Annotated in this window: 48 protein-coding genes and 1 tRNA gene (1 of these 49 running past the window's edge); 33 read left to right on the top strand and 16 right to left on the bottom strand. The window is 58.5% G+C overall.

The window, feature by feature from the left end; all coding sequences use genetic code 11:
• Positions 1–467, bottom strand: partial view of a hypothetical protein gene (locus ABIQ96_RS06905; protein WP_348213833.1) — the start only. 1,426 nt of this gene lie to the left of the window's left edge; the window shows 467 of its 1,893 coding nt (coding positions 1–467); the start codon lies at positions 465–467; its stop codon lies off the left edge, out of view.
• A gap of 285 nt (positions 468–752) precedes the next feature.
• Positions 753–1,130, bottom strand: coding sequence for a hypothetical protein (locus tag ABIQ96_RS06900; RefSeq protein WP_348213832.1), 378 nt, complete (start codon positions 1,128–1,130; stop codon positions 753–755).
• 251 nt (positions 1,131–1,381) lie between these two features.
• Between ABIQ96_RS06900 and ABIQ96_RS06895 the strand changes: the two genes are divergently transcribed.
• The 4 genes from ABIQ96_RS06895 to ABIQ96_RS06880 all read left to right on the top strand — a co-directional run bounded on the left by ABIQ96_RS06895 (position 1,382) and on the right by ABIQ96_RS06880 (position 3,728).
• Complete coding sequence (locus ABIQ96_RS06895) at positions 1,382–1,624, top strand: hypothetical protein (protein WP_348213831.1); 243 nt, start codon at positions 1,382–1,384, stop codon at positions 1,622–1,624.
• 11 nt (positions 1,625–1,635) lie between these two features.
• Complete coding sequence (locus tag ABIQ96_RS06890) at positions 1,636–2,712, top strand: reverse transcriptase domain-containing protein (RefSeq protein ID WP_348213830.1); 1,077 nt, start codon at positions 1,636–1,638, stop codon at positions 2,710–2,712.
• A gap of 271 nt (positions 2,713–2,983) precedes the next feature.
• The gene (locus ABIQ96_RS06885; RefSeq protein WP_348213829.1) at positions 2,984–3,205 is read left to right on the top strand and encodes a hypothetical protein; all 222 of its coding nucleotides are present in this window, start codon (positions 2,984–2,986) and stop codon (positions 3,203–3,205) included.
• A gap of 82 nt (positions 3,206–3,287) precedes the next feature.
• Positions 3,288–3,728, top strand: coding sequence for a ParB/RepB/Spo0J family partition protein (locus ABIQ96_RS06880; RefSeq protein WP_348213828.1), 441 nt, complete (start codon positions 3,288–3,290; stop codon positions 3,726–3,728).
• Between the two features lie 683 nt (positions 3,729–4,411).
• Here the strand turns inward: ABIQ96_RS06880 and ABIQ96_RS06875 are convergent.
• Positions 4,412–4,498, bottom strand: a tRNA-Leu gene (locus ABIQ96_RS06875).
• A 152-nt stretch (positions 4,499–4,650) separates the two neighbouring features.
• On the opposite strand from ABIQ96_RS06875, the gene ABIQ96_RS06870 reads away from it, so the two are divergent.
• The 4 genes from ABIQ96_RS06870 to ABIQ96_RS06855 all read left to right on the top strand — a co-directional run bounded on the left by ABIQ96_RS06870 (position 4,651) and on the right by ABIQ96_RS06855 (position 10,579).
• A complete protein-coding gene (locus ABIQ96_RS06870) occupies positions 4,651–7,596 on the top strand; it encodes an insulinase family protein (protein WP_348213827.1) in 2,946 nt (981 codons plus the stop codon).
• A 15-nt stretch (positions 7,597–7,611) separates the two neighbouring features.
• Entirely contained in the window at positions 7,612–8,067 is a 456-nt protein-coding gene (locus ABIQ96_RS06865) for a GNAT family N-acetyltransferase (protein ID WP_348213826.1), read from the top strand.
• Positions 8,068–8,187: 120 nt separating this feature from the next.
• The gene (locus ABIQ96_RS06860; protein WP_348213825.1) at positions 8,188–10,347 is read left to right on the top strand and encodes an HAD family hydrolase; all 2,160 of its coding nucleotides are present in this window, start codon (positions 8,188–8,190) and stop codon (positions 10,345–10,347) included.
• Positions 10,348–10,420: 73 nt separating this feature from the next.
• Positions 10,421–10,579: a hypothetical protein gene (locus tag ABIQ96_RS06855; protein WP_348213824.1), complete on the top strand. Its 159-nt coding sequence runs from the start codon at positions 10,421–10,423 to the stop codon at positions 10,577–10,579.
• Between the two features lie 3 nt (positions 10,580–10,582).
• Here the strand turns inward: ABIQ96_RS06855 and ABIQ96_RS06850 are convergent, their stop codons facing one another.
• Positions 10,583–12,700, bottom strand: a complete 2,118-nt coding sequence (locus ABIQ96_RS06850; protein WP_348213823.1) for a discoidin domain-containing protein — start codon at positions 12,698–12,700, stop codon at positions 10,583–10,585.
• Between the two features lie 361 nt (positions 12,701–13,061).
• Between ABIQ96_RS06850 and ABIQ96_RS06845 the strand changes: the two genes are divergently transcribed.
• The 13 genes from ABIQ96_RS06845 to ABIQ96_RS06785 all read left to right on the top strand — a co-directional run bounded on the left by ABIQ96_RS06845 (position 13,062) and on the right by ABIQ96_RS06785 (position 21,738).
• A complete protein-coding gene (locus ABIQ96_RS06845; protein WP_348213822.1) occupies positions 13,062–13,364 on the top strand; it encodes a hypothetical protein in 303 nt (100 codons plus the stop codon).
• Positions 13,348–13,530: a hypothetical protein gene (locus ABIQ96_RS06840; RefSeq protein WP_348213821.1), complete on the top strand. Its 183-nt coding sequence runs from the start codon at positions 13,348–13,350 to the stop codon at positions 13,528–13,530. The genes ABIQ96_RS06845 and ABIQ96_RS06840 overlap by 17 nt, the downstream gene beginning before the upstream one ends.
• A gap of 62 nt (positions 13,531–13,592) precedes the next feature.
• Complete coding sequence (locus ABIQ96_RS06835) at positions 13,593–14,576, top strand: S1/P1 nuclease (RefSeq protein WP_348213820.1); 984 nt, start codon at positions 13,593–13,595, stop codon at positions 14,574–14,576.
• 124 nt (positions 14,577–14,700) lie between these two features.
• Positions 14,701–15,153: a cupin domain-containing protein gene (locus ABIQ96_RS06830; RefSeq protein WP_348213819.1), complete on the top strand. Its 453-nt coding sequence runs from the start codon at positions 14,701–14,703 to the stop codon at positions 15,151–15,153.
• Positions 15,154–15,279: 126 nt separating this feature from the next.
• Positions 15,280–15,678 (top strand): hypothetical protein, encoded by a 399-nt coding sequence (locus tag ABIQ96_RS06825; RefSeq protein ID WP_348213818.1) that lies wholly within the window; start codon positions 15,280–15,282, stop codon positions 15,676–15,678.
• 216 nt (positions 15,679–15,894) lie between these two features.
• Positions 15,895–16,353 carry a GyrI-like domain-containing protein gene (locus ABIQ96_RS06820; protein ID WP_348213817.1) on the top strand — a complete coding sequence of 153 codons (459 nt, stop codon included), beginning with the start codon at positions 15,895–15,897 and terminating at the stop codon, positions 16,351–16,353.
• Positions 16,354–17,180: 827 nt separating this feature from the next.
• Positions 17,181–17,804, top strand: a complete 624-nt coding sequence (locus ABIQ96_RS06815) for a hypothetical protein (protein WP_348213816.1) — start codon at positions 17,181–17,183, stop codon at positions 17,802–17,804.
• Between the two features lie 110 nt (positions 17,805–17,914).
• Positions 17,915–18,304: a VOC family protein gene (locus ABIQ96_RS06810; protein WP_348213815.1), complete on the top strand. Its 390-nt coding sequence runs from the start codon at positions 17,915–17,917 to the stop codon at positions 18,302–18,304.
• Between the two features lie 108 nt (positions 18,305–18,412).
• Entirely contained in the window at positions 18,413–18,844 is a 432-nt protein-coding gene (locus tag ABIQ96_RS06805) for a hypothetical protein (protein ID WP_348213814.1), read from the top strand.
• Between the two features lie 66 nt (positions 18,845–18,910).
• Complete coding sequence (locus ABIQ96_RS06800) at positions 18,911–19,441, top strand: hypothetical protein (RefSeq protein WP_348213813.1); 531 nt, start codon at positions 18,911–18,913, stop codon at positions 19,439–19,441.
• A 447-nt stretch (positions 19,442–19,888) separates the two neighbouring features.
• Positions 19,889–20,374, top strand: coding sequence for a hypothetical protein (locus ABIQ96_RS06795; RefSeq protein ID WP_348213812.1), 486 nt, complete (start codon positions 19,889–19,891; stop codon positions 20,372–20,374).
• A gap of 120 nt (positions 20,375–20,494) precedes the next feature.
• Positions 20,495–20,977 (top strand): VOC family protein, encoded by a 483-nt coding sequence (locus ABIQ96_RS06790; RefSeq protein WP_348213811.1) that lies wholly within the window; start codon positions 20,495–20,497, stop codon positions 20,975–20,977.
• Positions 20,978–21,033: 56 nt separating this feature from the next.
• Positions 21,034–21,738: a hypothetical protein gene (locus ABIQ96_RS06785; RefSeq protein WP_348213810.1), complete on the top strand. Its 705-nt coding sequence runs from the start codon at positions 21,034–21,036 to the stop codon at positions 21,736–21,738.
• 75 nt (positions 21,739–21,813) lie between these two features.
• On the opposite strand, the gene ABIQ96_RS06780 is transcribed toward ABIQ96_RS06785, so the two are convergent.
• Complete coding sequence (locus tag ABIQ96_RS06780) at positions 21,814–22,059, bottom strand: hypothetical protein (protein ID WP_348213809.1); 246 nt, start codon at positions 22,057–22,059, stop codon at positions 21,814–21,816.
• Between the two features lie 157 nt (positions 22,060–22,216).
• On the opposite strand from ABIQ96_RS06780, the gene ABIQ96_RS06775 reads away from it, so the two are divergent.
• On the top strand, positions 22,217–22,855 hold the full coding sequence (locus tag ABIQ96_RS06775) for an HD domain-containing protein (RefSeq protein WP_348213808.1): 639 nt from the start codon (positions 22,217–22,219) through the stop codon (positions 22,853–22,855).
• Between the two features lie 98 nt (positions 22,856–22,953).
• Here ABIQ96_RS06775 and ABIQ96_RS06770 read toward each other — a convergent pair whose 3' ends face one another.
• The 4 genes from ABIQ96_RS06770 to ABIQ96_RS06755 form a co-directional block, all read right to left on the bottom strand.
• Positions 22,954–23,202 carry a VF530 family protein gene (locus ABIQ96_RS06770; RefSeq protein WP_348213807.1) on the bottom strand — a complete coding sequence of 83 codons (249 nt, stop codon included), beginning with the start codon at positions 23,200–23,202 and terminating at the stop codon, positions 22,954–22,956.
• 225 nt (positions 23,203–23,427) lie between these two features.
• Positions 23,428–24,207: an ABC transporter ATP-binding protein gene (locus ABIQ96_RS06765; protein ID WP_348213806.1), complete on the bottom strand. Its 780-nt coding sequence runs from the start codon at positions 24,205–24,207 to the stop codon at positions 23,428–23,430.
• 2 nt (positions 24,208–24,209) lie between these two features.
• Positions 24,210–24,965 (bottom strand): ABC transporter permease, encoded by a 756-nt coding sequence (locus ABIQ96_RS06760; protein ID WP_348213805.1) that lies wholly within the window; start codon positions 24,963–24,965, stop codon positions 24,210–24,212.
• The gene (locus tag ABIQ96_RS06755) at positions 24,962–26,011 is read right to left on the bottom strand and encodes an ABC transporter substrate-binding protein (RefSeq protein WP_348213804.1); all 1,050 of its coding nucleotides are present in this window, start codon (positions 26,009–26,011) and stop codon (positions 24,962–24,964) included. Before ABIQ96_RS06755 ends, ABIQ96_RS06760 begins: the two co-directional genes overlap by 4 nt.
• A gap of 151 nt (positions 26,012–26,162) precedes the next feature.
• Between ABIQ96_RS06755 and ABIQ96_RS06750 the strand changes: the two genes are divergently transcribed.
• Positions 26,163–27,707, top strand: coding sequence for a pyridoxal-phosphate dependent enzyme (locus tag ABIQ96_RS06750; RefSeq protein ID WP_348213803.1), 1,545 nt, complete (start codon positions 26,163–26,165; stop codon positions 27,705–27,707).
• Between the two features lie 32 nt (positions 27,708–27,739).
• On the opposite strand, the gene ABIQ96_RS06745 is transcribed toward ABIQ96_RS06750, so the two are convergent.
• The 4 genes from ABIQ96_RS06745 to ABIQ96_RS06730 all read right to left on the bottom strand — a co-directional run bounded on the left by ABIQ96_RS06745 (position 27,740) and on the right by ABIQ96_RS06730 (position 41,781).
• Positions 27,740–28,885, bottom strand: coding sequence for a vitamin K epoxide reductase family protein (locus ABIQ96_RS06745; protein WP_348213802.1), 1,146 nt, complete (start codon positions 28,883–28,885; stop codon positions 27,740–27,742).
• A complete protein-coding gene (locus tag ABIQ96_RS06740) occupies positions 28,882–29,784 on the bottom strand; it encodes a hypothetical protein (RefSeq protein ID WP_348213801.1) in 903 nt (300 codons plus the stop codon). Before ABIQ96_RS06740 ends, ABIQ96_RS06745 begins: the two co-directional genes overlap by 4 nt.
• Positions 29,785–29,832: 48 nt before the next feature.
• Positions 29,833–30,474: a hypothetical protein gene (locus ABIQ96_RS06735; RefSeq protein ID WP_348213800.1), complete on the bottom strand. Its 642-nt coding sequence runs from the start codon at positions 30,472–30,474 to the stop codon at positions 29,833–29,835.
• Between the two features lie 108 nt (positions 30,475–30,582).
• Positions 30,583–41,781: an SdrD B-like domain-containing protein gene (locus ABIQ96_RS06730; protein ID WP_348213799.1), complete on the bottom strand. Its 11,199-nt coding sequence runs from the start codon at positions 41,779–41,781 to the stop codon at positions 30,583–30,585.
• A gap of 515 nt (positions 41,782–42,296) precedes the next feature.
• On the opposite strand from ABIQ96_RS06730, the gene ABIQ96_RS06725 reads away from it, so the two are divergent.
• The 10 genes from ABIQ96_RS06725 (at position 42,297) to trpD (ending at position 53,212) form a co-directional block, all read left to right on the top strand.
• On the top strand, positions 42,297–44,066 hold the full coding sequence (locus ABIQ96_RS06725) for a molybdopterin-dependent oxidoreductase (protein ID WP_348213798.1): 1,770 nt from the start codon (positions 42,297–42,299) through the stop codon (positions 44,064–44,066).
• Positions 44,067–44,094: 28 nt separating this feature from the next.
• Entirely contained in the window at positions 44,095–45,354 is a 1,260-nt protein-coding gene (locus tag ABIQ96_RS06720) for a complex I subunit 1 family protein (protein WP_348213797.1), read from the top strand.
• A 24-nt stretch (positions 45,355–45,378) separates the two neighbouring features.
• The gene (locus tag ABIQ96_RS06715; protein WP_348213796.1) at positions 45,379–45,945 is read left to right on the top strand and encodes a 4Fe-4S binding protein; all 567 of its coding nucleotides are present in this window, start codon (positions 45,379–45,381) and stop codon (positions 45,943–45,945) included.
• Complete coding sequence (locus tag ABIQ96_RS06710; protein WP_348213795.1) at positions 45,942–46,139, top strand: hypothetical protein; 198 nt, start codon at positions 45,942–45,944, stop codon at positions 46,137–46,139. The genes ABIQ96_RS06715 and ABIQ96_RS06710 overlap by 4 nt, the downstream gene beginning before the upstream one ends.
• A gap of 16 nt (positions 46,140–46,155) precedes the next feature.
• On the top strand, positions 46,156–46,719 hold the full coding sequence (locus ABIQ96_RS06705) for an NADH-quinone oxidoreductase subunit J (protein ID WP_348213794.1): 564 nt from the start codon (positions 46,156–46,158) through the stop codon (positions 46,717–46,719).
• A 45-nt stretch (positions 46,720–46,764) separates the two neighbouring features.
• On the top strand, positions 46,765–47,085 hold the full coding sequence (nuoK, locus tag ABIQ96_RS06700) for an NADH-quinone oxidoreductase subunit NuoK (RefSeq protein WP_348213793.1): 321 nt from the start codon (positions 46,765–46,767) through the stop codon (positions 47,083–47,085).
• A 20-nt stretch (positions 47,086–47,105) separates the two neighbouring features.
• Entirely contained in the window at positions 47,106–48,920 is a 1,815-nt protein-coding gene (nuoL, locus tag ABIQ96_RS06695; protein ID WP_348213792.1) for an NADH-quinone oxidoreductase subunit L, read from the top strand.
• A gap of 48 nt (positions 48,921–48,968) precedes the next feature.
• Positions 48,969–50,417 (top strand): NADH-quinone oxidoreductase subunit M, encoded by a 1,449-nt coding sequence (locus tag ABIQ96_RS06690; protein WP_348213791.1) that lies wholly within the window; start codon positions 48,969–48,971, stop codon positions 50,415–50,417.
• Between the two features lie 43 nt (positions 50,418–50,460).
• Positions 50,461–51,987, top strand: a complete 1,527-nt coding sequence (locus ABIQ96_RS06685; protein ID WP_348213790.1) for an NADH-quinone oxidoreductase subunit N — start codon at positions 50,461–50,463, stop codon at positions 51,985–51,987.
• A gap of 178 nt (positions 51,988–52,165) precedes the next feature.
• On the top strand, positions 52,166–53,212 hold the full coding sequence (gene trpD / locus ABIQ96_RS06680) for an anthranilate phosphoribosyltransferase (protein ID WP_348213789.1): 1,047 nt from the start codon (positions 52,166–52,168) through the stop codon (positions 53,210–53,212).
• A 240-nt stretch (positions 53,213–53,452) separates the two neighbouring features.
• Here the strand turns inward: trpD and ABIQ96_RS06675 are convergent, their stop codons facing one another.
• From ABIQ96_RS06675 to ABIQ96_RS06665, 3 genes are all read right to left on the bottom strand, one after another.
• Entirely contained in the window at positions 53,453–54,280 is an 828-nt protein-coding gene (locus ABIQ96_RS06675; RefSeq protein WP_348213788.1) for a response regulator, read from the bottom strand.
• Entirely contained in the window at positions 54,277–57,261 is a 2,985-nt protein-coding gene (locus ABIQ96_RS06670) for a response regulator (RefSeq protein ID WP_348213787.1), read from the bottom strand. Before ABIQ96_RS06670 ends, ABIQ96_RS06675 begins: the two co-directional genes overlap by 4 nt.
• Positions 57,258–57,671 (bottom strand): ATP-binding protein (locus ABIQ96_RS06665; protein ID WP_348213786.1); only part of this gene is annotated, 414 nt, incomplete at its 5' end. The genes ABIQ96_RS06670 and ABIQ96_RS06665, both read right to left, overlap by 4 nt.

The raw sequence follows: 57,671 nt of genomic DNA, 5'->3' as shown, positions 1-57,671 counted from the left end.
TCAAAGCTGGTTCCGTGTGCTTTGTTGTATGCCGCGATTAGCTTATGAAGCAATTGCCGCATTACCGGACCGACGTAGCAGTAGGCGCAGAGGAATACACAGGCGTCTCCAAAGTTCAACGTCAGCCCGTCGCATAGCAGCTTGTGCGAGAATTCGAGGCTCTTCGTGTTCAGAACGGTTTTTGCGGGCCGATAAATCACTGGCTTACGATTCATGCGTTCCGGCCCCGCGACTTGCAGGTCGTCAGGTTTGCGGACGCTGAACTTTTGTTCGGGGAGCTCTTCCCGGAAATCCTCGAAGTTCTCCGGGAACGAAGAGCAACAGGCAGGAGTGTCAGCTTCTGAGGCCGGGTGGGTCGTTTTGTGAAGGGATACCATAATTTCAGCTGCTGTGGTTGAGGTTGCGCCCCCAGTTTTGGCGGCGCGGAGAAGGGTCGATTTCAGTGTTTGAAAAGTTCCCACGGACATGTTGAAAACAAATATCCATAGAATTCCCACACTTCGCTGATTATCATTAAGTTAAAGTGTCTAAATTAAATTTCCGCTAGATTGTGTTGAACAAACACAAGTCACAACAAACTGATTGTATATGATTTATAAAAACACCGAAATTTGCCAAATCGGTTTTTTTATACAAATAAGGGTGTTTTTTGTTCAAAGGTTTTCCGTTTTCAACGACTTGTGTACGCCATTCGCCCCCAAAACCGCTGTTCGGCGATCATCAGATGGGCAAAAAGGGAGCGATTCGTCAGCCTAGCCGCCGCTGGGCTCTTCCCTTGCAGTTTCCTCCTGAGGAGAGTGCGCTTGGAAGGCCAACCCGGCCAACTTGCCCAAAAGCGTTCCGTCACCTTCCTGAAGCTGCCGGATCAAAGGTGCCCGAAGTAATCCAAGTAGCTTGTCAATCAACTCGCCCGCGGGATCATCCGAGAGGATTTCCGCCGCAGCTTGAACGTTGCGCCGGGTCTGCGCTTCGATCAGGTGGATTACCATATCATGGGTGAGGACGCCCCCCGCTGCCGCAGGAATCACATCAGATTCGGTGTCACCCTTCATAACCCAGGCTGCCTTGGCACCTATTCTCGATTCGACAAGATTGCCAATCTTGGAATCGATAGCTTTCGATTTCTCCAAGCTGCGCACGAAAGGGTCCGACTTCCCGATGAGTTTGCCGAATCCTTTCTGTGTCCCGAATTTTTCGAGGTCGGGATGAAGCGAAAGGAAATTTCTGAGGAGCGTGACCGTGCTGGGCATGAGCGAAAGAAGAACACTCAGCCGAATTCGTCAACCGATTATTTAGAATCTTAGGCGATTTTTTGCTCTTTTTGCCTCTTTTCGTATTAAACGTTTGTCAGGTTTGGTCTTTGAGTTTATCGCCTTTCGGTATGGCGAACATCAAACAAGAAGACGTCGCGGCGGACAGCACTACTACCGCCACGACACCTGCTCAGAAGCACGGAGTATTCTTGGACCGCCAGGACTTGGCGATACGCTGGAACACGTCGATCTCGACCGTTAAGCGGATCGAGAAGCGGAAGGATGGAATCAAGCCGATCAGAATCGGAATCAGAACACTCCGTTACCGTGAGGTGGACGTCATTGCCTACGAAGAGGCCCACCACAACTAAGGAAAGAAACCATGTCCTCACTTCGCTACCTCCACTGGAAACTCCTCACGGATCTTCAGGGCCCGCTCAGGGACGAGAGAGAGGTGGAAAAGACCACAACCAGGATCCTGCACAGCTCAGAGTTGGAAGAACTGGTGAAAACCATCGCCTGGCAAATTCGGAGGATTGCACACGTAGCCTCCTACGACCCTGGATGGACACCGGGTATCCCTACTAAAATTGTCATCCAGAAGGACAACGGCAAGACCAGGACAGCTTGGTCTCCGTCGAACGAAGATTACGTTCAACAGCTCTATCTGTTGCACGGGGTCGTTAAACCAATCGTAGAAGCGAACTTAAGTGAGCAGTCTCACGCGTTCAGAAGCGGACACAGCACGGACACCGCGACAGGACAAGTGATACTAGCGGTAAAACGTTTGGCCGGACAGAACATCCAGATCAACCAGGAGGATTTCACGGATTGTTTCACCACCGCGCCGACGAAGTTAGTCGGCCATCACTTTCCCAAGATAGTAACGGGACGGATCGATGCAATACAAGGACGATACAGAGAGGTAACGATGAACGAAGCATGGACCCCGGGACTGCCGCAAGGATTCCCACTGGTACCCGCCATCATCAACCTCATCATCGACAAACTGATCGATCCCATAAGGAAGCGCTGGAAGGTCAGCGCAGACATCATCGTATACGCAGACGATATAACCATCATCGCCCCCAGAGGGACTGCACGACAGATCAAACAGGAAATGATCGAGGCGTTAAGCGAGCATGGGATGCGACTCAACAGGAAAAAGTCGCGCCGAACAGTGCCAAGGCTGGGAAACTGGCTGCCACTACTCGGCCTGGAAATCGAGTGGGATCACGCGAGTGCCACTCCAACCATACGCCCCAGGGGCAAGGCATACAGCAACCTCAGCGAAAAACTCGCGGACGCTGTAGACATCAACGAAATGAACGGGATCACCAGAGGATGGAGGAATGCCTACATTCGCTGCAACGACCCGCACCATCCAGGCAAAACCACGCAGGCCATCAAGGAAGGCTTCCTCCGCAGAGCCAACCGCCCGCAACCCAGAACACGATAGGCCTCTTCACGAGGGATCTTCATCACCAAATGCACGCAGAACCGTGCGGGCGCGCATGAGCGCTCATTTGCCAAGGATAAAGACTCCAATCTGTCCGGTAGCGGCACTCCCGCCGCTACCCGACCACCCTTCTAACCAACTTCTACCAGAACAGAAACCACCTTTGAAACACGATGGATTCAAAGCCGGCAAGTGCCCGGATCACCAACATCGAACATAAAAACATGAATAATCCAGTGCAACACACGTGGCCGCCCACTACGGGACAGCCATGCCAAGAACAGGCACCACCACCACCACCACCACCGCCACCGCCACCGCCACCACCACCACCACCACCACCACCGCCACCACCGCCACCACCGCCACCACCGCCACCACCGCCACCGCCACCGCCGCCGCCACCACCACCACCACCTCAGCCCATGGAGCAAACAACAGACCGGACGAATTTTCCATCCCCACCCAAGTTCAGACTTATGAACGTGGATAGGAAGGACATAGAGACCCGCCCGGAAGCCTGCTTGCGAGTAATGATCTCCACCGACAGGGTCGGAATTCTCCGAAATCGAGTCATGAAGTATGCAGCCCAACTGCCGCCGATTATCCTCTGGCGATCCAACGATGGAAAATTGGTTTTAATCGATGGTTGGAATCGGCTCGCGGCGTACGCACCGCTCGGTGTGAACCCAATTCCAGCCGTGGTAGTGGAGGAAGATCTGGCCACAGCTCTGGTCGCTGGTCTGAGGGCAAACCTTCCCCACGGTGGGAAATTGCGCTCCGGTCTGGACGCTCACCGTGCCTTGGTCGTCCTCGCCTCGGCCCTTGGCAGAAGAGTCACTGAATCAGAGGCGGTTTCCGTGGGGCTCACACATACTCCGAACGACCCCATGTCATGGTATGGTCTCCAGGCATTTTCGGTACCACAGTTGCCACCCTATCCCACCCGCGATCAAAAAAAGCAGCTAAAACCCGCAGCCAAGAACAACAAACAGCCCGCCCGGCGCGCCCGCTAAACCAGCTTGCGCGCACGGCGAAGTGTCGTAAAATCACCGTCGCATGTTTTCCATGGCCACAATTGTAAGCCAGAAGGCTGCCCAAACAGGGCAGTCTTCACGGATGCATGCAATCCACACATATGAAAAACGAACGCTCGGTACCATTGCGTACCGCGGCTCCTCTTTACGAGGGGCTCCTGACAAGCCAAACGCTTTTGTTCCTAGCCAACAGGCTAGCAAAAGCCAGAAGGCGGTCGTCGCGTCCGAAAGCTCGATAAGAGTCTGCGGATCGACATCAGGTAATGTTCAGCACGTCCCTTGCGATGGCAGGGGACTAAGTACCGTAGGTCCAGTAAATGCCCCATGGGCATCAGTCAGTTCAGATCTGATAGTCACGTCTCGGGTGAGATGGGTATCAGCTCTGGAAGTCCCATTCGAAATGTGGGCAGCAACTTAACCAGGAGGCAAAAATATCCCCCAATCCAAACTTTGATTGTGCCGCTCCGGAGACGTCCCGGGGCGGCATTTTTGTTTGGTGGTGCAAAACAATATTGGGCCAGCCGGAAGATAAAAAAAGCAAAGCTCGGCTTCAGGCAGGATCTACTCAAGGCGACAACGCCATCACTTCAAAAGTGGCCGGAAAATGGCCGGAAGCACTGACCTCTCCGTTGCCGAACAGAGGATAACTGATTGAAACCCAATGGTGCGCACGAGAGGACTCGAACCTCCACAGGGTTGCCCCTACTAGAACCTGAATCTAGCGCGTCTACCAATTCCGCCACGCGCGCACATTATTGGTTGGTCGGGCGGGAAAACACCATGGTGTCCGGCGGATTGCAATGTTGTTTTCGAAAAGTTTTCCGGATTCCGTCTCCACTGCGGAAAAACCGCCCCGTTTTCGGCGTTGCCAAACCCACTCAGGATCAACCACGCTGATCCCATGCAGAAGGCCACGCCGATCATTCTCGTCCTTATCCTCGCTGTCACGGCGACGTTCTTTTCGTTCCGGTCGAAAAAGGATGGATTCACCAGCACTGCCCCCGCCGAACTGACCATTTCAGCAGCGTCTCCCCGCGACGAGGACGACGCAGAGGAAGCCAAGCCGCTTCCGGTGGCTGCGGAGACCAATGTGACTCCCGAGCCGTGGCCACAGGCCTCTTCCGATATCGCTCCCGACGCGGGTGCCACATTCGGAACACTGGCCAACGGATTCCGCTACATCATCTACCCGAATGCCGAACCGCCGAAGCGCGTGTCGCTGCGACTGCACATCGCCTCCGGCTCGCTGATGGAGGCGGATAACCAGCAGGGCCTGTCCCATTTCCTCGAGCACATGGTGTTCAACGGCTCCAAGGATTTCACCTCGGAGGAACTCGTTCCGAAAATGCAGCGCCTCGGCATCGGCTTCGGCGCGCACGTCAACGCCTACACTTCGTTTGACGAAACGGTTTACATGTTAGACCTGCCCGACCTCTCGGCGGATACAATGAAACTAGGCTTCACGGTCATGCGTGATTTCGGCGATGGAGCCCTGCTCTCCGCGGATGAAATCGAAAAGGAGCGTGGTGTGATTCTCTCGGAAAAAGTCAGCCGCGACACCGTGGAAAGCCGCATCATGGAGCAGCAGTTCAACAAGCTGCTGCCGGATTCGCTCGTTGCCAAGCGTTTCCCCATCGGCATCGAAGACGTGATCAAGACCGCGCCGCGCGAGCGTTTCACGGATCTCTATTCGCGCTTCTACACACCGGCCCGGATGACCTTCGTGGTCGTCGGCGACATCGACGCCAAGGAAATGCAGGCCACCATCGAGAAGACGTTTTCCTCGATGACCAATCCCAAGGACGCCGGAAAAAATCCGGACCTCGGCCCGATCAAACAACCCGAGGGCATCGTCACCTCGGTCTTCGCCGACAAGGAAATCTCCTCCACCGACGTCTCACTGATGATGGTCCGGCCCTTCGAAGTGAAGGCGGATACCGCGGCCAACCGCTCCGCGGACATGACGCTGGACATCGCCCACTCCATCCTGACCCGCAGGTTCGAGCGGATTTCAAAAATCGAAGGTTCCGCCATTGCTTCCGGCTCCGCCTCGAACAGCAACGTTTTCAACTACATGGAAATCGGTTCCATCGACGTCACCGCCACCGACGACCGCTGGCAGGAAGCCGTGCCCGTCGTGGAGCAGGAATTCCAGCGCGCCCTCGAATACGGATTCACCGACGCCGAACTCGCCGAAGCGAAATCCAACCTGCTCAACGCCTATCAGCAGGCCGTGAAACAAAAAGCCACCCGCAAGTCGGAAAGTATCGCCAGCGCCCTCGCGAAATCGACCAACGACCAAACCGTTTTTTCAGATCCAGTCACCGACCTCGAACTCGCCACCAAGGCGCTGGATTCCATCGACATCAAGCAGGTCCACGACGCGTTCAAGACGTTCTGGGACGCGCCGGGCTATCACCTGATTCTAACGACCAAGGAGAAGCCAGCGAACGCGGAGAAGGAACTCGCCGCTCTGTTCGAGGATTCCCGCGGCAAGCCCGTGACCGCTCCCACCGCCCGCGCGCTCCAGCCGTTCGGTTATGCGGATTTTGGAAAACCCGGCACCGTAACCTCACGCAAGGAAGTCAAGGACCTCGGTGTCACCCAGCTCGTCCTGTCCAATCAGGTCCGCGTGAATCTCAAGCCGACCGATTTTGAAAAAGGCAAGATCCGCCTGCTGGCACGCATCGGTTCCGGCAAGCTCACCCAGCCCAAGGACTCGCCGATGCTCGACGTCTTCGCCACCGCGGTCTTCGAAGGCGGCGGTCTCGGCAAGCATTCCAACGACGACCTCCAGGAAATCCTCGCCGGCAAGAACGTCAGCTCCAGCCTAACAATCGGCGAGGACATGTTCGCCCTCGGCGGCAGCACCACCCCTGCGGATTTCACCACCGAAGTGCGGTTGATGTGCGCTTCCCTAACCGATCCCGGCTACCGCACCGAGGCCCTCTGGCAATTCCAGAAGGCGATCCCCATGATGTATCAGCAGCTCAAGCACACCGCCGCCGGCCCACAGCAGGAAATGGACGCATGGCTCCATGGCAATGACTCCCGCTTCGCCGTGGCACCCGTGGAGAAGATGTCCGCCTACACCATCGACGACGCCAAAAAGTGGCTAACCCCCGAGCTCACCAAGGGTTATCTGGAGCTCACGATCGTCGGTGATTTCGAAATCGATAAAATCCTGCCCGACCTGTTAGCTACGTTCGGCGCGCTTCCCACCCGCGCACCCTCCGCCCCACCTTTGGCCGACGCCCGCAAGGTGCTGTTTCCCAACGCACCCGCCGCCAAGACCTTCACTTACGACTCGAAGATTCCGCAAGGCATCGCCATGTCGCTTTGGAAAACCGCCGGCATCCGCAACAACCAAAAGGAAACCCGCCGCCTCAACATCCTCTCGTCCATTTACGGCGACCGACTGCGCGAGGAAATCCGTGAAAAACTCGGAGCCTCCTACAGTCCGAATGCCGGAGCATCCGGATCGGACGCGCTCGACGGCTTCGGTTATGTGATCGGCGAAAGCATCGGCAAACCGGAAGACTTGGAACTCCTTCTCAAAACCATGCGCGACCTCGCCGACACTCTTTCCACGAAGGGTGCCACCGACGACGAGCTCGACCGCGCCCTCAAGCCCGTTCTCAGCCAGCTCGCCAAATCCGTCCGCGACAACAGCTACTGGCTCGCCACCGTGCTCAGCCAATCCCAGGCCGACCCGCAGCGCCTTGATCTCGCCCGCAGCCGCGATGCCGATTACAAGTCCATCTCGCTCAAGGAAATCAACGCCCTAGCGAAAAAATACCTCGCGGCGCAAAACGCCCTGCAGGTTGCCATCAAGCCTGCCGAGTGATTTCTATCGGAAGTCATGGAAACCATCCGCATCCGCCCGCTTGTTTCCGCCGATCTGGCAGACGCCTCAGCTCTGCTCGTCTCGCTCAATCCCGAGACGCCCACGCCAATCATTGAAGAGCGACTCCAGGCCGTCCTGGCGGATCATCCGCACTATCATCTCTTCGGAGCCTTTGCCGATGACAAGCTCGCGGGCGTCGCCGGTGCGTGGATCGCCACCAAGATCTGGTGCGGCCGCTATCTGGAAATCGACAACCTCGTCGTTGATCCCGAGCAGCGTTCATCCGGGATCGGCAGCCGGCTGATCCAACATCTCGAAGTCCTCGCGCGCGAGCGCGATTGCAAGATCGTCGTCCTCGACAGTTACACCGCCAACCATCCATCCCACCGGCTCTATCACCGCCTCGGATTCGAGATCTGGGGCTTCCATTTCGTCAAACCCATCGGCGACTGGAAGGGCGGCTCCACCTGAGGAGTGCGGACACTCTTGTCCGCATCGCCAATGGACCGGGCAATATCCGGCGCGAAGCTCCCTTTTTGCTCATCTCATTGTCATGGCAGACAAAAGTATCCGCCTTCCTTACCAAACATCATGCGCGTCGCCATCGTCCACTACCACCTCGACCACGGCGGCGTCACGCGGGTCATCGAGGCGGCATCCAGCGCTCTAACTGATTCAAATATCCGGCACATCGTCCTCACCGGCGACGCCAAAGGTGGCCGCCATGTCCCCGGCCTCGGCTACCTCACCGATCCCGGCGAACTCACCGCCGGGCAACTCACGGCCAATCTGCGAGCCGCCGCCACCGAAGCCCTCGGCGGCCCTCCCGACATCTGGCATTTCCACAACCACTCGCTGGGGAAAAACCGCCTGCTGCCACGCGTCATCTCGCAACTCGCCGAAGCGGGCGAACGTCTCGTCCTCCAGATTCACGATCTCGCTGAGCAAGGGCGGGCGGAAAACTATCCGCTCATCGCCGGCAATCGGGAGCTCTATCCGTTTTCTCCGCGCATCCACTACGTCTTCCTCAATTCCCGCGACCTCGCCCTCTTCACCGCCGCAGGTCTTCCGCCGGAAAACGCCACGTTGTTTCCCAATCCCATCGCCATCGGCGAATCCCCGTTTGCTCCAACCGATTCCTCACCTCCCCTTCTCTTCGCCCCCGTCCGCGGCATCCGCCGCAAGAACCTCGGCGAGCTGGTGCTTCTATCAGCACTTTCTCCGGCGGGCACGCGGGTCGCCGTCAGCCGGGCACCGGAAAATCCAAAGGCGCTTCCCATCCACGACACCTGGCGGAATTTTGTGGCGAAGCACCACCTGCCCATCGGCTTTGATGTCGTGGACCACTACTCGCCCGTTCCGGGCGCGGCGACGGATTTCGATTCATGGGCCCGCCATGCCAGTCACTTCGTCACCACCTCCGTCTCCGAAGGTTTCGGCCTGACGTTTCTCGAAGCCATCGCCCATGGCAAACCACTCGTCGGCAGGAATCTCCCGCACCTCACCGCCGACCACGCCGCGCATGGCATCCGCGCCGGCCGCCTTTACGATGCCATCCTCGTGCCTATCGAGTGGGTGGACATCCGGATCCTGCGCGACCACCTGACCCTCGATCTCGAACGCGACCACCGCTTCTATCAGCTGCCGCTTTCCGGAAATCCGGTCGGCACCGCCATCGCCTCCATGGTGCGGGACGGACTCGTCGATTTCGGAAACCTATCAGAACCACTCCAGCAGGGAATCGTCGAGCGGCTCGCCGATCCGACCCAGCGCCCGATCCCTCTCGTCCAATCCGCAGGCATCACCCGCCCCGCCGTGGACTGGCTGGAAGAAACTCTCGCCGAACGAATCCCCACCGCCACCCGCGACCAACTCGCTCCCTACTCGCTGGAAAACTATCAGAAATCCATCGGCAATCTTTACGCACAACTCGTCGGCAGCCCTGCCGTCCCACTGCGGCATGTTCCGCCTGCCGCCATTCTCGCGAGTTGCCAACGGCCGGAGAACTTTCATTTCCTGCTGTCCTCTCTCAGACCGGATCCTCTTCAGGGAAAACGCTACCGGGCCGTGGTTTTTGATATCTACGGCACCTTGCTCATCGCTCCGTCCGGCGGAGTGAAACCGGATCCGTTTGCCGATCCCGTCGTGAGGGAAATCCTCCGCCAGCATGGATACACGCCGCCCGCATCGCCAACGGCCGAACTCCACGCCGCAGTTGTCCGTCACCACGCCGCGGCGGAAGTCCCCTTCCCCGAAATCGACCTCCGCGTTCTGTGGCGGGAAATCCTGTCGATCGAACCGGGCAACGACATCACACCACTCATTCAGGAAATCGAGGACGCGTGGCATCCATCCAAGCCCATGCCCGGTGCGGAAAAATTCATCCAACGACTTTCGCGGACCGGCATTTCGCTCGGACTGCTGTCGAATGCACAGTGCAACACGCTCGGCGCCCTCGGGCCGATCTCCGATCTCTTCGCTCCCGAACTGACGGTCCTTTCCTATCAGCACCGCATCGCGAAGCCCGCGCCGGAGCTTTTCCAAATTCTAGCAGACCGCCTCGCGGGCCGCGGCATCTCGCCCGATGAAACACTCTACATCGGCAACGATCCTCTCCACGACATCGTTCCCGCCGCCGCAGCGGGAGTCCGGACCGCCCTGTTCACCGGACATCCGGATTCCCTCCGCCCGGGCGAATGCAGGCCGGACATTGTTTTCGATCATTGGACGGAGCTTCACGAATTATTCTGATAGATCGTCGGCTCATCGCCATTCTTTTTCAGATTCCGTTTGCCCTTTGCCGCATCCGGTGGAAGTTCCTATCATGAACAGTCTTCTCGGCACCGCCGTTTTCCTTCTGATCCTGTGGGTGGTTCTGCGCATCGCCCTCGCCGTGACCGGAGCCTTTCTCCATCTGCTGTGGATCGTCGCCCTCGTGCTGGCAGTTCTATGGGTATACGGGAAAATCCGAGGAAAAGCCTGATCCTCATTTCCGCCCGTAAATCTCCACGTCGGCGATCCGGGCCGTGGAGTCCTCGCCCGCATTGAGCACGGTGATCTTCACGAATTTCGCACCCGCCGCCGGGAATTCCACGTCGGTGACGTTCTCCGTATTTCCCTTGATAACGGCGAGGGTTTTCCAAGATTTGCCATCCACGCTGCCCTGCACTATGAAGTCGCGGATGTTGGTGTCGCGGCTCATGCCGTTGTCGCCGGCATGGCGGATCACGCAGCGGTTGAGCTGATAGACTCCGTCGAACTCGAATCCGAGCCATCGCTTTGATTTCTCCGACGACGTCCACATCGTCTCCGGCGTGCCATCGGTGGCGGCGTCGGCACTGGCTGCGGGATCACCAGACTTCACCGTCGTGGTGGAGGCAAGACACAGGTTGAACGGCAGACCGTTGGCCTCGTTGGACAGGTTGAAATAATGATCCGCCCGCACGAACTCGACCTTGTCCGGAAACTCGCGCTGCAACTGTTCATGGAGCTCTACGATCCGATTGGCCCTCATCTCGCCCCAGACATCCACCTGATAGGAAAGGAATAGCGGGGACTTGCCGTCCCAACGCTGGATCTCCTTCACCAGCGAACCGTGGATGTGATCGAACGATCCCGCATACGGAACCACCAGCTTGTCGAAGCGCAGCCGGTTGTTTTCCACACCACCCGCCACCGTAGGCACATCCTTGAAATTCTGTACCGTGGCACCGTAAAGGTGGCGGCAGTTTTTCTCGTAGGATCTCCGCTGCATCGGGGTGGCATCGTCCCAAATCGTCATCACCCGCAGTCCGGAGCGCTGGAGATATGTTTCCGTTAGTCGGGCATAGCCGTCCATCCGCGCCGGATCCGTCAGCTTGTCGCCCACCGGCGCACCCGGTTCCGTCAGGGTATTGAACGGCATGAGATAACCCATTCCCGAAGGCCCGGTGACGAAACAATCGTTAGGCGTCGCGGTGGTGTAATAGTAGTTCATGATGCCCGGCGCGATGTCCACCAGTCCCGGTGCGATGGTCCAGTTCAGCGGCACCTTGCCTCTGCTGGGAGCCGTGCGTTCCCAATTCTTCCGCATCGCGTGCTGGGTGTATTGGATGTTGTCCCCGTCGCTGATGATGATGGCGACATGCACCTTGTTTTGCAGGGCCGGCATTTTCGGCACCGCTGGAATTCGGATGTGGTGATCCGTCCCCGCATAAACGCTGGCACTCACGAAAAAGTCCGCGGGCATCGTTCCGATTCCGAATTCCGTGGCGGTGGGAATGCCCGTGCGTTCGGTAGTGTACCAACCCAGCGCGATGGCCTCGCCCGCCTTCATGTCACCGAAGAATTTTCGCAGGATTTCCCTTTCAGCCGGGACCAATGTATTGAGCCAAACCACCGCCGACCCGGTGGCGGCTGCAATGTCCCGCGTGTGGTGATAGTCACCGCCTCCGCGTTCATCATGCGGCTTCGCGCTGACGAGCACACGCTTCCCGCACGTCGGCCAGTAGTGGTCGTAAAGATACTGATAGATCTCCACCGGCGTTGTGAACTTCAAAGACGTGAGATCCTCGATGACTTCAAGGGCGATGCCATGCTCCTTCATCTGCGCCAATACCCCGGCGGTCACCGGCAAGGCGTTGCGCTGGGCCGCCACCGTGCCTGCAAGATTTCGATAGTGAGGACTGACCGCCGGATCGTAGAGCACCACGCCGGTGACCTCCTTCGCATACTTCGCCACCAGATCATACTTCGTGGCGCGGTCATAGGGATTACCCGGAGCGAAATTGACGGTCGGCGTGTTCGCCCAAGTGTCGCGGCCTTCATCCGCCCGGTTTTCCAGCAAATAGATCCCCGGTTGATTGCGGTTCACCTGCCCCTGCAACGAGGAAAACGTGATCTGCTCGTCCTTCGAGAGATCCTGCACGACGAGAGTGTCCATCTTTGCCGCGGGCGTGGCGAAGGTCGGCAGCGCCTGCCCCTTCGGCCAGGCAATCCCCTCCGTGATATTGGAAACCTGAGGATACGGCGCGTAAAGATTCGCCGGCGGAACCGGCCCGGCCGCGAGCGCACCGCCCGCGGTGGCCAACCATCCGACACCTAACAACACGATCTTGGAATTCATCTGCTTTCGATTCATAAACGCTCAACTGACAACCGCGCGCTGCTTTCGATCACTCTCTCCGGGCATTGTGCCCCGATCAACGATTTCCCGCCGCTTCCGCGCCCATACGCTCCGCCCGGCGTCCAGCTTACCAGCGGGTGCGCTGGTGATATCAGAAGGTGGATCTGTCACCGCCGTGATTTCGCATCGTGCATCTTTCATGGTGCATTTCACCCGATTTCATGTCCGGCGCAATCCAACCCATACCCATGACTCATTGAAAATCAATGCTTACACGCGTGCGGCACGGTTTCTGCGAAACAATGTTGTCAAACCCGCTCATCAGCGGAAAACCCTGAACTCCACACCAACCCACACGACCATGAAACTGATCCCTATTTCCATCATTGCCCTTTCCACCGCCTTCCTTGCGAGCTGTGACGAACGCAAACAAGCGGTCGAAGACCACAAGGACGCCGTCAAGGAATCGCTTGAACAGGAAAAGGACAACCTTGCTCCCGCCGCGAAGGCAGCCTCGGATCGCGTCGATGCCAATGCCGATGTCCGGAAAGCCGACATCAAGGCACAGATGAAATCCACCGAAGCCCAAATCGAGGCCGATAAGAAGAAGGCCGACGCAGAAGCGGAAGCCGCCAAGGCAAGGATCGATGCCGAGAACAAATAATCGCCAGCGCGGCAAATCTAACAATCACGGCGTGGATCGGCCTGATCCACGCCTTTTTTTTCCCAATATTACCCCCTCCACCGCCATGATTACCAGTTTCATCATGTATCTCGCCGGCACCTTCGTCGTCGTCGGCTTCCTCCTGAGAGTTCTCGAGGTTTTCTAATTTCTTTCCGACATTTTCATCCGGGGGAATGATTTGCGCCCTGCCTTTATTTTCTCACTCCGATGTTCAGAAATCTCGTCTTCGCCTCCTTCGCCGCCGCTACCATCGGAAACGCCTTCGGGTATGGAAATGCCGGGCACCAGGCGATCGGCACCGTCGCCGAACATTATCTGGACGGAACCCGCGCGCTCACCGAAGTCCGCAAGCTGCTCAAGCCGGGCGAAAACCTGGACCGCGCCGCCACCTGGCCCGACCGAGCGAAGCTTCCGGACCAGTATCTCACCGCCGAGATGAAGGACTTCGTCGCGAACAATCCCGACCATCATCGCTACCACTACTGCGACATCCCGTTTCAACAAAGCGCCTACAAGGACGGCATCACCGGCACGGACAAGAGGGATATCGTCCACATTTTGGAAATCTGCATCCAGGTCCTGCAAGCCCCGGACGACAACCGCGAGAACCCGCTCAAGATCGACAAGCGCGTCGCCCTCATGCTCGCCGCCCACCTTGTCGGAGATCTCCACCAGCCGCTTCACGTCGGATGCAGCTACGTCGATGAGAAGGATGAATTCGTCGATCCGGAAACCGGAGCCAAAGGGCAGCAGGACGCCGGGGCGAATTACTTCCACCTCAAGACCCGCAAAGGCAGCCCCCTCCACGGCTATTGGGACACCCAGACCGTGAAGTCCGCCCGCGACCATCTCGGCGTCGAGGACTTCCCCGGCGCCCTCATCAAAACCTATCCATCCAAACCCGAGTGGGATGGCCAGGGCCCCGTCGGCACCTGGCCCGCACAATGGGCCACCGAGACTCTCGGTCTGGCGAAACTCTGCTTCAAGGAGATCACCCCGCGCGACCGTTTCCTCGTTCCAAAAGACGACAAGCACGAAGAACACTTCGAGTGGGTCATCACCCTGCCGCCAACCTATCAGGACCAATCCCGCGACACCGTCGAAGTCGAACTTTCCAAAGCCGGCTACCGCCTCGCCGCCCTGCTCAAAGCCGTCTGGCCGGAGAAAAAGGAAGACGCACCGAAACCCTAACTGCTGATAGGAAAATCGGGAGCTGCGGGATGAGGAAGAGTTTTTCATTGCAGCCTCTCGCGAGCGGAAAAACCCAACGCGCTCTTGACGCCCGGAGGTCGATCTCGGCAGATTTCATAAAACCATGAAACCGATCGTAACTCCATCCGATAGCCCCGCGACTCTGAATGTCCTCGGCATCCCCATGATCATCCGCCTCCACGGCCGCGACACCGGCGGGGTGCTCAGCGTTGTCGAGTCCCACGACGTCACCGGCGGCGGACCACCGCCGCACATCCATCACAACGAGGACGAAACCTTCCAAATCCTCGAAGGCGAATACGAATGGACGGTCGGCGCAGAAACCTTCGTCGCCCCCAAAGGCACCACCGTTTTCGCGCCGCGCGGCATCCCGCACACCTACCGCTACCTCGGCACCGAGCCGGGCCGGCTGATGTGCATCATCACCCCGTCCGGCTTCGAAGGATTCTTCAAGGAAATTGCCGCCCTGAGCCCCGAACAGCAACAGGACATTCCAAAAGTAATGGAAATCGGCGGGACGTATGGACTGCAGTTTCTTCCGCCGCCGGGGGCGTGAGCGGATGGTTTGGGTCATGGGGCTCGCCGCCACATGCTGGAGCCGCCCTGTCCATGTTGCTAGATCCTGAAAAATCCCCTAGCCAAGCCACGCTGATCCCGCCTGTAATGAACGGAACAATCTCCGATGTTCGCGAATCATATGAACGCCCGACTTTCATTGGTATTTCTGCTTCTTGGTTCCATCTCCGGCTGGGCTGCGGAAGCAGCGGCACCACGCTTTGAGAATTTGGCCTCTTTTCTCAGTTGGGCCGACAAAAAGCTTACCGCTGACGATTACGACGCCCTGATCACTGCCCAGGCGGATTCGAAGGACACTCGTGAGACGAAGCTCGCATCCATTCAGAAGCTTGATGCGGATATCGGGAAACAGAAACTGGCGAAGATTTTTGAGGGACGCGTGTTTCCCAAGGACGCGACCACATTCACGCTTGGTGGACACAAGAAGGAGCTGGGCCACTGTCACATTGATTTTTCGAAAGACGGTGACTCTTGGCGGATCGCTGGAATTTGGCAGTGCAGATAACACGGATAAGCTAACAGATGATGAATCGTTCTTCCATCTCTCTTTTGGCGTTGATCCAATTCCTCTCTCAGCCTCTTGTTGACGGGCGGAACAAACCGCACTGAGGCGCTTGATATCGGCACGGGACTTCTGGCATCTTCCTTGTTGATCGCGATTCTTGTCCGGGCGATCCACCCGGCCTAACCGGTCACTTCAACCCTTCACCGAAAACTACCCATGCCATCCCCGATTGAACTGACTGACTCGAAACCGGTTTCCACGGCGGTGATCCGGGACCGCGTCCGGCCGAAGGACTTGGCGCGGTTCGTCCCTGCGGCATGCGGCGAGGTCTGGTCATTCGTTCGCGCCGCCGGTCTGCCACGGCCGGGCCGCCACATCGCGGTGTATTCGGCTCCTCAGGGGACGGTGGAGGTCGGGGTGGAGGTGGCGGAACCATTTGTGGGCAATGACCGGGTCCGATGCTCCGAATTGCCATCCGGTCGGGTGGCGACGACCGTCCATTTCGGGCCATACGCCGGTTTCGCCGACGCCCACTCCCGGATCCGCCAGTGGTGTGCCGAGCACGGGCACCGGCTGTCGGTCGTTTCCTGGGAGGTCTACGGACACTGGGAGGAAAACTGGAACGCCGATCCCTCGAAGATCCGCACCGACGTTTTCCATCAGCTCGAGGACTAACCCGTCTCCGCCCATCAGCGTCTGGCCAATGGCTTGGCACGACCGTAATACTCGTGACTCCAAAGGTCTTCGTTGAGCCTCCGAAGGGGGTGCGAGAAATTTCGGGCTCCTTCGCTTCTGGAGAAGATCGCCTCTGCTGGAAAACCCGGGTGACGAAAACGGTCGTATCCAACTGCTCCGGAATTCCTGAAGATCACCGGAATCTCTCCCAGTTCCCGCTTCACCCCTCGGCCTCGAATCGGCGGATTTCGTTGACGCCCATAGTCTAAAGAGCTTGGCTCTATCCAATGACAGCCAATCGGATATCGCGTTCTTGCGATATGCTGACCCGGCTAATAAAGACTGTTAGCCGGAGAATTGAAGAGCATGTATTCCAGCCGTTATGTGATTGGTCAGCTTGGGACGATTCTGAAGTCAGCATCTCGCGTGATTCGCATTGGCGAGTTCCAGCTCCAGCGTGATTCGGCGATCCGTCGCTTGGCGAGTTCCGGCTTCAGCGTGATTCGTGTTGGTGATTTCCAGCTCCGGTGTAGTTCGGAGATCCACCGATTGTCGGGTTTTGGCTCGTGCGTGATTCCTGTTGGAGAGTTCAAGCCACTGAGACATTTCCGAGTTTCCCGATTGCCGATTCATGATCCATCTGCTAAGCAAGAAGCGTTGAGCATCCGATGCCAATCCAAGAATGAAGATTCGGCTAACAAGTCGTGGATGGCAACCCCCACTAGCCCCTCTGTTCTCGATGCTCACACGTAATTTCAACCTCCACCCCGCGATCAACACTGGCTCCCGCTAGTGGGGTTGCCATCACTTTGACGTTATCCCAAGAAATGCCTCTTACCACACCACAGGGTATTGTAGTTCCATTCCCGGAGCGGTTGACCGAGGGCTACGAGGTCATCACTCGGAAAGCTGGAGGCTACCATTTACGGATCAACATTGATGGCGCTCGGTTATCCGATATTTTTATAGAACTCGTTCAACTAATCCCGGAACCGGGGTTTTTGATTCTCGAATCTCCCTGCAACCAGGTCAGAGAGCTTGAGCTACGGAAATCCGAAAGCGATCCTTTCCATCGCGACGTCTACTATCTGGACGGCTTGGAACGATACCAGTTCATGCAGATTTTCGAAGAGTATTCGGATCTCCTCGTCCATGACGGCTACATAAATTTCGGGTTTGGAAGCCACAATACAGATCACAAGGACGAGATTTTCGTAGGAGCCTACAAGATTACCTCGATATTTACCGATGACATTACGGACTACGAATCTGCATTTAAGCGCCTCGCAATCCCACGTTGTGAGAAGCTGACGACGGCGTGGGACACATTCTCGGACGAGAGGCCTGGAGTCAGGATGGCATGGTCTCGTGGTCATTTCGATATTTACGAGATGATTGAGATCCTGCTTCGTGAGAAGGGACTCTACCATGCAAAGACAATAGTCGACTAAAGGATAACAAGCCCCGACTGGGCAGCCGGCCATAAGCACTTCAATTTCATGATCCTCCACTTTTCAATTGCTGGCCGGTTGCCAGCGCTCTAACGTTAGCCCAATAGAACATGAAAAAGATCAGGCGCATCAACTGGATGGACATGATTGTCGCCAAGCCCGACGAAACCTCTCTCTTCTATGAGCAAGTATTTGGATTCGTTCGCGAAGCGTTACAAGAAGACGGAGATCACACCTCATATTTCGTCAAGGACGGAAACGAGAACGTTCTGGGAATTTGTGATGCCAGCGTTTTTCCGAACTGGGTGTCCGGCTGGCTACCTTATATAGATGTTGAAGATTTCGATCACAGCGTTTCCCAGATCGAAGCGTCAGGAGGAACAATTCACAGTCAGATGAAGATGGGCTTCAACTGGGAAGGCCAGAGGTTTTGTCTGGCGATTGATCCATCTGGAGCACCTGTCATGCTCTGCGAATCCAACCCAAACGACGAAGCCTAACAATTCATGACGCGCCAACCGGCCATAAGCTTTTCAATTTAATTCCAACATTCCTTCAACCGCGCCGTTGGGCGCACTTCTAACGTTAACCGATTAGCCAGCCTATCTATGAACGACGACGATTTCATCGAGCAGTTTGAGGCGTGTTCTTTTCCGTTGGAGCAGTGGCACCACCGCGCGCACGTAAAACTGGCGTATCTTTACCTGACACGGCACGGCTTTGACGCCGCCGAAATGATGCTCCGGAATGGGATCCGAGCTTACAACGCCGCCAACAATATCCCCGACGAACCCACCAGCGGCTACCACGAGACGATTACCCAGTTTTGGTTGCGCATCGTCGATGCCACGGTCCAGCAGTATGGCCAGCTACCAACCGCAGATGAGTTTTTCGAGTTTCACCCGCAACTCAGCCAGAAGAAGAACCATCGTCTGTTCTACTCACCCGGTCTTTTCATGTCGCCTCTAGCCAAGAGGGAGTTCGTAGAACCGGACTTGACCCATTTTCCCATCGTCACCAATGCAACCGAGGTCGGCTAACGTCGTTGATAAAGTTCGGGCTCTGAATGCCGCCGGTTATTACTCTAAAACGTTGCTATGGCTGCCATGGGATTTCTCTCCTTTTTCACCTCCCGCGAGGATCAAAACCCGCCTCAGGCCGGTTCGTCACTGAGTTCCATGGTTGTCGATCTTGGCACATTCCAAGTGGGTTCGACCTGGCTTGGAGCGCTGCCGTCGGTGTCCGATCCATTTCATACGGTCCTGACCAAAGACGAGGTTTTCCAGCCGAAGGGAGAAGGCGTGGAGATCGGAAGCGAGGATGGACTCTTTGACTATGGATTCTTCACCCTGGCATTCTTTAGCGGAACCTTCGCCCTGAACGGACAAACTTTGCGCATTCACGAAGCGACAAGCGAAGACGAGATTCAACAGATCTTCGGTGAGCCCTATTGGATCGACCGATCAGATGGTGAAATCATTCTGTTTTATGAGTATCGGGCAGGGACTGTAGAGCTTCAGTTTGAGTTTCCCGATGGCAAAAAGCTCGGGTTCGTCACGCTTTCCCGGAACGGGGTCCTAGCAGATCGCAGACAACGTGAGAGCTACGGAGTCGATAAGCCTTGGCCACCGCCATGAAATCAAGTGGCGGGCAAAGTCGATCGTTCGCTTCGCTCTGGACGCGCCACCCCGCCATTGCCTATTCTTTGGACGCTAGGCAACTTCACGAACCATGAATGGCAAAACACCAGGCACCGTTTCCCGAGGAAGATTACGCCGTTGCGCTTGGATTGTTCTTGGTAGCGTCGTCTTTGGCGTCCTGATGGGCGGGCGGTCGGAGTTCCAGTCAGTCTGGGTGCGGAGTCTTGTCGCTGGTTGTGCCGCCGGAATTTTCGCTCTTTGCATTTTGCAGTCGAAAAAGACGGGAGATTGAGCACGACACCTAACCATGCGCTAAAGCGACAATGACCGGATGCAATTCTTCCTCAGACACGATATCGCCACTCAAACGCGGAAGAATCGCAGCGGTGACATCGCTTGATTCGTCCACCAAAGAGCGGATGCCTCTCTATCCAGCATCATTCCATGCAAGCAGCCACATCACCGAGAACCAAGCTTAGGACCGAAATCGAGCAACGGTTCCTTCCGCTGGTCCGTGAGCGAGGCTTTAAGGGACCGACCAAACTGAACGGCAATCGAACCTTTCACGATTTCATCCGTCCAACGCCCGATGGCCGGCAATGTCTGAGCATTCAGTTTGAAAAATACCGGAAGCCACGGGTAATTCTGGACCTGACTATCGAACCGCCGGGTGGTTTCGAAAATTCGGCGCGTGATGGCGCCACCCATGTTCAGGGCCGCGTGACCTGGAAACCGGGTGGAAAGAAGAGGTCCTGGTTCCGGGCTGATCGACCGCTCTGGCAGAGATTGCTGGGCAGGCGAAGCACGATCGAATCGGCAGCCGTCGCAGCCATGATCTCTTGTCTGGAGGAGATTGACCAATGGTGGCAGACTCAAGCAGAATCCACTCATATCCGCGTCCTGAGGCACACCTATCCACCGCCCGCATGAACCAACGAAACAAGAGAGGCAAACCAGCCGATGGTTGCAACGGCGGACAATGCCGTTAGTTCGCTTAGCTATGAACACAGCCCCCCTCAATGCAACACTTCAAACGTTCTCCAAGAAAATATGAGCTCACACCGCGGTCTCCTGCATCACTTGATCATTCGTGTTACCGATGCCCGCAGATCCGCTGCGTTCTATAGCCCGGTTTTCGGGTATCTTGGATACGAATTGGCGGATTCGGCATTTGATGACGATTACGGCTATCAGGATTGGAAGCGTTGGGACCACGATACTCCCCATGAGATAAGTATTTGCCAGGCGGAGCGAAGTCTTTCTGATAAGGGGCATTTCCGTGGTGCTGTGGGCCACCATGATCATCTTGCGTTCTGCGCCGAATCCCGGGAAGATGTTGACCGCTTTTACGCTGAGATTCTGGTTCCTCTGGAACGCGAGGGGCTCACCACGGTCGAAGATCCTCCATGCGATTGCCCGGAATACGCGGAGGGCTACTACGCTACATTCTTCCTCGATCCGGACGGGCTCAAATACGAATTTGTCCTCAACCCCAATCACATCAAGAAACGGAGAGCGAGACTGCCCTCCTAACGGCGGAAGCACGACCGGGTAGGCAGCGGTCGCGGCAATTCCATGATGCACCTTGAATGTTAGCCTCAACCGGCAAGACCATGCGATTTCTGATACCAACCGCCCTCGCCATCCTGACGTTCACGGGATGCCGCCGCGCACCTTCACCGGTTACGGTAACTCCGCCATTGCCCGTGGCTGCGACAGTCGCGCGTCCTTCCTCTCAGTCGGTGATCGTCGAGCCGGGAATGAATCTCCGAGCCATTGCCGCAGCGGCCTATGGACATGAGCGTTTCTCGGGATTCGTCGCCGCCGTAAACGGGATAACAGATCCCGAACGCATCGTCGCCGGGCAGGAGTTGAAGACGCCTTCTTTAAGTTCCGCCTTCCGGGATGTGGGTCTGGATCCGCGCTATCAGCCGGCCATCGATGCGCTTGTGAAGGCCTGCACGGACTATCAAGCCGCCGAACCCGCCTATTTGAAGGCACGTCGTGACAGCGGAGTGTCAGCCGGCACATTTACAGTGCCCGAAAACATCCGAGCCACCTTCACCGGGTGCGCTGATTCGATTGATGCGGCTACGGCGACTCTTGGGATGGTGAAGCCGCCGGATAAGGTTCCGAAGATGACGATTGATCAGTTCCGGCAGGTGTCAGGGCTGATCCGAGAGCTAGCCAGCGGATCCATCGACGGATACGGATATGATTCCGATCTGGTAGGCCAGCGATTCGGCCTGGCATTCACCAACGCGATCCTATGGACACAACATCGCCATCAATAACCCCCATGGCGGGACACAAAAAAGCTCCGTGGGAAACCAACAACCCACGGAGCCGGATCGTCCCTTCACCGGGACTTACATGACAGGGAGCAATAGGGAAAACACACCGGTTTCCCCGCCCCTTGTATCTTCAACCAGGAAAATTTCGCCGTGGATGCGGATGACCATCGAGCGAAGCGCCGAGCAGTCGTCATCGGCGCGGGAAACGGGAAAGAAGTCGGCCCTTTTCCGCAGGCTGGCGCGGGTGTCCTCATCGCCTTCATAGTAGCCGGTGGCGAGGGCGACGATTTTTGCTTTGGTTTCGTAATAGGTCGTTTTCACATCACCATAGTAGCCCCGCTTTTGGATTACACATGATTGGGAATTGCCTATTTTCGTGTCGGGCAAAATTCCTACAACGCTGAAGCGGGTGATACGGAAAGCGTGAATTTCCGGATTTTGGGATTGGTAAAATCCGAATCCCCTCTTCCATCCCGCCATGCCCGATCCCGACGCCACCTGGTCCCCGCTCTTTCTTGAATTGCTGGAGAAACACACGGTATCCGATGCGGCACATGACTTGGAACACATCCGGCGGGTGGTGACGAATGCAAGGCGTCTCGCGGCGGTGGAAGGAGCGGATTGGCAGGTCGTGATGCCGGCGGCGTGGCTGCACGATTGCGTGATCGTCCCGAAGTCATCGCCCGACCGCAAGCAGGCGTCGGTGCTCGCGGCGCGGCAGGCGGTGGCGTGGCTGGAGGAGCACGCATGGCCGTTCGGCAAGCTGGAGGAAATCGGGCATGCGATCGAGGCACACAGTTTTTCCGCAGGGATCGCGCCGCGGTCCTTGGAGGCGAAGGTTATACAGGATGCCGACCGGCTGGACGCGCTGGGCGCGGTGGGTCTGGCCCGCACGCTGATGCTGGGCGCGGAGATGAAGCGAGAATTCTATCAGCCGGAGGATCCGTTCTGTGTTTCGCGGCAGGCGGATGATTCGGTTTACACGCTGGATCACCTCTACTGCAAGCTGCTCACGCTGGAAGGAACGATGCAGACGGACGCGGGAAGGAAAGAGGCGGCGCAGCGGACGGTGTTTCTGCGGGAGTTTCTCGCGCAGTTGCAGGATGAGATTGGGTGACTGGATTGAGGGGCTGGGATTGAGGGGCTTGGGGCTGGCTAAGAGGAGATCTTTACCAATCCCCTGCCGCCTAAATCCTCATCGCGAGTGGAGTTCGGTCATTTCCCTCCGTCTATCCAGCCGCGGGTGATGTCGTAAACGTACCAGTCTTCCAGCTTTTTGCGCGCCCACGGATTTTTGCGGAGGAAGGTAAGGCTGGACTTGATGGTGGGATCGAACATGAAACAGCGGATCGGGATTTGATCCGCCATGCGCTCCCAGCCGTGCGTGTCGACCACCGCCCGCAGCACCGTTTCCAAAGTGACGCCGTGGAGGGGATCGTTCGGGTGGGAAGGTGGAGTTTCCATGAGGGAGACAGGCTAGCAACGCGACGGAGTCGGGTCGAGAAAATCGATTCAAGTGGGTTGAAGCATCGAAAGGCTCGAAGAGTTTCATCCGCAAGGAGGCGCAAGAAAACGCAAAAAAAGGGAATGAAGTGGTGGCGGCGTCAACAGGTCAGAGCCCGCATCACTTTCGCGCCCTCATGCCAAACTTTTTACGGGTGAGTTCCGAACGAGTCTCGATTCGTTCCCTCACTCGCCCACCTTGAGGCTCATGCCCATTTCGCGGAAGATCTTGTCCCGAGCATCGAGGTAGCCGCGGGAGTCGAGGTCGCGCGGGCGCGGCAGGTCGATGGTCTGGCGGAGGCTGACGGTGGCCGGGCGCTGGCTCATGACGAGCACGGTGTCGGAGAGCTGGACGGCTTCCTCGATGTCGTGAGTGACGAAGAGAATGGTCTTCTTTTCCTCGCGCCAGATTCTAACGAGATCGGCGCGCATCTTGAGGCGGGTGATGAAATCGAGCGCGCCGAACGGCTCGTCCATGTAGATGATGTCGGGCGACGAGGCGAGGGCGCGGGCGATCTCGACGCGCTGGCGCATGCCGCCGGAAAGCTCGCGCGGGTAGGATTTGTCGAAACCGGTCAGTCCGACCATGTCGATGTAGTGACTGACGATCTCCCGGCACTCGCTATCGGATTTCCCCAACAAGCCGAAGCCAACGTTTTCCTCGACGTTGAGCCACGGGAAGACGCCGTTTTCCTGGAAGACGAAGATGCGCTTGGGATCGGGCCCGGTGACGGGTTTCCCCTCAACAAGGACCTCGCCGGAACTTTGCTTGAGGAAACCGCCGATGATGTTGAGCAGGGTGGATTTCCCGCAACCGGACGGACCGACGATACAGACGAACTCGCCGCGCCTGACGTCGAGCTCGACGTTTTCCAGCACGTGGACGGGCTTGTCTTTTGTCTTGCCGGGGAAGGTCATCCAAAGGTTTCTCACCCGGATGGCAGGTTCATCATTTATGGTGGTCACAGTTAGTCTTTGTTAGCATAGCCCCAACGGACCTCGTCGAATTTTTCCAAACGACGGACAGCGATGTCCAGAATGAGGCCGATGAGACCGATCATGACCATGCCTGCGACGACGAGGTCGTAACGCTTGCCAGCATTGCGGGCGTCGATGATGAGATAGCCGAGACCGGAGTTCACAGCGATCATCTCCGCGGCGACGACGACGAGCCAGGCGATGCCGAGGGCGATCCGCAGGCCCGTTAGAATCTGCGGCAGGCAGGCGGGGAAGATGACCTTCTGGAACAACTGCCGGTTGTTGAGTCCGAAGTTTCTGGCAGCACGGACATAAACCGGCTGCATGTTTTGCACGGCGGCCATCGACGAGACGGTGATGGGGAAAACGCTGGCGAGGAAGATGAGGAAAATCGGCGAGACGTCGGTAATTCCGAACCAAAGGATGGCCACCGGGATCCAGGCGATCGGCGAGATGGGCCGGAAGATCTGGATCATCGGATTGAAGGCGGCGGCGAGCGGCCGGTACCAGCCTAGCAACAGCCCGAAGGGCACACCGATGAGGATGGCCAGCAGGAAGCCCCAGGTGACGCGGAACAGTGAGGCGACAATGTATTTCAGCAGCACGCCTTTCTGGATCAGTTCCGCAAGACCCAGCACGACCTCCCATGGCGTGGGGAAAATGTCACTTCCCGACATTCTAACAACCGCGTGCCAGCCACTGAGGAAAAGCACGGCGACAATGATGGGCAGGTGGATGTTCTTCATTTCGCGTTCAGATCCGTCATCGCCTGCTTCGCCGAGTAAGGGTAGGCCTTCTTGGTTTTTTCCACCGCCTCGCTGAAGCGGGTGTCCACGTAGTCATCGAAGGAAACGCTGCCCTTGAGGATGCCGGATTGCTTGCCGAGTTTGGCGATTTCCTCGAAGTTGTCCCGCTGGAGCGAGAGGTTGTTGTATTTCACCCGGTCCGGCGGCTTGCTAAGGACAAATTCCAGCAGACGCGGATTCTGGTTGTAATACTGCTTCGAGACGAACTGGGCGGCGGCCATGCGGTTGTCCATGTTCTGTTCCAGCCACATCCCGCTGTCGGCAATGCCGCTGACGAGCTTCTGGACGAGCTCCGGATGATCGCGGATCTCGTCCTCGTGGACGGCGAGCACGCAGGAGATGAAATTCGGCCAGATGTCCTTGGTTAGATAAAGCACGCGGCCATAGCCATCGAGCTCGCACTGGCCCATGAACGGCTCGCCGCTGGTGACGGCATCGACGGATTTCGAGTAGAGCGCCGCGGGCATGTCCGGCGGTGGCATTTCGACCATGTTGATGTCCGCGATGCTCATGCCGGCGTCGTTGAGGGCGCGGAAGATGAGCAGGCGCTGGTTTGAAAAACGGTTAGGAACGGCAACGGTCTTGCCGCGGAGGTCGGTGATGGAATGGATGTTCGAGTCCTTATGCACCATGAGAGCGGTACCATCGCGGTGGCCCAGATAGACGATCTTGATTTTGATTCCCTGCTCGCGGAGGGCGATGGCCATCGGCGCGAGAATGAATGTCGCACGGGTTTTCTTGCTAAGAAAGGCCTCCTTGAGCTCGGGCCAACCGCTGAATTTGACAGGCTCGTAAAAGCCGCCGCCTTGGGATTGGCGATTGATGAAATCGGTGACCGGACAGGTGAGATGGCACGTCACCGGGAGGAAACCGATCTTCATCTTCTCCTTCGCGAACAAGTTCGGCAGGTTCAGCACCACATGCGCGCTTGAGATCGCGATGACCCAGATGATCGCGATGACGGTGAGGGATTTGCGGAGGGTCATCGTGGAAGCGTCTGGATTGAAGCAGTCGGCCGGAGTGGCACAAGTTAAATTACGGTAGGGGAAACGACGGATCGGCTGTAGGGTAATCCCCGTGCGACTGATGGGATTTACGGGTCTTGCGCGAACCGGCGGTCCCGGGCAAAGCTCGGCCATGAATCGCGAGGAGCTGCCGCTGGACCGGCAATTGCGCCAGGAAATCCTGTTTGCCCGGGAGCGGGTTTACCGCTTCGGGCAGGCGACGCCGTTGGAACGGCTGAATCTGCCGGGACCGGGGCCGGAGATTTGGGTGAAACGCGAGGATCTCTCGCCGGTGAAGGCCTACAAATGGCGCGGTGCCTGCAACCGGATGGCGGTGCTCTCCCCTGCCGAAGCAAGGCGCGGGGTGGTGACGGCATCGGCCGGAAACCACGCGCAGGGCGTCGCGCTCGCAGCCCGCACGCTGGGCATCAAGGCGCGGGTCTACATGCCGCGCTCGACGCCGAAGGTGAAGCAGAACGCGGTGCTGCATCACGGCGGCGAGTTCGTGGAAATCCACCTAACCGGCGACAGCTACGACGAAGCGGTTTCCGCGGCGCGGGCGGACGAAACGGCGAGCGGCGCGGTGTATATCCATGCGTATGACGATTTGAAAGTGATGGCCGGGCAAGGGACGATGGCGGACGAGGTGGTCCTATCAGGCCACGGCCCGTTCGACGCGGCGTATCTGCAGATCGGCGGTGGCGGCATGGCGGCGGGTGTTTCGACATGGTTGAAAACCTACTGGCCGGACATTGAGATCGTCGGTGTCGAAGGAGTCGGGCAGGCATCGATGAAAGCCGCGCTGGCGGCGGGGAAACCGGTGGCTCTGGAGAGCGTGGATTTGTTCTGCGACGGAACGGCCGTTAGAAAAGCGGGCGAACTGCCGTTTCAAATCTGCCAGAACACCATGGACCGAGTGGAAACGGTAACCAACGCGGAAGTCAGCGACGCGATCCGCACGCTTTGGGAAGGCCTGCGCTGCATCTCGGAACCGTCCGGTGCGATGGGATTGGCAGCGGTGTTGAATAACCGCGAAGCCCTCGCCGGCAAACGCATCCTGGTGGTGCTGTGCGGCGCGAACATCGATTTCCTCCAGCTCGGACTCATCGCGCAATCGGTGGGATCGGGGACGAAGACCAGCCGCACGCTGCGGGTCCGCATCCCGGAACGGGCTGGAACGATGCTCAAACTGTTGGACACCTGTTTCGAAGGGCTCGACATCGCGGATTTCCAATATGGAAAAACTTCCGAAGACGAGGCGTGGCCGGTGTTCACGATCCACGCGGATGATCCGGCGGTGCTGGACGCGCTGCCGGAGAAACTCGATGCGAACGGCTTCGCGTGGCAGGACCTCACCGGCGCTGTCGATGTCGCCTTCCGGGCGATTCCGCTGCGCGGGGATTTGTTAGCCAACGCGGCGTTCCTGCGGCTGGATTTCTACGAGCGGCCGGGAGCACTGCACGATTTCCTCGGCCAGCGGATCCGGGGCAACGCGAGTCTCTGTTATTTCAACTACCGCCAATCCGGTGAACGGATCGGGCGGGCGTTGATCGGACTGGATTTCCCCTCCCCTTACGAACGCGACGCGTTGCTGATGACGATTCCGAGTCAAGGCGACGGCTACCGGTTGTGCGAGCCGGTGGATGAAGAGACGAGGAAGCGTCTGTTAGGATCGTGACAGGTGACGATCCTGGTGCGACACCGAACATGTTAGAGCCCGAGTTCCTGTTCCATCACGCGGATGAACTCGGCTTGGCCGGAGGGGATGCCGTGGAGGATCCTCTTGCCGGTAATGAGGAGCTGCGGGAGGGTTTTTGAATCACCGGCGAATGTCACCCAGTCATCGATGTTGGCTTTGACGAGGCGGTCGATCCAAGGATCTCCCATGGCGGCGGCGAGCTTGAAGCGGTCCACCTGGACGTGGGCGAAGGCAAGCGCGGTGGCGCGGTCCATGGGAGGATCCGACATGAACTGCTGGTGGATGAGCGGATAGGCGTCCGGCCGGATCCGCCAGACGCCGAGAGCGATCCGGGTGAGATCACAACTGCCGGGATGGCCGGGCTCGGATTCCGGCAGCGCGGGATTGCAGCCATGGTCGAGCGGAACAGGCAGCATCAGCACGCAGACGTCCTTCGGGTGCTTGTCCACCAAAGCGGATAGATATAGCCGCATTTTGTGGCAGGCCGGGCATTGGAAATCGAAATATTCCACCAGAACATGCTCGGCATCCGCCGATCCGATGCGGGGCATGGAATCGCAGTCGTAGATTTTTTTCCCGTCGTTGAAGGAGACCTTCCGCCCGGTTCCGAATGCGTGGATGTCTTCGGGCAGCGACACGGAATTAACCGGTTCCGGGATGCCGTCGACGCGATGGGTCGCGGGAGCCGGTCCGTAAAGTTGGCCCAGCGCAAGGCCGAACGAGGTGAAAATACCCGTCAGTAAGCCGACCATGAACGATTCATCCCAACGATGGAACGACAGGCCCAACACCACGACGACAAGGCCGACTCCATGCGCGGCCATGCACCACGGGCAGAAATGGCCGAGGATCACCACCTGCACGAAGAACAACCAGACGGCCGCACCGACGATGCAGCCATAACAAATCGCCGCGAAGCGTGGCCTTTCCCAAAGCAACGAAGCATAAAGCGCGATATAGAGGAGGACTCCCAAAGCCGCGACGGGGATGCGGAAAACCTGCGACCAGCGGGATGAAAAGATTCCGGCGCAATCGTCCGCTCCGCCGCAGCCCGCGATCCCTGCTCCGGGATCGGCGAATTTCCACCAGGCGAGCACGACGTTAATCAAGAGCCCGACGAGGCAAAACAGAATGAGTAATCGGTAGCGGAAATTCACGGCGACAACACGGCCCGCGCCCGCATGAACCGCTTCGGCAGTCCGGGGCCACTCGGCACGAGGTCTCTGACCACTATGACTTCCGGCGTGTTCGATAGTTCAACAGTGTAAGAGTTGCCCGAGTTCCAGTTCACCAGGTTGCTCGATACCTCGACAGACACGGTTGCCAGCCGATTACGCAAGCGAGGAATGGAAATTTGCAGGTATATCTGGCCGGAAACGTCCACGAACGAGGTCGGCGTAAGAGTGGGAGCACCCGATTGGGTGGGAGAGGTGCCGAAAATGAATTCGAGAAGATTCGGGGAGCCATCATGATCGGGGTCATCATTCGGCGCGATCAGCATTTCCCCTGCCAACTGGGAATCTCTCCATTGGGCGTAGGAGGATACGGCTTCGGATTTCATCAGAAACGGAGTTCCGGTGGAGTTGATCGTGCCGAGGATGACTTGATCTGCCGAGGCGGCGTTCCACAAATAGAAGTTCGCAGGGTCCGAACTGGCATTGGGCCAGGTCCAGTCGGATTTTCGAAAAAGAATCCACTCGTCGGAGGTCGAGGCAGTGGATCGCCCCCAAACATAGGCTTTCGCGCCAATCGTGAAAGGCGTCGTGTTTCCCGCTAAAGTAAAAGTCGAGCTGAAGGACTTGCTGCCCGGATTGTAGGAACCCGATTGGGCGGACACCCAGTAAGTGGTCCACAGGTTCATGTTTCCTGTGGTGGGAATGAAGCCACCGGAGAAGACTCCGAGTTGGAAATCGAAAGTGGCTCCCATATTCAAACCGGCGCTGGTCTGGTTCACCTTGTTCGAGGTGCAATACCAGTTGATCGTTTCCGCATGCACTGCGATGGCCAGCCAAGGAACCACGATCAGCAGGTATTTCCACAGGCGGGAGGCTCTCATGGGATGGACCGTTTGTCCGCATCGCTGCGGGATTTTTTCCGGCGGACCTCAGCGCTCGTTCCTGCGCCGACGGGAAACTGCAAACCCGATGCCGAGTAATGCGAGCAGCGAAGATCCGGTTTCGGGGACCACGTAGGTCTGGATTTCGAAAGGCCCGGAAACGGAATGTTCGCCCGTCCCCTCATGGCCTGACTGGCCGCCCCAGATTGGATTGTCACTGTTGAGATTGCTCACCGACCACGTGGGCCCTTCGCCATTCGGACAACAGCCCGGTTGCAGCGTGGGGAATTTCCATATGTCGCTGCTAGTGCTGGCGAGGAAGTGTTCGGTATCGGTGGTGTTGTGAATCCACAGATACGCCTTGAGGCCTTGGAACATGCTCGTGTAGCCGGAAACACTCTGCACGTCCTGCGTCCCAGTGAAGTAGCCGAGATCAACGGGATTATAGGAATAAACTGCCGTGTCGAACACATGCCATTCGGTCTCCCAACTCCCGACATTCGTTTCATCGGGAACAAAGCCGTCCGTAAACGCACCGAGCTCGAACAGATAAGTATTGTCCAACGGATCTCCGTGGCTGTTTACGATATCACTCTCGGTCAAACTCGCCCAATTGAGCGTTTGGGAATATGCCGTCGCCGCCCCGAGGAGGAAAATGAGGCTACAAAGCTTGGCGAGGGGAAATTTCATGGAATTCAAACCGTGGGTCGGGGGTGACTTGCGAGTGGATTTAGCCGAGAACCTTCAGAAAATAAAGGAAGAATCGACTATTAAGACAACTTAATTAATACGGCGGCCTCAAGGGGTCCAAGGTTTCGGGGTCATATAGCCGTTGATGCCGTTTTTCGATCGAATGAAAACACTGCGGTTGCCTTGCAGCAGGATTTCAGCATCCCTCGAAAGCAGGGTGGCATCGCCGATTTTCGCCCACTTGATCACAGTCGGGACACGCGGCGCGTTGTTGTTGAGGAAATAGCTATCATAGCCGGTGGCACCGACTGTGGAGTCAGCCCTCCAGAGATAGAAGGTGTCCGCAGTGGCGATGTCTCGCGATCCGAAGAAGCCTCCCGCGATGTTCATGGCGCGTCCGGCGGCGGATTGATCCAGCGGATAGCCGCTGCCGACGAGGTTCGAGCCAACGGCCAGCGGACGGACGAAATCGTTGTTCCGGACTTCGCCATAAGCGAGGATGGAACTGACAGACGTGCGGTTATTGAAGAACAATCCCTGGCCGGGCGGAATCACTGCAGACGCTTGGTCGGCATAGGTGTTGTCACCCGTTTTCACCCAGCGGTGGGCCGAAACTCCGTCGTCATAGAGCCAGTAGATCGTCCATTGACCGTCGGTGAAGAGCTGGACCTGATCGGCGGTCGCCGGATCGTCGGTCGCGCCGAAACCATCCGCGGGGAAGAGTTCGCCGAGCGTCCAATGGCGGCGGAGGACGATGGTGTCTCCGGCGAGAGTCGCGGGAAGCGCGCCTGATAGAGTATTGTAAGGTGCCGCGTTCTCGAACAGGTTGCTGTCCGTGGCGAGAGTCAGGCTATCAGCGGTGGCGGAAACCACGTCGAAGCGCTGACCTTCGTTTTCGCCGGAAGCTACCTCGACATAGTAGGCCCCTCCGAAAAGGAGAGAGCTCAGATCCTGGGTGCCAGCACTGACGGAGAGGTCGAGCGTCTGGCCGTTCACTCCCGAAATGGTGCCAGTGAATTCGGTCTCGCGCAGGAACGGACTGCTGTAGGTACGGCAGCAGAGTTCGAATCCGGTGACTTTCCAACCTTCGACTTCGGTGCAGGAAGTGTGGTCGATGACCGAGTCGTTTTCCTCGTCGAGCTCGGCCTTGATGCGGACAACTCCGTTACCGCCGATCAGGCCAGTTAGAGTTTCGAGCCCGTGGATGGTGACCGTCTCGGTGCAGTCGCCGTTGTCGGCGGTGGTGATGAGTGCCGGAGTGATCAGGATGGATTGCCAGACGGTAGGATTGCCCGGAACGGCGGCGTATTGAAGCGTGTAGGTCACGTTCTGAATCGCGCCTTTCGGACGGAGGAAGACGCCTTCGATCGTGCCGACATTCAATAGGGAAGGCTGGATGGTCCAGGCATTCCCCGCTCCGCTACCGGGTGGCATGGCGAAGGAGAATTCGTTGAGGTTGTCATAGGCGTCCGCATCCGGATTGCCACCGGCCTGCTCGCCCGGGTGTTGGAATTTCCACTCGGCCCAAGTGTCGGGGCAGGTGTCGGGGGTTTCGATGAAGTCATTGTCGCCATTCTCCAGACCTGGCAGGACGGTAATGACGGTGACATCACCGATGATATCGAGGTTTCCGCCGTCCGCATCGCCAAAGCTGTTATAGCCGAACGGCTGTGTCTGCGCGACCTGATAGGTGCCGGGCATTAAGCCGGTGAAGCGATAGAAGCCGGTGGAATCAGTGACGGTAGTGACCAACTGGACACCGGGAAGGTTTGGATCGCCATCGACAGGATTTCCCGAGCCGTCGAGCAAGGTCAGAGTAACCCCGGCAAGCGGCGAGGCATCGACGTAAACGTAGCCGCTGATGGAACCGAGCCGGATCTCGACGAAATTCTTATCAACCACCACCAGGCCGGGGGTCATGAGGATCGGCGTTTCATCACCGATGACGTTGTTGTTAGCACCATCCACGTCGCTGACGCTGCCGTAGCCGGACGGTTGGTTTTGCGAGACACGATAGGTGCCAACCGGAACGAGGGTGAAGCTGTAAAATCCGCCCGCACCGCTGGCAACCTGGATCGGAGCGCCGTTGCCATCGAGCACCAGATTGCCGGAGCCATTGAGGAGATTCACGACCACACCGGGAAGCGGGGCATCACCGCTGCCGTTGTTGTCGGTGTCCAACAAAACGTAGCCGCTGATGACGCCGAGCTCGATCTCGATGAAGTTGTTGCCTCCGTTGTTGTTTCCTGCGCTGACGGTGATCGGCGTTTCGTTGCCGATGACATTGTTGTTCGCACCGTCGGTATCGCTGACGCTGTTATAATTGGTCGGCTGATCCTGAACCACGCAGTAGTTGCCCGGAGGAAGGTTGCCGAAGCTATAACTGCCGTTGGCGGCGCTGAGAGCGACAAGCGGTTGATTGGAGCCATCGAGGACCGGTTGGCCCAGGCCGTCCAGCAGATGGAGGGTGACATTCGCCAAAGGCGCGTCCGCATCTCCGTCGCCGTCGGTGTCCTTGAAGACGGCGCCCGAAATGGAACCTGGCTGCTCTTCAATGAAGTTGTTGCCGGTGTTCGGAACTCCTGCGAGCACCGCGATCGGGCGGATTTCATTCGGGTTTCCGCCATCCTTGTCGGAGACGCTGTTATAACCGGATGGCTGGGCCTCGACGACGCCGTAGGTGCCGGGAGGAAGATTGCCAAAGCTGTAACTTCCATTGAGAGCGGTGGTCGCGGTGACCGGATTTCCTGCATTGAGGATCGGGGCGCCGCTGGAGTCCACAAGCGTGAGGATCACGCCGCTGAGAGGTGCATCGCCGGTGTTGTCGTTATTGGTATCGACAAGGACGAAACCACTGATAGAGCTGGGGAGGAAATAGCCATCCGTGCCGCCGTTGGCACTAACACCTGCAACCGCGGTGAAGGTGGTCGGGTCGTTTCCTTCGGTCTGGGTGTAGCCGGTCGGATATTGCGGATCGCTTTCCTGAACATTCGCCGTGGTGGCTCCCGGTGGAACGCTTGCGGTCCAATTGCCACTTGCGTTGGTCGTGACGGTTTGCGTCCCACCTGTGGAAGCGGTGATTAGGAGATCCACTCCTGCCAGATCCGGCTCACCACTGTCCTGAGTGCCGTTTCCGTTGGTATCGACGTAGAGATGACCGGTGACGGTGGCGGGGAGATAATAGCCATCGGTGCCGCCATTCGTGCTGGTGCTGGCAATCGCGGTGAACGTGGTGGGATCGTTGCCTTCCGTTTGGTTGTAGCCGGTCGGGTATTGCGGATCACTTTCCTGGACGTTGGCGGTCGTGCTGCCGGGAATAACGTTGGCGGACCAATTCCCGCTGGAGTCGGTGGCGACTGTTAGCGTATTGCCAAGGCTGTCCGTGATCAGGACATCGACGTTGGCAAGATTCGGTTCAACGCCATCCTGGGTGCCGCTGCCGTTGGTGTCGATGTAGAGATGGCCGGTGACCGGAGCATTGCCTTGATAGCCGAAGTTCGCGGTCGTCAGGTTCTGGGCGGCGACGAGGGGGACGGAGGTTTTTCCATCTTTCGTGGCATCCGGATCGCCGGTGTTGTTGACGCCTGTCGGCAAGGTGGTGGAGTCAACCACGACTTGATAGGTGCCGGGAGCGAGACCGCTGATGGTATAAATTCCCGAGGCATTGGTGGTGGCGAACGGCTCGTTCGCATCGCGGGTGCCGTTGCCATTGCGGTCGATGAAGACTTTGACTCCTGCAAGCGCCGGTTCAGTGCCGCCCTTGGCGCCATCGCCATTTTGATCCAGCCAGATGGTGGTGCCGAGGGAGGCGTTCCCTTGATAGCCGAAGTTCGTGGTCGTGTTGTTTTGACCGGCTGTCAGAACCACGTCGGTTTTGCCGTCCTTCGTGGCATCCGGATCTCCGGTGCTGGTGACACCGGCGGGAAGCGTGCTGCCGTCCACGGCGATGTGATAGGTACCAGCGGGCAATCCGGTGAGGGCATAGATGCCGGATGCGTTGGTCGTGGCGACCGGGTCGGTGACTTGGCGGATTCCGTCGTTGTTCAAATCAATGAACACTTTCACCCCTGCGAGCGGGAGATCGGTTGCGTTCTGGATTCCATCTCCGTTGAGGTCGTTCCAGATGGTGGTGCCGATGGAACCGCTGCCTTGATAACCGAAGTCGGCCGTTGTTAGCGATTGCCCGGAAACGAGCGTGACCGAGGTACGGCCATCCTTGGTGGCATCCGGATCTCCGGTATTGGTGGAACCCGCCGGCAACGTGGAAGCATCGACGGCGACCGTGGCGGTGCCGGGAGTGAGACCGTTGATGGTGTAAACTCCGGAGGCATTTGTGGTAGCAAACGGTTCGCTGCTATCGCGGGTGCCATTGCCGTTGAGATCCATATAAACCACCACTCCTGCGAGCGGGATTTCCGTGGCGTCCTGGGCACCGTTGCCGTTGGCATCGATCCACACATAGTCACCGACGCTGGCGTTGCCCTGATAGCCGAAGTTCGGTGTGGTGTTCGTGGTGCCGGCTGTGAGGGTGACGGTTGTCTTGTTATCCTTCGTCACGTCGGCATCGGCGGTTTGCGTAACACCTGTTGGAAGCGTGGCGCTTACGACGACCACGCTGTAGTTGCCGGGCGTGAGTCCGCTGAAACCATAGGCTCCGATGGCATTTGTCGTGGCTTGCTGTTCATTGCTCTGGCGTGTGCCGTCGCCATTCAAGTCAAGGAAGACGGTGACGCTCGGAATACCCGGCTCGCCGGGATTCTGGACACCGCTGGCATTGCGATCCAGGAAGACAACAGCGCTGATGGCAGCCGTGCCCTGATAGCCGAAATCGGTAGTCGTATTAGGAACACCGGCCGCGAGGGTGACCGTGGTTTTGCCATCCTTGGTCGCGTCCGGATCACCGGTATTGCTGGTGCCGGATGGCAATGTGGTTGTATCTACTGCAACTGTATAAGTGCCAGGTGTGAGGCCCGTGATGTTGTAGACACCGGATGCGTTCGTGGTGGCGAATGGCTCGTTCGCATCGCGAATGCCGTTCGCATTGAGATCGACGAAAACCTTCACTCCGGCAATCGGCTGCTCGGTGGTATCCTGCACGCCATCACCGTTCGCATCATTCCAAATATAATCTCCGACGCTGGCATTGCCTTGATAGCCGAAGTCGGCGGTCGTGATAGTTTGACCTGAGGCGAGGGTAACAGATGTCTTGTTGTTCACCGTTGCATCCGGATCGCCCGTCTGGGTCACACCGGCCGGAAGCGTGGTCGTGTCCACCGCGACGGTGTAGGAGCCGGCGGCGAGTCCGGTGATGGCATAGTTTCCGGAAGCATCCGTGGTGGCGAATGGTTCGTTAGAATCGCGGCTGCCGTTTGCGTTCAGATCGATGAAGAGTTTCACACCGCTGATCGCGGGTTCGGTCGTCCCCTGCACGCCATCGCCATTGAGATCGTTCCAAACACGATCACCGACGCTGGCATTGCCTTGATAGCCGAAGTTCGCTGTGATGAGAGCTTGCGCAGAAGTGAGAGTGACGGTGGTTTTCCCGTCTTTCGTCGCGTCCGGATCTCCCTTGACCGTCACGCCGGCTGGCAGCGTGGTGGTATCCACGACCACGGTGTAGGTGCCAGCCGTGAGGCCGCTGATCAGATAGGTGCCGCTCGCGTCGGCAGTGGCAAACTGCTCGTTGGCTTGGCGGATGCCGTCCGCGTTGAGGTCGATGAAAACCTTCACGCCGGCAAGTCCCGGATCGGTGGTGGCTTTCACGCCATCGCCATTGAGATCGTTGTAGATGGTGGTGCCGATGGAGGCGCCGCCGACATAGCCGAAATCGACATCCGTGCGGGCCTGGCCTGGCGTGAGAATGACGCTCGTTTTGTTAGCCGTGGCGATGCCGTTGAGGTCATACGTCGGAGAAACTCCCGCAGGCAGCGTCGTGGTATCAACCGCGACGGTCCAAGTGTAGTCGGGCAGATTCGAGATGAGGTAATTTCCATTCGAATCGGTCACGGCAAACGGCTCGTTCGCGTCGACGGTGCCGTTATTATTCTGGTCCACGAAAACTTTGACTCCGGAAATCCTGCGCTCGGTCGCATCCAACACCCCGTCACCATTGACGTCGAGCCAAACCGTATCGCTAACGGATGCAGTGCCGCGATAGCCGAAGTTGGCGGTCGTGTTGTTCAGAGCCGCACGGGTGAGGGTGATGGAGGTCTGGCCATTTTTCGTCGCATCCGGATCGACCACCACCGTCGTCAAACCGGCTGGCAGCGTGGTGGTGTCCACCTTGATGTTATAAGTGGTGCCTCCGACCGCGACGGGCAGGTTATAGATCGAGTAAGCACCGTAATAGTCGGTGATTCCGAACGGCTCGCCCACCTCACGGGTTCCATTGCCGTTCGTATCCGAATAGACATAGACGTTCTGCACCCCTTCCCCGCTGTCGAAGACACCGTTGTTGTTCATGTCCTTGAAGATGGTGGTGCCGATGGAGCCACCGATGGTCTGGACGCTGGCGGAACTAACCGACGGCGACACCGAATTTCCACTCGCATCGACGGCGTACGAAACATCCGCCGTGTTGGTCGTGGGATTGGAGGTTCCCTTGACTGTCATGGTGACATCGAAGGTCTTTGACGTCGTCGCGGAGATCGGACCGATGTTGTTCCAAAGCAAGGATCCGGTGCCCACCGAATCCGGGGCGGCGGTGGTGGAAGAAACATAAGTAAGAGCACCGCCGCTGAAGTTGTCGGAAAGCGGAACCGTGGTGAGGCTGGTGCTGCCGGAGTTCAGGACGACAATGCGCCAGACGATCGTATCGCCGATGTAAACCGGACCGGATGCGGGAGTGAGCAATGTTTTCGTCACGGTGACACCGGGCTTCTCGATCGCCACGTTCACGCTGGAGGGACCGGCGGTGGCCGTGCCGCTAACCGATGCGGAATTCGTCACCGTGGCACCGGCCGCAAGCGCGGTGAAATTGACGGTAATGGAAACACTCTGGCCGGCTGTCAAAGGACCGACATTCGTCCAACTCAAGGTGCCGCTGCCCGTGGTGGTCGGAGCAATGCTGGCACTGGCAAACTGAAGGTTCGCAGCCGGAAAAGTGTCTGATAGACCAACGGTGGCAAGAGTGAGGGAGCCAGGATTGGTGACGGTGATGTTATAGGAAACCGTTCCTCCCACCAGCGCCTTGCCACTGGTGGGTGAAATCAAGCTCTTGAACACGCTGGCCACCGCCGTAGCCGGAGGAGCGGCGATGTAGGCCGAGGCGCTGGAGGTATCGGCGGGGTCGGTCGGATCCACATAATTCGCCGCGAGCGTGGCTCCGGCGACAACGTTGAGCGTGGTGTCGTTTTGCACGACGGTGGTAACGCTCGTTGTGATGGCGGCGCTGCGGAAAATCCCGGTGTTAGCTCCGGTTTCCGTGAGCGTGACGGTCATGCGGTCACCATTGCTGGTGGTGACAACGACGGTAACGGTTTCGACAACGGCAATGTTCGTGTTCTGGTCGCGATCGACGACCTGAACATAGACCGGTCCGGTGGTGGTGTAGCTCGGCACCGTGTTTCCACTGGAGTCGGTGAAGGTGGTGGTACTCGGCGTGCCGAGGTCGAGGGACATGACCTGCAGCGGCACGGTGGATGTCGCGTTGATGCCTTCGCTGCCTTCATTGGCCTTGGCTTGGACCGTGTATCCGCCATCGGCCGGACCGGCGAGCCACGAGTATTCGAAGGTCTTGGTGCTCGCGGTGCTGGCCATCGTGGTGGTGAGGTTGACCGTGCTGGTTCCGGCGGAAGGATCCGTGATCGTTAGATCAAGGCTGGTAATGTCGTAGCCACCGAACGGGTCGCTCGCCACGGCGCGGGCATAGACGCGCTGGCCGTTGGTCATGGTCGTGACCGGACTGCCACCCGGATAGGCAGCGTCATAGAGACCGAAGCTGTTGATCGCGATGACCGTGGTGGTCGGCAGGTTGATCACGGAGGGTTTCGTACTGCTGTCATAATCGACGGTGAAGGTCACTCCGGATTGCGCGGTGGTGATGTCCAGCGTCGCGGCATCCCCCACCGCGAAATTCGCGGCACTCGCCAAGGCGGGGAATGTGAAGGAAAGCAAACCTCCGCTCGCCGATGCAGAACTGCTGGTGGCGATGGTGGTGGCACCTTTTTTCAATACTGCCGTGACAATCGGGCTGGCTGGCATCGTCCCGCTGGAAACGGTGTAATAAACACCGGCCGTGGGCAAAGCACCGGCAGGCATCGTGAATGCCGTCGCAAACGTCGGAGTCTGGGTGAAACTGGTCGTAGGATTGCCCGCTCCCGACGCGGGAATCAGAGAAACACCCACCGCCGTCCATTCGTCGTTGGTGCCTGTCCACGATAGCGTGGTGTTGGTAGCGGCACCCGCTTTGGACTGCGCGGCTCCCGCGGTCTGGTTGGAAAATGGCATCACCGACCACAATGAAGTACCGCCGGAGCCCGCCAGAGTGTAGGCCGTTGTTGTCCGACCACCTGCAAGCCCGAAAACCACGCGCCCGACCGCAGAAGTCACCGTGACCGCGGGCGCGGTGCTGGTACCGGTGCCCGAGTTTGCGGACGCGAAGGTGCCGGTGGGGGTGGTTTGATCGACTCCTGAGTAGGTAATCGCACCGACCACAGAGCCTTGGACAAGTGCGGCGCTCCAGTTGACAACAACATTGTTCGCGCCTGTCGGCGGGTTGACCAGCCGGTAGATATAGGTCGCGCCATCCGGCGTGCTAACAGCAACTGTATTGGATCCCACAAGGGTCATTGCCTGGCCGCCATAGGTCACGGAGGATATCGTCTGGCTGTTGTTGTTTCGATAGGAAACACCCACGATCAGGATCCGGTTGCTGGCCGCGACGCCGGAGTTATAGCTGAAAGTGTGGGTGGTCGCGGTTTGAGCGGAGTTGGACGTAGCGGCCGCACTGGAGACCGCGATGGTGGATGAGCCTCCGCTGGTGGAGAGAACGGCCGTGCTGGCGGTGGTCGCATCGACAGGCGCTGCGGCCGGGTTGACACGGTCGAGCGCGAGCGTGTCGGTCAGATAGAGTTTTTTCGTTTGCGTGGAGGTCTGGATCACCGCGTTGGCGGTGAACGTGCCGCCGAAGAGCGTGTTCAAGAAGGTGGTCACAAGCGTGTCGCCCTGACGTGCATACAGCGTGCCGTCCTGCTGGGTAAGGCCGCCCGAGATCGAGGAAGGAAGCGCCGAGGTATTGCGGAAGACACCGGTGGCCGGGCCGGTTTCAGTGAGGGTGATCAGTTCCTGGTCGCCGGTGATCGTGTCGGTCACGGTGACGACGATCGTTTCGACGGCGGCGGAATCGGTATTGAGATCCACATTGGTGACAGTGACATAGACATTGCCATTCTGCGGATAACTCGTCGTAGAGGTGCCAACGGAATCCGAAAACGTAATGGTCGTGGGAGCGGAACCGCCCGCAGGAACGATCGGCATGGTGGTCGTAGCAGTTAGAACTGCCTGACCACCGTTAGCGGAGGCATGGTTGATCACGCTGGTGGCGCCGTTGTTCACGGTGACGCGGTATTTCACCAGTGTGAAGCCGCCGGGAGGGATGGAAACCAGCGTGTAGCCGCTTTCGTCCACCGGGAAAATCGTCGCTGGAGAAGTATTGTCCGTGATGGTGATGCCGTTGACCTTGGTCGAACCGCCAACATAGGTACACGTGTTAGGCAGGGCGTCGAGGACGATGGTGTTGTCGAGATCGACCACGCCTTCGTTGGCCACGCGCACGGTGTATTCGATGGTGTCGCCGAAGCCGGTCTTGCCATCGCTGTTCAGGTCGACGACCAGCGCGGAGGTCTTGGAAAGCGCGGGTTGCGGGAAAGGAACGATGGTGGTTCCCATGTCCAGATAGGGAGCGCCAGGACCGGCCTTCGAAGGATCCTCGCCCCACGCGGCGGCGAGCTTCGAACCATCGGTCGTGAATATTCGGGCCTTGGTCATGTCCTTGTCATTCGGATCGTAGATCGTCTGCGACTGGAGCTTGTTGACGTTGTAGGAAACATCGTATTTCGAACCGTTGGGAGCGGTGAAGGCACCGATGGTGAAGTCGCCGGAGTAGTTTACATAAATGGTGGTGCTGGTGGCGGGGGTGATCCACACAGGGCTGCCGTTTTGGTCCGGACCCGTCGGCGCGGACAAGTCATCCGATCCGGGGCCGAAACCGATCACGATTCCGGTCGTTAGATAACTTTCGGGAACCAGGGCGTAACCCCAGTCGTGGGTCTGGTTGGAAGTCGCCGCCGCGCCGCTGTCGTTGGCTCCCACCGCATAGAAGACCTCGCCGCTAACGGTGAAGAAGTGCCCGCCGGAATTCATCGGCATTGCAAATTGCGAATTGCCATTGGCCGGAACGCTGATGGTGCCGGTGCTGGTGGTCGTTTCATAAGTGACGGTGATCGCCGACGCGCCGGGATTATAGAGGAAAACGGTGTGGACCTCGGTGGAAAGGGTCGTTCCCACCGGTGAGAAATAGCTGGAACCCCACAGACTCGTGGGGCGGATGGCAAAGGTGCGGGATTCGTAGGTCGATCCGACGTCACCTGTTAGCTCGTGGACCTGTACCGGTTTGTCGGAGGTCACGGTGGCACCGGCTTTCACTCCGCCGTTCACCAGCATCGATTCACCAAGGTTGATGACCTTGGTTTGATCCACGGTTCCATTTCCATCCACGTCCACCTGGACCGTGGTGTTGTCGGATCCCGCGATGATATGAAGGGATGAGTATTCGAAATTCTGGACCGAGCCGGTCGTGATACCGATAGGGATTTTATAGGAAGTCCCGTAGCGCCGGGTGTCGTAAACTTCAGTGGCACTGGCGAGCACCGTGCCGGGAGCCACCCCCCACCCCGCCCGCGTCACGGCGATGGCCGCCGTACAACCGATCCGGTCGCGTCCGTCGTAAAAAAGCGTTCCCGCAGCGCGCGGAAGAGCCACGTTGTTGGTCAGATTGACCGTGGCTCCGGCAGGAAAAATATCGGTCGGATATCCGGGGGCGGTCCCGTTCGAGGTGTTTCCATCACCCCAGATGAGAGTCGTCGATTGCACCGGCGCATTGAGATCTGCTTCGTAGCCGTCTTCCCATTGGTCGTAGCGAACCACGGTCCCAGCGGTCGGGACTACCAAGGAAATGATCGTCTTCATCTGGTTTCCAACGGGCGTGCCCGTGACATCGATCGCCTTCAACGACGTCTGGAAATCCGCTTCGGGAAACGGAATGAAAAACGTCTGCACATTGGGAACCGCCCAAATGGAGGCGGACATTGCGCAAAGGGCCGACACATAGGTACAAATGCGCCGTATCGCTGAAGCATTTCGGGGGATCATAATTCGGGGGTGGACTGCCGTAGAAGTCGCGCATTGGGGTTGACATGCGCTACGTTGACTTCTGACGAAGTGGGATTATCAACATTCCTTAAGCATTTCAAGAATTTTTAAAAACTTTTGAACATTTCTTAATTAACTCCAAATCGACAGAACCTCCTCATTTCCGGCATCTCTTGTCGGATTGAGCACGGCCATCCTCATGAAAGAGGGCTTTGGACGTTAATTATTAAAATCCTCCGACCACCGACATTGGAGGCAAACCACCATTTCAAGCCCCCCCCGAATGCGTCGATGTTTTAAAAAATTAACAAAGCCATGCCGCCGTCATGTGGAGAACACCGCTTGTGAAACTTTTCACAAAGCACGCTTGCCGGGTTCGCCCTAGGTGGACATAGTCCCGCGCGAGCCCCGCCGGTCGATTCTTGCACAAACGTCCGGAGCTCTTTTAAGCCATGAGCGACACACCTTCGGCGACTGCGGAAATGAAACTGCCCAAAGACCTGGCTGCCGAAAAAGGCATGGTCAACGTCCAGATCGACGGCGTTTGGCATCAATTTCCCAAAGGCACCCGGATGATCGAAGCGTGCCGTCAGGCGCAAATCACCGTCCCCCACTATTGTTACCACCCGAAGCTCAGCTCTCCGGGAAATTGCCGGATGTGCCTTGTGCAAATGGGCATGCCGCCCCGTCCCGCTCCCGGCCAAGAGCCGACTCGCGATGAAAACGGCTATGAAATCATCGGCTGGATGCCGCGTCCGGTCATCGCCTGCGCCAACACGGTCGGCGAAAACATGGGAATCCGCACCACCGGCGATCTGGTGGAAAAATGCCGCGAAGGCGTGATGGAGTTTCTGCTGATCAATCACCCTCTTGATTGTCCGATCTGCGACCAAGCCGGCGAATGCCGCCTTCAGGAACAATCCGTCCAGCATGGCCGCGGCGTTTCCCGCTTCATCGACATGAAGGTGAAAAAGCCGAAAAACGTCGATATCGGCCCACGCATCCGCCTCGATGACGAACGCTGCATCATGTGCAGCCGCTGCATCCGTTTCATGGATGAGGTTGCTGACGATCCGGTGCTCGGTTTCACCCAGCGCGGCACCCACACCACGCTCACCGTCCATCCGGGCCGACTGCTGGATTCCAACTATTCTCTCAACACCGCCGACATCTGTCCCGTCGGCGCGCTGACATCCAACGACTTCCGCTTTCAGATGCGCGTCTGGTTCCTCAAGGAAACGCCGAGTATCGACGTCAACTGCGGCACCGGCAGCAACATCACCATTTGGACCCGAGGAAACAAAGTCCACCGCATCACCCCGCGCCAAAACGACGAGGTCAACTCCGCGTGGATGCCGGATTCCCACCGCCTCAATTTCCACTATATAGATAGCGACGCCCGTTTGACCGAACCTCTTGCTTGGAGCGCCAGCGTTTCTCCAGCGCAATTTGTCGCCACCTCTTGGAAGGAAGCTCTTACCGAAGCCGCCACCCGCCTCAAAGCCACTCCGGCCGGACAAACCGCCATCATCGCGTCCGGTCGCATGACCAATGAGGAACTTTTCCTCACCCGCGCCCTCGCCGCGGAAATCGGCACCAGCCTGCTCTCGCTCGTTCCACGTTCGGGCGATGCGGATAATCTGCTTGTCGCCGCCGATCGCAACCCGAACACCACCGGAGCCAAGCTGATTTTGGGATCTGAAAACCCCTATTCCGGCCTCGCCTTCATCCGCGACGGAGTTCGCGACGGTTCGATCAAATCCCTCATTATCCTCGGCGAGGACATCATTACCGACGCCGGGTTCAGCGCTGAAGATCTCAAAAAACTCGATTTCCTGCTACAAACCAGCGTCCTCGCAAACCCCACCGCCGACCGCGCCCACATAGTCCTCCCTTCCGCGAGCTTCGCCGAAAAACGCGGCTCGATGGTCAACCTTTCCGGCCGCGTCCAGCGCCTCAACCGCGCGGTCGAACTTCCCGGCCAGGCCCACGACGATTGGGAAATCCTCCGCGACCTGCTGCTCGCCATTTCCGGTGACAAAAACGAAGCGCACCACATCGAGGACATCTTCAAGGCCATCGCCGAAAACGTCCCCGCATTCAACGGCCTAACGCTTTCGAAAATCGGTCATCAAGGCACGTCCATCACCGATACCGGCTATCAGATCCCTCTCCTCGCGAACGAACGCGCGCGCAAGGCCGCCGGTCTGATCAACGGCTGATTTCCCCAACTTTCAATTCCCCGACCTCATGCCGGACATCGTTTTCCAACTCGCCATCATCATCACGAAGATCGTCGTGCTCACCTTCATGGTGGTCCTGCCGCTCGTGCCTGTTTCGGTTTACTTCGAGCGGCGCTTCTCTGCCGTCATCCAGGACCGGGTCGGTCCCAACCGCGTGGGCATCCCGCTGACGTTGTTAGGATTTAAAAAGGACTTCCACCTTTTCGGACTCGTCCAGCCGATCGCGGACGGCTTGAAACTTTTCCTCAAAGAGGATTTCACGCCCCAGCACGTCCGCAAGGCGTTCTACTGGATGGCACCTGCTCTCACCGTCGTGCCGGCGCTCATCACGGTTTGTGTCGTTCCTTTCGGATCGCCGCTCAGCATCTTCGGTCACAGCGAAAAGCTCGTCATCGCGGATCTCGATATCGGTCCGCTGTTCGTTTTCTCAGTCGCCTCTCTATCGGTTTATGGCATCACCCTCGCCGGTTGGGCATCGAATTCGAAGTTCCCCTTCATCGGTGGCGTACGCTCCACGGCACAGATGATTTCCTACGAAATCGCGCTCGGCCTCTCGATCATCCCGGTGCTGATGTTCTACGGAGACCTCAACCTCAGCAAGATCGTCCAATATCAGGCGGAGAACGGCTGGTTGCTGCTGCCTTTCTGGAAAAACGGCAACATCGGCCTTCCCGATCTAACTACCGCGCTGTTCTGGTTCCCGGCCGCGATCGCATTCCTGATTTTCACCATCTCAATCTTCGCGGAAACCAACCGCATGCCGTTCGACCTTCCCGAGTGCGAAACCGAACTCGTCGGCGGTTATCACACCGAATATTCCTCGATGAAATTCGCGATGTTCTTCATGGGTGAATACGCCGCCATGGTGATCGGCTCCGCACTCATCATTACGTTGTTTCTCGGTGGTTGGTCGATCGGCTTCGGCATCGATGCCTGGGTCGCGAAGCTCCATATCGGCGATGTTTATTTCGGCGGACTCATCCACATGGGCTGCTTCCTGACCAAGCTGGTCGGTTTCATCCTGTTCTTCATCCTCGTTCGCTGGACGGTGCCCCGGTTCCGTTATGACCAACTCATGAAACTCGGCTGGGTCGTGTTTTTCGAAGCCGCGCTCATCAATGTTTTCCTCGCCGCGCTGATCATCGCCGCACCGCAACTCGCGGGTGTCATCATCGGCATCGGAGCCGTTCTCCTCATCGTTGTCACCGGTGCGGTGATCTGGGTCGCCAAGGTTTCCGAAGAACGCCCGAAAGTCCTTCGCGCCTAACTTAAACTCTCACTTTCTCCTCTCATGGCCGTCGTCAAACTCCAGCGCCCGAAGCTCAACTTCGGTGAGAAAATCTACTTCGGAGCACTCATCAAGGGCTTCTTCCTCACCATGACCCACGCCGTGAAAACGCTGCGCGGAAAATCGGTGGGTTCCAAGGAACTCGCCTCCTCCGGCCTCGGTGTGACCATGCAGTTCCCGGAACAACGCTGGGACTCGCACATGCCGGACTACTACCGCGGCGCCCCCACCCTCGTGACCGACGAGCAAGGCCGCGAGCGCTGTGTTTCCTGCCAACTCTGCGAATTCATTTGCCCGCCCAAGGCAATCAAGATCATTCCGAGCGAAATCCCATCCGATGATCCATGGGCCAAGGTCGAGAAGCGTCCACTGGAATTCGACATCGACATGATCCGCTGCATCTACTGCGGCATGTGCGAGGAAGTCTGCCCCGAGCAGGCGATCTATCTGCGCAAGGACTACCTCATCACCGGCCTCAAGCGTGCCGACATGGTCCACGACAAAAAGAAACTCTACGAAATCGGCGGCACCCGAGTGGGCCTCGTCAACAAGTGGAACGAACTGAAATGAAATCGATTTCCTCGTCCATTGTCGTTTTCGCGGGCATTTTCGCCCTTACCAAATCGGTTCCGATCCTGACGGTTGTGAACTCCGGTTTGGCAGCATTCGCTATGGCGTCGGGAATCATCACTCTCCTTGCCGGACTCATTGCTCTCGCGCTTGGCCTCGTCGGCTGGTGGACCAGCCTCAAATACGACCGCTGATAACTCTCCAACATTTATGCCTTCCTATCTCTTCTGGCTCTTCTCAACCGTCATGCTCATCGGCGGCTGCGCGGTCATCGCATTCCGCAATCCCGTGGCAAGCGCGCTTTCCGTCGTGACCTGCTTTGTCGGACTGGCCGGTTTGTTCATCGGCCTCAGCGCCTTCTTCGTCGGAGTCATTCAAATCCTGGTCTACACCGGCGCGGTGATGGTGTTGTTTCTCTTCATCATCATGTTGCTCGATCTCAAGGACGAGGCGAAAGCGGCGAAGCCCATGCTGCCGATCGCCGGCGGCATCGCCCTCGTCGCGGCATTCATGGTGCAGCTCATCGGCATCCTCGCCCGCTCGCCTAACAAAATCGCTCCGGTTCTCGACAAGCAAACGCTCGCGGCCGCGGCCGGTGGATTCGACGCAAAAAGCAAAATCGCCATCACCCTCGGCGAAGGAAAACTCCCCGACGTCCACCTCATCGGCCACACGCTTTTCACCGGCTACAATCTTCCGCTCCAGATCCTCGGCGTCCTCCTCCTCGTCGCCACCGTCGGCGTCGTCGTCCTCTCCAAACGCCAGGCCGAGTGATTTATTCCCTGAAAACTGAATACTGAAATCTAGCAAACTTTTTTCATGGCCTCCCTCAACGACTACCTCCTGGTCTCCGGACTCCTCTTCGCCCTCGGCCTCGCAGGTGTGGTGCTGCGCCGGAACATCATCATCGTTTTCATGTGCCTCGAGCTCATGCTCAGCGCGGCGAACCTGACGCTCGTCGCGTTCTCCCGTTTCAACACCACTCCTAACGGCCTGCCCGATTACAACGGCCAGATGCTCGTCTTCTTCGTCATCACCGTCGCCGCCGCCGAAGTCGCCGTCGGCCTCGCGATCATCGTCGCCCTCTACCGTGCCCGGCAAACCATCCACACGGATGAGCTCACTTCGTTGAAAGGCTGATCTTTTCCATTTTACCTGACATGAACCTCGCTTGGATTCTCCTCTTCCTCCCGCTCGTTGTTGCTGCGGTCAATCAACTCGTCCTCGGTAAAAACGGGCTCGTTCCTATCATCTCCACAGTATCCGCGATCGCTACGTTTGTAATTGCGTTCTTGCTGCTAGGCAAGGAACAGACCTCTTGGATCCAATGGGCGACCATCGGTGATTTCTCCATCGACATCGGCATCAAGCTCGACCGCCTCTCCACGGGCATGATGATCGTTGTGACCGGCGTCGGCATGCTGGTGCACATTTTCTCGCTGGCCTACATGAAGTATGACGACGCCAAGGCCCGCTACTTTACCGGCCTTTCATTATTCATGTTCTCGATGACCGGCATCGTGCTGGCCGACAATTTCATCATGACCTTCATCTTCTGGGAGCTGGTCGGACTCAGTTCCTATCTGCTCATCGGCCACTGGTACCAGAAAGACTCCGCCGCCGATGCCGCGAAGAAGGCATTTCTCTGCAACCGCGTGGGCGACTTCGGATTCATGGTCGGCATCCTCATGCTTTGGGGCATCACCGGCCATCTCGCCTTCAACGACATGAAAGGCGGCCTCGAAGCGTTCCAAGCCGCCAACCCTGCCATCGCCGGCGGCGTTCTATCCGCAGCGGTTCTCTGCATCTTCTGCGGTGCGGTCGGAAAATCCGCCCAACTTCCGCTTCACGTCTGGTTGCCGGACGCCATGGAAGGCCCGACGCCGGTATCCGCCCTCATCCACGCCGCCACCATGGTCGCCGCCGGGGTTTACATGTTGTTCCGCGTGCAACTGTCGCTCGGCACGGAAGCCTTCGTCGGACTTCAAGCCAGCACGGTCATCGCCTGGACCGGTGGCATCACTTCTCTAGCAGCCGCACTGATGGCGACGCAGCAGGACGACATCAAGAAGATCCTCGCCTACTCCACCCTTTCGCAGCTCGGCTACATGGTCATGGCGGTCGGCCTCGTTTCCGGGGAAGCCGGGATGTTCCACCTCTTCACCCACGCTTGGTTCAAGGCATTGCTCTTCCTCGGTTCCGGCGCGGTCATCTATGCCTGCCACCACGAACAGGACATCTGGAAAATGGGTGGACTGCTCAAGAAAATGCCGATCACCGGACTGACATTCGCAATCGGGTTCGCCGCACTGATCGCCGTGCCCTTCACCTCCGGATTCTTCTCCAAGGAGCAGATTCTCGAAGCGGCCAACGAAAAGCAGCCCTATCTCTTCTGGATCGCGGCGGCCGTCGCGGTGCTGACACCTTTCTACATGACCCGCCTCTTCGTCGTCGCCTTCCTCGGCAAGCCGAAATCCGACCACGCCGATCACGCACATGAAGTCGGGCCACTGATGTTTGGACCGCTCGTCCTGCTGTCTATCATGGGATTGATCGCCGGTTTCCCGTTCATCGCTTCGAAACTGGCTCCCGCCTATCACCAACCCGAGCACCTCATCCATTTCGGGCTCGTCACCTATGTCTCGATCGGTGCGCTGCTCGCAGGTGTCATCGCCGGATTTGTCCTCTACTCGGGTAAAGAGAAGGACCCCGTTTCCATCCCGCTGTTCAAGAACCGCTTCTACGTTGACGGCTTCTACGACAACTTCCTCGTCCGTTATTTCCAGGACGCCTTCTCCGCGATCATCGGCTTCTTCGACGAGTTCATCATCAACGGCCTGATCGTCGGCGGCCTCAGTCGTGCGGCGGAATCCTTCGGCAACATCTTCCGCAAGGTCCAGTCCGGCAGCCTCCAGGGCTACGCTTTCGCCTTCGGCCTCGGCGTCATCCTCGTCGTCTATTTCACCGCGTTCTAACCAACGCTCCCCTTTTCCTGAAAACTAGCACCTAGCAAACTTTCAATCATGCTCGCCCTCCTTGTCCTCCTTCCGATCGCCGCGTTCATCGCGATCCTCCTCGGTGCGCCCGCCCGGCTGACCGCCATCGGAGCATCCGCGCTCAATCTCGCGCTCGGCCTCTTCGCCGCCCTCTCCTGGCACAACGCGGGGCTATGGTCCTTCTCCGCATCGGTCATGGAAAAACCCGCGCTCAATCTCGCCTTCAGCTTCACCGATGGCATGAGCGCCATCATGGTCCTGCTCTCCGTGATCGTCACCCTCGCCGCCGTGCTTTCCGGCAAGGCCCCCGAAGGTAAGGAAAAACTCTACTTCGGTTCATCGCTCCTCATCTCGGCCGGTGCCATCGGCGCCTTCGCAGCGACCGACCTGTTCTTCTTCTACGCCTTCCACGAACTCGCCCTCATCCCGACCTTCCTGATGATCGGCATGTTAGGCCGTGGCGACCGCCGCGCCGCCGCATGGAAAATCACCATCTACCTCGGACTCGGTTCCATCGTCCTGCTTGCCGGCCTCGTCTGGCTCGCCAACCTCGCCGGCACCTACGACATCCCCACGATGGTGAACGCCGTCAAAACCGGCACCCTGAAAATTGATCCAGCCTCGCAGAAAAGCATCGCCGCCCTGCTCATCGTCGGCTTCGGCACGCTGGTTTCGCTGTTCCCCTTCCACTCATGGGCCGCTCCGGCTTACGCCAGCGCACCTGCTCCGGTCGCCATGCTGCATGCCGGCGTCCTGAAAAAATTCGGCCTTTACGGCCTGCTCCGTCTCGCCATCCCGCTGGTCCCCGAAGGCCTGCAATGCTGGCTCACTCCCCTGCTCGTCCTGCTGCTCGGCAACATCCTGTGGGTCGGCTGGGTGACCATTTCCCAGAAACGCCTCGACCTCATGTTAGGCAATTCCTCGGTGATGCACATGGGCTACATCTTCCTCGCCATCGCCGCGCTCATCGCCTTCCCGGAAAATCCGCTCGCCCGTTCCGCCGCCATCGTCCTGATGTTCGCCCACGGCATTTCCATCGCCCTGCTCTTCGGCCTCGCCGACCGCATCGAGCGCAACACCGGCACCCTCGATCTCCAGGATCTCGGTGGCCTCGCCAAATCCGCTCCCGGCCTTGCCTTCATCTTTGGCATCGCCGCCATGGCATCCATCGGTCTTCCCGGTCTCGCCAATTTCTCCGGTGAAGTCCTCGTCTTCCTCTCCGCCTTCAAGAACTACAACGGCACCCACGGCCTCGGTCCGGTCCAAATCGCCTGTATCCTTTCCATCTGGGGTGTCGTCATCTCCGCCGTTTACATGCTCCGCGCCTATCGGAACATCTTCCAAGGCCCAAGCGTGAAGTCCACCGCCTCCTCCGCGGATCTCACCTTCGCCGACCGCATCCCCGCGGTGCTGCTGATCCTTGCCCTGTTCGCCGTCGGACTCTACCCGAACCTGCTTCTCAATCTTCTGAACTAGTCTTCTCTGATCACTGCTAACTGATCACTCTCCACTTCTTCCCATGCCCGCCTATTACCTAGAAGCCCTCACCGTCACCCTCGGCATCGTTCTGCTGATGGCCGAAGCGTTTTGCTCGTGCAAAAGCAAAGCCTGGGTCGGCATCTCCGCCGCCATCGGCCTCGCGGTCATCCTTGGGCTGACCTTCATCGCTATCGGGCCGGAAAGTCGAGCTTACGGTCTTCGGGAGATAAACGAAGTTGCTACTCTTGCTCCTAAATTTCCAGGAACTTGGCATGATTGGCCGCTGTGGAACTTCTACAACTTCGACGGACTCGCGAAATTCTACAAAGCCTTCGCCCTCGTCACCACCATCCTCGTCCTGCTGTTAGCCGTCGATTTCCGCAAGATCCTCGCCCGCTTCACCGAAGGACCCGAGTCGGAAAACGGCACTGGCGAATACTACGCACTCCCCGTCTTCGCCTGCGCCGGCATGATGTGGCTCGCCTCCGCCAGGGATCTGGCCGGAGCCTTCGTCGCCCTCGAACTCGTCACCGTCACTTTCTACATCCTCGTCGCCTACATGCGCCGCAATGTCGGCTCGCTCGAAGCTGGCGTGAAATACCTCATCCTCGGCGCGCTCAGCACCGGCTTCCTCGTTTACGGAATCGCCTGGGTTTACGGTAACACCGGCACGATGAACCTGGACGTCATCGGAGGCATGCTTCAGGACGGGCGCTCCGCTCAAATCCAGCTTACTCCCCTCCTCTTCGGCATCGCCCTGGTTCTCGTCGGCCTCGGTTTCAAAATGGGTGCCGTTCCGATGCAGATTTGGATCCCGGACGTCTATCAGGGTGCCCCTACTCCGACTACCGCATTTCTATCTGTCGGATCGAAAGCCGCCGGTTTCATCCTCACCATCCGCTTCCTTGAGCCCTTCCTTTCCAGCGATCTCACCCGCGGCCCGGTCGTCACGATCCTTCTGATCATGGCCTGCGCCACCCTGCTTTTCGGAAACCTCGCCGCGATCCCGCAGACGAATTTCAAGCGCCTGCTAGCCTACTCGTCCATCGCCCACGCCGGATTCCTCCTGCTCGCGCTCGCCGCTGGAAAAGGAGCCGCCGCAGAACTCAGCTCCGCCAAGGTCGTCTCCTTCTACCTCGCCACCTATCTGCTGATGACGCTCGGCGTCTTCTTCATCCTCGCCCAGGTCCGCATCCAGCGCGATGGCGAGAACATCAGCGATTTTAACGGCCTTGGAAAAACCAACCCGCAGCTCGCCCTCTCGCTCACCGTGCTTCTCGCCGCTCTCGCCGGAGTCCCACTCACCGCCGGTTTCTGGGGCAAGTTCTTCGTCTTCTCGCTCGCCGTGGACGCCAAGCTCTGGGTCGGCGTCGGCATCGCCTTCATCTCCGCGGCCGCCGGTTTCTACTACTACTTCAACGTCATCCGCGCCATGTGGTGGGCCGCTCCACCGAACGACAAGGCCATCGTCCTGCCCTGCATCAGCAAGGTGGTCATCGCGGTTCTAACCATCGCCGTGATCGTCTTCGGCACCTGGGCGCAGCCGATCTGGGCGTTGTTGAAATAACACGTGATTGAAAGTCGCGGGCTTCATGCTTTCGGACTGCGAGGGACAGGTCTCCGCTTTCCCACTGGCCGACATGTCGGAGCAGTCCACACCGTGTGTGACGCCTCGTGAAACAACCCCGCCGGATTTTCCGACGTTCGTTCTGGCCCTGCATCGCTCCGAGGTCTAGGCTCCGGCCATGGACGCCTTGATTCACCATCTCGAACAAAAACAGGAGCTTTCGTCCCGTGAGGTCGAAGTGGCGGCTTCCCTGCTGTTGGATCCCGCCGCTCCGGATGAGAAAAAAGAGCGCCTGCTCGAAGCCCTCGCCCGCAAGGGTGAAACTCCCGCCGAGATCGCCGGCTTCGTCGAAGCCTTCCTCGAACAAGCCGTGGACCCGCATCTCGGTCTGCTCGAACTCGAAGGACCCACGCTCGATGTCTGCGGCACCGGTGGCGACCAACTCGATCTCTTCAACATCTCCACCACCGCCATGTTCATCGCCGCCGCGGCAGGAGCCATCGTCGTGAAACACGGCAACCGCGGCATCACCTCGAAAAGCGGCGGGGCCGACGTACTCGAAGCGCTCGGCATCCGCATCGATCTATCAGCCGATGAATTCCGCGGCTGCATCGAGAAGGCCGGACTCGGCTTCATGTTCGCGCCGATCTATCACCCGGCGTTCAAGACTGTCGTTCCGGTACGGAAATCCCTCGCGGCCAAGGGTGTGAAAACCATTTTCAACCTGATTGGTCCGTTGCTCAATCCCGCCCGTCCCGAGTGCCAGCTCATCGGCGTTTTCTCGCGGGATCTTTGTCCGGCCTTCGCCGAAATCCTCCAACGCCTCGGCCGCGAAAGCGCGTGGGCCGTCCACGGCACCACCGGCGACGGGCGCTCGGTCGATGAAGTCAGTCTGATGGGTTCGACCCGGATTTGCAAAGCAGGCTCCCTGCAGGACATCGAGGATGAGGAAGTCCGGCCGCGCGATTTCGGACTCAAGCATGCCGAAGTCGAAGATCTGCAGGGCGGCGATGCGAAGGCCAACGCCGTCATCCTCGAAGCCATCCTCGCCGGTCGCGAAACCGGGCCGAAGCGCGACATGGTCCTCATGAATTCGGGAGCCGCCCTCGCCTGCGCCGGCCTCGCCGACGACATGGGCGACGGGATCGAAATTTCCCGCGAAATGATCTCCAGCGGAGCCGCCCTCGAAAAGCTGCGGCTCTTGCAAAAGACATCGCAAGGGTAAGGGTTGGACTGTGGCCAATCTGTCGGCAGGTGAAGCTGCTGCTATCAGATCAGCGCGAACTGCCAGAAAAGCATCGCCGCCCCGCGACCATCCCGCTCCGGAGGTTGATCCATCCCGCCAGTCCCATCAACCGGACGGGCAAAGCAAATTCGTCCATGAAGGCCACATCTAACATGGACAGCGCCGGGAAGCGAAGAGAAGGCCCTCGTGACGGGGAGCAACGGTTTGTTCGACGACCGCTCAATGGCGGCCGGCGTAGTGTTTCACCTTTTTGACCAGATCATCCGGGCTGAACGGTTTTGTTAGATAGGCGACGACGCCTTGGCCGATGGCAATCGCCTTCTTTTGCTGGTCTTCGGTCCCGGTGAGCATGATCACGGGGACGGTGGAAAGGACCGGATGGAGGCACCAACGTTCGAGGACCTGATAGCCGTCGAGCTCGGGCATCATGCCGTCGAGCACCAGCAAATCCGGGGCTTGGGCGATGGCCATTTCAAGCGCCTGACGACCGTCGAAGGCGGATTTGACGATGAAGCCGGCTTGGGTGAGGAAGAACGAGAGCACGCCGTGGATGAGTTTGTCGTCATCGGCGATGAGCACGCGGGTCGCGGCGGTGTCGTGCGTTCGTTGTGGAGGCGGCGGGCGTGTCGCGGGCTGCGGGTTTACCGTGGCGGGCGCTGTGGGCGATGCATTTGAATCGACAACGATGAGCTTCGCCACCTCATCGATGAGCTTCATCGGGCTGCAGTCCCCTTTGTTCATGAATTGGGTGGCGCCCGCCGCCCAAGCGGCTTGGACGACGCCGGAGAAGTAGTCCGAATTGGAAACGACAATCACCGGCAGGTGGCACAAGTTTTCGCGGGAGCGCAGGAACCCCAGCACCCCGAGGCCGTCGATTCCCGGCAACATCAAATCCAGCAGCAGGGCATCGGGCGGATTTCTAACGAGCTCCTCGATGGCCTGATGACCGTCGAGGGCGACGGCGACCTGATAGCCGACTTCCTCGAATTTCTGGCGGCAGACGTTGGCCATGAAGCGGTCGTCTTCGGCAATCAGGATGCGTTTCATGGTGCAGTATGGGCTGGGGACGGGTGACTATCAAGGTAACGGATGAGGAAACGGCGGATGGCGGCGAGTTGGCGGACGGCATCCTGATGAAGGTCGCTTGCCAGGGAGAACTGCGAGGTCACGTCAATTTGCTCGAGCCGCTTCATGGAGACGACGATGGCGCGCATGCCGCAAGAGGCGCTGGATCCGCCGAGTTTGTGGGCAAGCTGGCGGATTTCGCGGGGATTGCGGCGCTCGATGGCCAGGACGATGTGAGAAAGGATTTCCTCCGCCTGTTCGAGATAGTCGCGGGAGAGTTGGCGGAACACTTCCGGTTGTTCTCCAGTGATTCCCAGCAGGCGCTCGAGGTCTACCGGTGCGGGGTCGACGGAGGACGGCTCGGGAAGCGAGGCAGAGAGTGAAGGCTCCGAAGCCAGATGGTCGGTTAGAAGGCGGCCCAACGTTTTGGAGTCCACCGGCTTGCTGAGGTGATCGTTCATGCCTGCGGCGAGGCACTTCTCACGGTCACCTTTCATCGCATTGGCGGTCATGGCGATGATCAGGATGGAGCGGGTGTGGATCCGGCGGATTTCGCGGGTCGCGGTATAGCCATCCATGTTGGGCATCTGGCAATCCATCAGGATCACATCGTAAGGGACTGATTCAAGTGCCTTGAGGGCCTCGACGCCGTCATTGGCGACATCGGCGGTGTAACCGAGATGCTTGAGTTGGAGGAGCGCCACCCGTTGGTTCACGGCATTGTCTTCGGCCAAAAGGATGCGCAGCCGGCGATCCCGCACGGCCGCCGGGGCGGGCACGGACTCAGGGGCCAAAATCGTTGGCGACAGCGGAACCGGCAACGGCTCGCTGCTGAACAAAGTGATCAAGGCGGCTTGGAGGCGGGTTTGCTTGAGGGGCTTGATGAGATAGCCTTCGACACCCGCTGCGGCGAGGGTGGTATCCGTCAGGTGATCGCCGAGGGAACTCAGGAGAATCAGGCGGGTGGCCGCGATGACGGGATCCGACTTGATCTGGCGGGCGAGCTCGAGGCCATCCATGACAGGCATCTGACCGTCGAGCACGGCGAGGTGGAAGGGATCGGTACCGGAGTTTTCCAAGCGGAGCAATTCGAGCGCTTCATTTCCGCCGGCGACGCTGGTCGAACGCATCTGGAGATTGGCGAGCTGGAGCTGGAGGATTTCGCGGTTGGTTGGATTGTCGTCCACCACGAGCACGCGGAGATTCGTCGGGTGATCGGCCTTCAGGACGGCGGGCCGTCCCGGGGAAGTTTGTTTTTTGAAGCTGAGGTTGATCCAGAACGTCGAGCCTTTGCCCGGTTCGCTCTCGACGCCGATGCTGCCACCGAGCGCCTCGACGATCTGGCTGCAAATGGTCAGGCCGAGACCGGTCCCCCCGTATTTGCGGGTATCGGAATTGTCGGCCTGGATGAAGGGTTCGAAGATCCGCGCCCGGACATCTTCGGCGATGCCGATGCCGGTGTCGCGCACCTCGAAGCACAGTTGGACGTTGGTGTCGGATTCGGCCAGAGTGGAGACACTGAGGATTACCTCGCCGCGCTCGGTGAATTTCACGGCGTTGCTCACGATGTTGGTAAGCACTTGGCGGAGTCGGCCGGCATCACCGCGCAGATGGGGATATACCTCGCCTTGGACGTAGCCGGCGAGCTCAAGCCCCTTGTTGCGGGCTCCGCCGCCGACGATGTCCATGGTGCCCTCGATCACTTCGTTGAGGTCGAAGTCGCGCGTCTCGAACCGGAGCATTCCGGATTCGATTTTCGCGGTGTCGAGGATGTCATTGATGATGTCGAGCAGCAGGTCGGCGCTGCTGCGGATGGTGTCGACGTACTCGCGCTGGTCGCGGTCGAGATTGGTGTGGAGCATGAGTTCCGCCATGCCGATCACGCCATTCATGGGGGTGCGGATTTCATGGCTCATATTGGCGAGGAACTGGCTTTTGAGGCGGACTGATTCGAGCGCGGTGTCGCGGGCGAAGGAGAGTTCCGCGAGGATTTGCTGGCGGAGGGTGATGTCGCGGGCGGAGACGCAGAGGAGTTCCTGGCCGCCGAAGGTGAAAAAGGTGGCGGTGAGTTCGATGGGGATCTGGCTTCCATCCTTGGCGGTGTGCATGGCTTCGAAGATCCGGTGGCCGTCGTGCCGCAGGGATTCCCAGAACGGTTGCCAGCCGCCCTCGCGAAGTTCGGGAACGATGTCGAGCACGTTCATTGCGTGGAGTTCCTGCACGGTGTAGCCCAGAATCCTGCAAGTGGCGTTGTTGACGTAGAGCAGCCGGGAATCCGGAGCGACCCAGAACATCGCGTCGGACGCGTTGTCCACGGAAAACTGGGTGAAGCGGAGAGCCTCTTCGCTGCGCCGGCGTTCGACGATTTCGCTCTCCAACTGAGAGTTGGCGATTTCGAGTTCCGAGGTCCGGGCACGCACGGTGGACTCGAGCGACTCGGCGTGGCGGCGCGTTTGTTGCAACAGCGACCACTTGCCGGCGAGCGCGTGGGCGCACTGGACGACTTCGATCACATCGAAAGGTTTCTTGAGAATGAGCAGCCGGTCGGTCCTGCCCAGGCGACCGACCATTTCCTCCCACGAATAATCGGAGTAGGCCGTGCAGATGACGACCTGCAGGTCGGGATCGATATCCCACAAGCGGGCGGTCGTTTCAATGCCGTCCCAACCGGGTGGCATGCGGACATCCATGAACACGACCGAATAGGGGCGTCCGCTCTGGTTGGCGGCGATTACCTTTTCCAGTGCTTCGCGGCCTTGCGAGGCGAAGTCGAGTTCGAAAGGGGCCTCGTCGGGAGTGGCTGAATCCGTCCCGAAAAAGATGGCGTCCTCCTGCTCGAACTCGTTCCGGGTCGAATCCATGGCAAGGATTTTCCGGAAGTCCTCATGGATGGCCGCGTTGTCATCGACTACCAGAATGCGATGCTGCGTATCCAAGGCCGGTTCGTTGGTGGAGGAATTCATGGATTGAGTTTCGGTTCGGTAGGAGATTTGATCGGTAGTTCGAGAGTGAAGGTTGCGCCGGTACCCGGGCCGTCGCTAAGGACGGTAAGGCTGCCGCCCATTTCGCGGGCCGAGAGGGCGCTGCTGTGGAGGCCAAAGCCGTGGCCTTCCGCTTTAGTGGTGAAACCGTGGGCGAAAATTCGAGTTAGATTTTCCGGCGAAATGCCCACGCCATTGTCGATGACGGCGACACGAACCTTGTCATGGCCATCAGTCACGCGCAGAGTGATCCGTTTGTCAGGGTGGCCGGAATCGTCGCAGGCATGCTTGGCATTGCGGATCAGGTTCACCAGGATTTGCAGCGCCTTGTGCTTCTCGACGGTGATCTGCGGCACCTCGCCGTAGTCGCGGACCACTTGCACCGCGTGGCG

Source organism: Luteolibacter sp., assembly GCF_039920825.1.
GTDB lineage: Bacteria > Verrucomicrobiota > Verrucomicrobiia > Verrucomicrobiales > Akkermansiaceae > Luteolibacter.
This window is presented reverse-complemented; position numbering and strand designations above follow the sequence as displayed.

Bases quoted from the DNA above. Each gene is read 5' to 3' on its own strand.
- ABIQ96_RS06895 (WP_348213831.1), top strand. From the start codon at position 1,382: ATGGCGAACATCAAACAAGAAGACGTCGCGGCGGACAGCACTACTACC.
- ABIQ96_RS06890 (WP_348213830.1), top strand. From the start codon at position 1,636: ATGTCCTCACTTCGCTACCTCCACTGGAAACTCCTCACGGATCTTCAG.
- ABIQ96_RS06885 (WP_348213829.1), top strand. From the start codon at position 2,984: ATGCCAAGAACAGGCACCACCACCACCACCACCACCGCCACCGCCACC.
- ABIQ96_RS06880 (WP_348213828.1), top strand. From the start codon at position 3,288: ATGAAGTATGCAGCCCAACTGCCGCCGATTATCCTCTGGCGATCCAAC.
- ABIQ96_RS06870 (WP_348213827.1), top strand. From the start codon at position 4,651: ATGCAGAAGGCCACGCCGATCATTCTCGTCCTTATCCTCGCTGTCACG.
- ABIQ96_RS06865 (WP_348213826.1), top strand. From the start codon at position 7,612: ATGGAAACCATCCGCATCCGCCCGCTTGTTTCCGCCGATCTGGCAGAC.
- ABIQ96_RS06860 (WP_348213825.1), top strand. From the start codon at position 8,188: ATGCGCGTCGCCATCGTCCACTACCACCTCGACCACGGCGGCGTCACG.
- ABIQ96_RS06855 (WP_348213824.1), top strand. From the start codon at position 10,421: ATGAACAGTCTTCTCGGCACCGCCGTTTTCCTTCTGATCCTGTGGGTG.
- ABIQ96_RS06850 (WP_348213823.1), bottom strand. From the start codon at position 12,700: ATGAATTCCAAGATCGTGTTGTTAGGTGTCGGATGGTTGGCCACCGCG.
- ABIQ96_RS06845 (WP_348213822.1), top strand. From the start codon at position 13,062: ATGAAACTGATCCCTATTTCCATCATTGCCCTTTCCACCGCCTTCCTT.
- ABIQ96_RS06840 (WP_348213821.1), top strand. From the start codon at position 13,348: ATGCCGAGAACAAATAATCGCCAGCGCGGCAAATCTAACAATCACGGC.
- ABIQ96_RS06835 (WP_348213820.1), top strand. From the start codon at position 13,593: ATGTTCAGAAATCTCGTCTTCGCCTCCTTCGCCGCCGCTACCATCGGA.
- ABIQ96_RS06830 (WP_348213819.1), top strand. From the start codon at position 14,701: ATGAAACCGATCGTAACTCCATCCGATAGCCCCGCGACTCTGAATGTC.
- ABIQ96_RS06825 (WP_348213818.1), top strand. From the start codon at position 15,280: ATGTTCGCGAATCATATGAACGCCCGACTTTCATTGGTATTTCTGCTT.
- ABIQ96_RS06820 (WP_348213817.1), top strand. From the start codon at position 15,895: ATGCCATCCCCGATTGAACTGACTGACTCGAAACCGGTTTCCACGGCG.
- ABIQ96_RS06815 (WP_348213816.1), top strand. From the start codon at position 17,181: ATGCCTCTTACCACACCACAGGGTATTGTAGTTCCATTCCCGGAGCGG.
- ABIQ96_RS06810 (WP_348213815.1), top strand. From the start codon at position 17,915: ATGAAAAAGATCAGGCGCATCAACTGGATGGACATGATTGTCGCCAAG.
- ABIQ96_RS06805 (WP_348213814.1), top strand. From the start codon at position 18,413: ATGAACGACGACGATTTCATCGAGCAGTTTGAGGCGTGTTCTTTTCCG.
- ABIQ96_RS06800 (WP_348213813.1), top strand. From the start codon at position 18,911: ATGGGATTTCTCTCCTTTTTCACCTCCCGCGAGGATCAAAACCCGCCT.
- ABIQ96_RS06795 (WP_348213812.1), top strand. From the start codon at position 19,889: ATGCAAGCAGCCACATCACCGAGAACCAAGCTTAGGACCGAAATCGAG.
- ABIQ96_RS06790 (WP_348213811.1), top strand. From the start codon at position 20,495: ATGAGCTCACACCGCGGTCTCCTGCATCACTTGATCATTCGTGTTACC.
- ABIQ96_RS06785 (WP_348213810.1), top strand. From the start codon at position 21,034: ATGTTAGCCTCAACCGGCAAGACCATGCGATTTCTGATACCAACCGCC.
- ABIQ96_RS06775 (WP_348213808.1), top strand. From the start codon at position 22,217: ATGCCCGATCCCGACGCCACCTGGTCCCCGCTCTTTCTTGAATTGCTG.
- ABIQ96_RS06770 (WP_348213807.1), bottom strand. From the start codon at position 23,202: ATGGAAACTCCACCTTCCCACCCGAACGATCCCCTCCACGGCGTCACT.
- ABIQ96_RS06760 (WP_348213805.1), bottom strand. From the start codon at position 24,965: ATGAAGAACATCCACCTGCCCATCATTGTCGCCGTGCTTTTCCTCAGT.
- ABIQ96_RS06755 (WP_348213804.1), bottom strand. From the start codon at position 26,011: ATGACCCTCCGCAAATCCCTCACCGTCATCGCGATCATCTGGGTCATC.
- ABIQ96_RS06750 (WP_348213803.1), top strand. From the start codon at position 26,163: ATGAATCGCGAGGAGCTGCCGCTGGACCGGCAATTGCGCCAGGAAATC.
- ABIQ96_RS06740 (WP_348213801.1), bottom strand. From the start codon at position 29,784: ATGAGAGCCTCCCGCCTGTGGAAATACCTGCTGATCGTGGTTCCTTGG.
- ABIQ96_RS06735 (WP_348213800.1), bottom strand. From the start codon at position 30,474: ATGAAATTTCCCCTCGCCAAGCTTTGTAGCCTCATTTTCCTCCTCGGG.
- ABIQ96_RS06730 (WP_348213799.1), bottom strand. From the start codon at position 41,781: ATGTCCGCCTCCATTTGGGCGGTTCCCAATGTGCAGACGTTTTTCATT.
- ABIQ96_RS06725 (WP_348213798.1), top strand. From the start codon at position 42,297: ATGAGCGACACACCTTCGGCGACTGCGGAAATGAAACTGCCCAAAGAC.
- ABIQ96_RS06720 (WP_348213797.1), top strand. From the start codon at position 44,095: ATGCCGGACATCGTTTTCCAACTCGCCATCATCATCACGAAGATCGTC.
- ABIQ96_RS06715 (WP_348213796.1), top strand. From the start codon at position 45,379: ATGGCCGTCGTCAAACTCCAGCGCCCGAAGCTCAACTTCGGTGAGAAA.
- ABIQ96_RS06710 (WP_348213795.1), top strand. From the start codon at position 45,942: ATGAAATCGATTTCCTCGTCCATTGTCGTTTTCGCGGGCATTTTCGCC.
- ABIQ96_RS06705 (WP_348213794.1), top strand. From the start codon at position 46,156: ATGCCTTCCTATCTCTTCTGGCTCTTCTCAACCGTCATGCTCATCGGC.
- nuoK (WP_348213793.1), top strand. From the start codon at position 46,765: ATGGCCTCCCTCAACGACTACCTCCTGGTCTCCGGACTCCTCTTCGCC.
- nuoL (WP_348213792.1), top strand. From the start codon at position 47,106: ATGAACCTCGCTTGGATTCTCCTCTTCCTCCCGCTCGTTGTTGCTGCG.
- ABIQ96_RS06690 (WP_348213791.1), top strand. From the start codon at position 48,969: ATGCTCGCCCTCCTTGTCCTCCTTCCGATCGCCGCGTTCATCGCGATC.
- ABIQ96_RS06685 (WP_348213790.1), top strand. From the start codon at position 50,461: ATGCCCGCCTATTACCTAGAAGCCCTCACCGTCACCCTCGGCATCGTT.
- trpD (WP_348213789.1), top strand. From the start codon at position 52,166: ATGGACGCCTTGATTCACCATCTCGAACAAAAACAGGAGCTTTCGTCC.
- ABIQ96_RS06675 (WP_348213788.1), bottom strand. From the start codon at position 54,280: ATGAAACGCATCCTGATTGCCGAAGACGACCGCTTCATGGCCAACGTC.
- ABIQ96_RS06670 (WP_348213787.1), bottom strand. From the start codon at position 57,261: ATGAATTCCTCCACCAACGAACCGGCCTTGGATACGCAGCATCGCATT.